The following is a 57,671-nucleotide window of genomic DNA, read 5'->3' on the forward strand; positions in this document are numbered from 1 at the left end:
CAAAATTGTGTTTCATCTATTTCAATGAAACTTTATTCATTCACGTATTGCTTGTTCAGTTTTCAAGGTTCATTTCTATTTAGTCGCTCTTATCAGAGGCAACTTTTATATAATAACATGTCGTGTTTTTAAAGTCAACTACTTTTTAAAATTTATTTTCTTTGAAATTTCATTTCCAAAAGAGTTACTTACGTATCACAGCGACTTCATAAATAATATCAGATGTTTTATATAAGGTCAATAGTTTTCGAAAAAATTTTCAATCAAATATTAATATATTCGAGATTAGCAGATTAATATGTTATACGCCTAACCTTGACTCAATGTGAATACCATTGAGTCAAGGTATATAGCCTTAATAGATTTTTTCAAAAGCGCTCGGAAAAATGGTCAAGAATTGCCGTATTGAATTTGTACAAATAGTTTTTAAACAACAAACACATATCTAATTATCACTTTTTGTAATAACACGTGATATATAGAAAGAACGCACTGTCGCTAAATCAATAATTTCACCATTCCTTATAATTTTTACTAATGGTCTCGTCGGTGCATACTTATTAATAAACATTACTTCTGCACGCTCTTTATTGGATAGTTCAACTTTAGTACCGATTGGCAGATCAGCTACAATAGCGATTAAAGCATTAACAACTTTTATATCAAACTTTCCAAACTCCGACTCCTTAATCATCTCTATTACTTGGAACGTTGCTTTTTGTTCACTATATAGTCGCTCGCTAGTCATCGCATGATAGACATCAGCTACCGCAATAATTTGAGAGAAAATTGAAATTTCATCACTCATTATTCCTTTTGGATAACCACTTCCATTTAGCCTTTCATGATGTTGGAAAACGGCTTTCTTCATTTCACTTTTTAATGCAGCTAAGTCTTTTACCATTATATAACTATGAACAGGGTGTTGACGTATTTCTGCAAACTCCTGCGGTGTCAGCTTACTAGCCTTATGACGAATTTTAGCAGGAATCTTTGCCATTCCAGAGTCCGCCAATATACCCGCTATTGCCATTTGAATGCAAATACCCTTTTCGTAACCCAGCTTTTGCGCCATAATCGATGCGATTAAACCTGTTGCTATACAATGATGGTATAAATAATCTTGTGGATTTGAATAGCTGTTTAAATCAAATATATATGAACGGTCTTCCAGTACTTGTTCAATTAGTGGGATTGCCATTCCACGTATTTTTGTCATATCAATTTTTGCGCCTGATTCCCAATTAAAAAATTCCTTTTTAAATTGTTGGATTGCATATGCATAGGATTTTTCAAATGAAGCTACCTGTTCTACCTGTTGTATAGAAGTAGTTTCAACAACATCTGTCGCTTTATTATTCTCCGAAATTTGCTGATAAACTGGAATATCCTTAATATTAAATACATTTAAAATATGAATATGCTCGTAAGTGATTTTCGTATCTTTATAAATAATAGGGTATTGTGTATTTGAAAATATATTGTCTGCTGTTATTTGTCCTACATTTAATTCCTTAACATTTACGTGAGTAGTCTCCAACTTAAAAACCACCTTTATATGCGTACTTTTCTTTCCATTGTATCTTAACAATTTGTATAAATATAGTAGTAATTATCAATTATGCCTTCAAAGGCTGTGACATTCATAGAGCTTTACACACATGTGTAGTTCTCTTAGATTAAGTTCCTTTATTTCAAAGAGCTTTTGAACACTCACTGAGAAAAGCTAGAGAAGCATTCTTTGCTTCATTTTTGTAACAGTAAAGAATTACTCCTGCGGTTACTCGTCGAAGAACAGATTTGCTGAATCAAGTTAAAAGGGCTGTGGTAAGTCAGATATTCATCTGCCTTTCCACAGCCCCTACATAAATTTATTAGTTACACATCGGCGTAATAAAATTAGATTTTAAAAAATTAGAAGTGAAGATCAGCTAATTGGTAAAAGATCTTTTTGCCTTACTAATCTTTTACTCTATATTTTCATCCTCGTCTTCCATCGCTTCATCTGCATTATCTTTTTCTACCTTTGCTACAGTTGCAACATATTCTTCTTCTGCTAAGCGAATTAAACGGACACCTTGTGTGCTACGACCGATAACGGAAATATCCTGCACATCCATTCGAATAAGCATGCCGTTAATCGTAATAAGCATAATATCCTCAGTACCATCAACCGCTTTTACCGCGCACATTTTTCCGTTTTTCTCAGTAATTTGCATCGTTTTTAAGCCCACACCACCGCGACTTTGTAAACGATACTCTTGTTCTGGTGTACGTTTTCCATAGCCTTTTTCTGTAACAACTAAAATTTCCTGGCCTGGCTCAATAATTTCCATACCAACTACATAATCACCTTCACGCAGCTTAATACCTCGTACACCTGCAGCTGAGCGTCCCATCGAACGAATATCTTCCTCTTGGAAACGAACGAGCATACCATCTTGTGTACCAATAATAATTTGCTTCTTACCATCTGTTAAACGCACAGAAATTAAATCATCATCTTCACGTAAGCTAATAGCAATTAAACCATTGGTGCGTATATTAGCGAATTGTGATACTGGCGTACGTTTTGTAATGCCTGTTTTCGTTGTAAAAATAAAATAAGCATCTTCATCGAAAGATTCTACACGAATCATCGCTGTTACTTTTTCATCTTTTTCAATGTTTAACAAGTTTACAATCGGTAAACCTTTTGCTGTACGACCAAATTCAGGTATTTCATAGCCTTTTGCACGGAACACTTTACCTTTAGATGTAAAGAATAAAATTGTATCGTGAGTCGATGTAGATAATAAATGCTCTACAAAATCATCCTCATTTGTTCCCATACCTTGCACACCACGACCACCGCGTTTTTGCGAACGGTATGTATTTGCAGCAAGGCGCTTAATATAACCATTATGCGTTAATGTCACGACTGAGTTTTCACGTGGAATTAAATCCTCATCCTCAATCATTTCAAGTCCACCAGCAGTAATTTCTGTACGGCGTGTATCATTATAACGCTCTTTAATTTCAAGTATTTCCTTACGAATAATTTCAAGCACCTTTGCTTCATCCGCTAAAATCGCTTTTAATTCAGCGATTAATCTTTGTAGCTCTTGATATTCAGCTTCAATCTTTTCACGCTCTAAGCCACTTAAACGAACTAAACGCATATCAAGAATTGCCTGTGCTTGTCGCTCACTCAATGTAAAGCGTTCCATTAATACCGGTTTCGCTTCATCACCACTTCGAGAGCCACGAATAATTGCGATAATTTCATCAATATGATCAAGCGCAATACGCAAGCCTTCTAAAATATGTGCACGCTCTTCTGCTTTGCGTAATTCAAATGCTGTACGGCGAGTAATTACAACTTTTTGATGCTCTAAATAATGATGAAGTGCCTCTTTTAAGCTTAAAATCTTTGGCTGACCATCTACCAACGCAAGCATGTTTACACCAAAGCTAGATTGCATTGCTGTTTGCTTATATAAGTTGTTCAATACAACATTCGCATTCGCATCACGACGTACTTCAATTACAACACGCATACCGCGACGGTCTGATTCATCACGTAAATTCGTAATACCATCAATTTTTTTATCACGTACAAGTTCAGCAATTTTTTCGATTAACTTCGCTTTATTTACTTGATAAGGAAGCTCATGAATTAAAATTGTTTCTTTACCACTACTACTTTGTTCAATTTCTACTTTAGCTCGAATAATGATAGAGCCGCGACCTGTTTCATAAGCTCGACGAATACCAGAACGACCAATAATTAGCCCTCCTGTTGGGAAATCTGGTCCTGGTATAATCTCCATTAGCTCTTCTGTCGTAATTGCTGGGTTTTCAGATAAAGCTAGCACTGCATCAATCGTTTCACCAAGCTGATGCGGTGGAATATTTGTTGCCATACCTACAGCAATACCTGAAGTACCGTTCACAAGTAAGTTTGGATAACGTGACGGCAATACTTTTGGCTCTTGTTCACTACCATCATAGTTAGGTTCATAATCAATCGTGTCTTTATTAATATCACGTAGCATTTCCATTGCAATTTTCGACATACGTGATTCTGTATAACGCATCGCAGCTGCACCATCACCATCGACAGAGCCGAAGTTCCCATGCCCATCTACTAGCATATAACGATAACTAAAATCTTGCGCCATACGCACCATTGCATCGTAAATAGAAGAGTCACCATGTGGGTGATATTTACCCATTACGTCCCCTACGATACGGGCACTTTTTTTGTAGGGCTTATCTGATGTATTTCCTAGCTCCTGCATCCCATATAAAATTCGACGATGTACGGGCTTTAAACCATCCCGTACATCTGGTAAAGCACGCGCTACAATAACACTCATCGCGTAGCTTAAAAACGATGTTTTAATTTCAGTTGTAATATTTCTTCCTTGAATATTTCCATGTTCGATCTCAGACAAAATATAGACCTCCCTTCCAAACGACTAAATATCTAAATCTGCATACACAGCGTTTTCTTCAATGAAATGACGGCGTGGTTCAACGTCATCTCCCATCAATTGATCAAAAATGCGATCTGCCTCAAGTGCATCATCTAATTCAACACGAATTAATGTACGATGTGCTGGGTCCATTGTCGTCTCCCATAACTGTTCTGCGTTCATTTCACCCAAACCTTTATAACGCTGTACGTTTGGCTTTGGTATGCTTGATAATCGACTTAAAATTTCATCTAGCTCTTCATCTGAATAGCAATATTCCACATGCTTCCCTTGTTTCACTTGGTATAGTGGTGGCTTAGCTGCATACACATAGCCTGCTTCGATCAACGGGCGCATGAAGCGGAATAAAAACGTTAATAATAGCACGCGTATATGTGCGCCATCGACATCGGCATCCGTCATTATAATAATTTTATGATAACGCGCTTTTTCTAAATTAAATTCTTCTCCGATTCCTGTACCAAAAGCAGTAATCATTGCGCGAATTTCAGCATTTGAAAGAATGCGATCTAGGCGCGCTTTTTCTACGTTTAAAATCTTCCCGCGTAAAGGGAGTATTGCTTGGAAATGACGGTCACGTCCGTTTTTTGCAGAACCGCCAGCAGAATCACCCTCAACAATGTAAATTTCACATTCAGCAGGATTCGTAGAAGAGCAGTCAGCCAATTTTCCTGGTAAGCTTGATACTTCTAAAGCTGATTTACGACGTGTAAATTCACGTGCTTTTTTCGCTGCAACACGAGCGCGAGCTGCCATTAAGCCTTTTTCAACAATTTGGCGTGCAACAGTTGGGTTTTCAAGCATAAAACGCTCAAAACCTTCTGAGAATAACGCATTCGTAATTTGGCTTACTTCTGAGTTACCTAATTTTGTTTTTGTTTGCCCTTCAAATTGTGGGTCTGGATGCTTAACAGATACGATAGCTGTTAAACCTTCACGTACATCCTCCCCTGTTAAATTGGCATCCGCTTCTTTAAGTAAACCACCTTTTCGTGCATAATCATTAATAACACGCGTTAAAGCAGTTTTAAAGCCTGATTCGTGTGTACCGCCTTCATACGTATTAATATTATTCGCAAACGACATAATCGTAGAAGAAAAGCCTGCATTATATTGCATTGCAATTTCAACAGAAATACCATCCTTTTCCCCATTAGTATCGATTGGATCATGAATAGGCTCTTTGTTAGCGTTTAAATGCTCAACATATGAACGTATACCACCTTCATAGTGATATGTAATTGAACGCACTTCTTCTTCACGCTCATCTGCAATCGTTAAACGAATTCCACGGTTTAAATACGCTAATTCACGCACACGTGTAGCTAAAATATCATATTCATAAACAGTCGTTTCAGTAAAAATTTCCGCATCTGCTTTGAAGCGTGTCGTTGTTCCTGTTTCATTTGTATCACCAACAACCGTAAGTGGCTGAACCGTACGTCCACGTTCAAATTTAATACTATGCACATGACCGTCACGTTTTACGTAAACCTCTGTTTCAATAGATAATGCGTTCACAACTGAAGCACCTACACCATGTAGACCACCTGATACTTTATAACCGCCACCGCCAAATTTCCCCCCAGCGTGTAGCACCGTCATAATAACTTCAACAGCAGGTAAGCCCATTTTTTCCTGAGTACTTACAGGAATACCACGGCCATTATCTTCAACTCGAATCCAATTATCCTTTTCAATTGCTACTGTAATATCTGTACAAAAGCCAGCCAGTGCTTCATCAATACTGTTATCAACGATTTCCCATACTAAATGGTGTAGACCTTTTGAACTTGTAGAACCAATATACATCCCTGGACGTTTACGAACTGCTTCCAAGCCTTCTAATACTTGTATCTGATCAGCATCATATGCCTGCTGCTGAACGTCTTTTTCTTCTAAAGACACTATGTTCACCCACTCTTTCTTCACACTCTATGCAACCAATTATTCCACAAAGGCTTTTTTAATTTTCAATAGAACCTTGTTTCACATGGAACAATCTGGCCTGTTCAATCGTTTCATGATGAATTCCTTCGACACTTGTCGTAGTAACAAATGTTTGAACTTCACCTTGAATTGTATTTAATAAATGTGATTGTCTATAATCGTCTAGCTCTGATAACACATCATCTAATAATAAGATGGGTGTTTCTTTCGTTTCTTGTTTAATTAATTCAATTTCAGCAAGCTTTAGAGATAAAGCTGTCGTGCGTTGCTGCCCTTGCGAACCATATGTTTGAACATCATAGTCATTGACAAAAAATTGCAAATCATCTCGATGTGGTCCTACTAATGTTACACCGCGCTCTAACTCCCTTTTCCGTGCTTCTAGTAGCTTTTGCTCTAAATGTGTTGCCATTTGCTCCGCGCTTTGATCTGCTACTAGTCCTGAAATTGGTCGGTATTTTATAATAAGCTTTTCTAATCCACGCGAAATACCAGCATGTATTGGCTCAGCCCATGCCTGTAATAGCTCCATAAATTGAAATCTTTTGCGAATAATTTGAACAGCTGCTTGTATGTACTGTTCTGTATAAACATCGAACATTACATCATTTAATGCGTGGCGACCTTGATTGCTTTTTAAAATATGGTTTCGTTGTTTTAAGATTTTCTGAAACGATAATAAATCATGTAAATATACAGGAGATATTTGACCAATTTCCATATCAATAAAGCGTCGTCGTAATTGAGGGCTTCCTTTGACAACATGTAAATCCTCTGGCGCAAACATAACGACATTCATTTGTCCGATATAATCGCTTAGGCGTGTTTGCTCAAGGTGATTTATTTTGCCTTTTTTGCCTTTTTTTGATATTGTCAGCTCAATAGGGAGACTGCCATAACGCTTTTGCACAACACCTTCTATTTTACCATAGTCTGCATTCCAACGTATCAATTCTTTATCATTCGATGTACGGTGGGATTTGGCCATAGCTAAAACATAGATGGATTCCATCACATTTGTTTTACCTTGTGCATTTTCCCCAATAAAAACATTTATTTTAGGAGAAAAATCAAGCGTTAATGACTCATAATTTCGATAGTTTATCAGCTTCAATTGCTCAATATTCATTCACTTGCACCGTTCACAACTATACGGAAGCGACCGATGCCAGGGATATTCACTACATCACCGTTGCGTAGCTTACGTCCACGGCGATCATCTACTTCGCCATTGACATAAACAATATGTTCACTTAAAAACCACTTTGCCATCCCGCCGGAGCTAATTGCATCCGTCATTTTTAACACTTGTCCTAATGTCACAAACTCTGTATCAATAAATATATCTTGCACGATTGTTCATCCTCCGCTAAAAGAAATCTATCTTTCTATCATACCAAAAAAACAGCTTCTGCGTAAGAAAAGCGATTCAATAAAGAAAAAGCCTAGAAAGTTATATTTCTGAAACTTTCTAGGCTTTTTAAATTTAGTAAGTACGAACAGGTAAAATAAGTTGTAAAATTGCGTCATCATGTATTGAACGTAAAATAAACGGACGCATAGTACCTGTAAATTGAATAATTACATCTTGTCCATCGATTGCTCGTAAAGCTTCCATCATGTACTTAGCGCTAAAGGAAATTTTAAGCGCTTCGCCTTCAAGATTTTCCACTGAAATTTGTTCCTCTACTTTTCCGATTTCAGGTGAGTTTGATGAAATTTCTACTGTATTGTTTTCTAATGTTTCAAAGCGTACAACATTATTGCGATCTTCTCGTGCTAATAGTGATGCACGGTCAATTGCTTGTAACAATGCTTTACCATTAATCGTGACATTTGTTTTATATTCTTCAGGAATTAAACGGGATGTATCTGGGTAATTGCCCTCTAGTAAGCGAGAGAAAAATAATACATCATCTGTTTTAAATAGCACATGATAATTCGTTAATGCAATTTGTACTAGGTCTGTTGTGTCTTCTAAAATTTTATTTAATTCATTCAAACTTTTACCAGGGATTACAACACTATTAATTTCAGCTGGTAATTGTTCTAGCTGAATTTTGCGACGAGCTAAACGGTGGCTATCCGTTGCAACGCATATTAATTCATTATCTAATATCTTCCAGTTTACACCTGTCAACACTGGTCTGCTCTCAGATGTTGCAACAGCAAATACAGTTTCACGTATAACAGATTTTAATAAGTCTGCTGGCATTGAGAATTGGCGATCTGCAGCCACTTCTGGTAGTAAAGGATATTCTGAAGCATCTAGACCAATTAAATGGAATTCAGATTTACCAGAGCGAATATTTGTTGCAAAACCTGCTGATACTTCAATTTCTACATCATTTGTAGGTAACTTTCTAACAATTTCATTGAACATACGTGCTTGCAATACGATAGAGCCCGTTGCACTAACATTAATTAATTGTTCTCCATTTTCTTCAACAGGTATAAAAGTTTGGATTGTAATATCAGCATCGCTACCTGTTAAATGTAAACCTTCGTGTGTTACGTCAATTTTAATACCCGTTAAAATTGGAATTGTTGTTTTTGAGCTAACTGCTTTCATAACGTCGTTTAATCCAGCTAAAAGCCGGTCACGCATAATATCAAATTTCATAACGTACCCCCATATATAATGTTATTAAAATAATAAATAAATAAATAGATATAGTAATAGGCGCTGTGGATTTGTGGATAAGTGCCTTTTTAACAAGTAAAATCAGTCTATCCACATGTAGATAGACTGTGTATAAGTTTGTACAAAAATCGATAAGTTATCCCCATGCATGATGAACAAAAAAATAAGCTTACTTACCTAGCATGCTTCTAATTTGTTTAATATCTTGTTGAAGCCCCTGATCATTTTTTAGCTGATTTGTGATTTTCTCATGTGCATGAATAACCGTTGTATGGTCTCGTCCTCCAAACTCTTCACCAATCTTTGGCAATGAGAAGTCCGTCAGCTCACGTGATAAGTACATTGCAACTTGTCTAGGAAAAGCAATTGACTTTGTACGCTTTTTAGCAGAAAAATCCTCTAAGCGAATATTAAAATGCTCTCCAACCGCATTCTGAATATCTAAAATTGAAATCATGCGCGGCTTAGCGTTTGGAATAATATCTTTTAACGCAGCAGCTGCAAGCTCTGGTGTCACGTCTTCTTTAACAAGGGAAGAATAAGCAACAACGCGGATTAACGCGCCTTCTAATTCACGAATATTGGAATCTATTTGATTAGCAATATAAAGCATTACCTCATTAGGAATATCTAAATGGTCTGCCTTCGCTTTTTTACGTAAAATAGCAATCCTTGTTTCTAAATCAGGTGGTGCAATATCTGTAATTAAGCCCCATTCGAAGCGTGAGCGTAAGCGATCTTCCAGTGTAGGAATTTCCTTAGGTGGTCTGTCACTCGATATAACAATTTGTTTTGACTCCTCATGCAACGTGTTAAACGTATGGAAAAACTCCTCTTGTGTAGACTCTTTTCCTGCCAAAAATTGAATATCGTCGATTAATAAAACATCTACATTACGATATTTATTGCGAAAATCAATCGCTTTATTATCACGTATCGAGTTAATAAATTCATTCGTAAACTTTTCAGATGATAAGTATACAACCTTTGCTGTAGGGTTGTGCTCAAGCACATAGTGACCAATTGCGTGCATTAAATGTGTTTTGCCAAGCCCTACTCCCCCATAAATAAAGAACGGGTTATATGCTTTTGCTGGTGCTTCTGCAACAGCTAGGGAAGCTGCATGCGCAAAGCGATTCCCAGAACCGATAACGAATGTATCAAATGTGTACTTCGGATTTAACATTCCGGGTGAAATTTCTTGATGATCTTGATTGTGACCTTGAACTTTGGGTGCTGGTAGCTCAAAATCGTCCTCATTTTGCTCATTTTGAACTTCAAATTTAATGACCAAATCTTCTCCTATTAATTCGTTTAAACTGCCTGTTATAAGGTGAATATAGTGCTTTTCTAGCCATTCACGTGCAAAGGAGTTTGGAGCGGCAATTGTGATAGTCGATCCATTATAAGCTAAAATTTTTGTGGGTTTTAGCCATGTATCGAAGCTTGGTTTTGCAATCTTTCGTTCTACTTGAGCAAGGACATTATTCCATAATTCTTCTAAATGCTCCAAGCGGATTCGTCCTTTCGTTCGAAATTTATTTTTTAACTTGATTCAGTTTAGTAGTTGTCCAAACTCCACTGAATTTAGTTTAAGTCTCTTGCGAATGTTATAGATTGTGAAGAGAGACGTTAGTCAACTCGAAAAAAATCTAGACACAATGAAAAGGAGTAATTATTTTTTATTTCATTTATACAAATATATAAATAGACATACACATAATCACAGCTTGTGGATAAATGATATCCAAAGCATATGTATAATGTTGTCCACAGATTATCAACATCTGTGGATAATATATTTCCCAAAAAATTCGTCCACAAAAGAAAACACATTTATCGTATCAAAAAAAACGAGCAATTACAATACTTTAACAAACTTATCCACATAGTGCAAACTGTTTATAAAATAGTTGTCCACATGCTATTAGTTTGTGAAAAACTTGTCAATAACGTATGTGGATAATTTAAAAAGCAAAAAAAATTATGCACATACTTATTTTTATTAAAGTAGTTTGAGTTGTGGATAAGTAAGAGAAAAATAAGAAGGAAACATGCTTTTATTAAAGGATTGACAAATAGCAAGGTTTATATATATAATATGCAAGTCTGTATGTCGAAAAAGATAAATAGAAAACTCTCATTCATAGGAGGTGTAATATAAATGAAACGCACATATCAACCTAAAAAACGCAAGCACAGTAAAGTACACGGTTTCCGCGCACGTATGAGCACGAAAAACGGTCGTAAAGTATTAGCTGCTCGTCGTCGTAAAGGAAGAAAAGTATTATCAGCATAAGTCCACTGAGCCACATCAGTGGTCTTTTTTTTCTATATAAGGCGAAATGAGTAGATGGAGATGGTGAAGGAATGAATAAACGCCAAAGAATTAAAAAAAACGAAGACTTTCAAAAGGTGTTTAAGAAAGGAAGATCCTTTGCAAATCGCCAATTTGTCGTATATTGCTTGACAAAGGAGGCGCAAGAGGAGTTTCGTATTGGCTTATCAGTAAGCAAAAAGGTAGGAAAAGCCGTAACACGTAACCAAATAAAGCGCTATATCCGTCAAACATTCCTTGAAATAAAGGGTGAAGTAAGACAGGATATGGATTATGTTATTATCGCCCGACATCAGGCGGCCACTTTAAATTTCCATGAAACGAAGAAGAGCTTGCAGCATGTATTAAAAATTGCAAAAGTAATAAAGTGATTCTACAAAATAGTGGAGTGCAAGCGTCTTCACATGTTAGAATACTTTCAAACACAAATGAATAAATAGAGTAGTTGGTCTAGGGGGAAGAAAGTTGAAAAAAAGACTTTGGATAGTTCTGACATTGGTTGCTACCGTATTATTGCTATCAGGTTGTTCAGAATATAACCAACCGATCTCAGCTGAAAGCAAAGGCTTTTGGAATGAGTTCATCGTTTGGCCGTTAGTTTCAGTCATTCAATATTTTGCTGAATTGCTTGGTACGTACGGTTTAGGTATTATCGTAACAACGATTATTATTAGAACTGCTATTTTACCACTAACAATCAAGCAAATTAAAAGCTCTAAAAAGATGCAGGAATTACAGCCGAAATTAAAAGAGCTACAACAAAAATATAGCTCTAAAGATGCGGCAACACAGCAGCAATATCAAAAAGAAATGATGGCATTAATGCAAACATCAGGTGCGAATCCTTTAATGGGATGTTTACCTGTATTAATTCAAATGCCAATTTTAATGGGTTTCTACCATGCGATTAATCGTATGAATGCAACACCTGAAGCATTTGATTTAGGTACATTTTTAATTTTCCCGCTAGCTGAACCTAGCGTGGTACTCGCAATTGTTGCAGGTTTATTCCAATTTGTAGTATTAATGACAGGCCCAGCAATTGATAACCCACAAATGAAAATGATGATGTACATTATGCCAGTAATGATTATGGGCTTTGGTATGTTCTTACCAGCAGCACTATCATTATATTGGGTAATCGGGAATATTTTCTCTGTAACTCAAAACCTTGTAATTTATAAGCCTTGGAATAAAAACAAACCAGAAGCTACTACAGGAGGAGCGAAAAAGTGAAGCAAATTACGCAAATAGGCGCAACGGTACAAGAAGCGATCTCATTAGCGTTACAACAGCTTGGCAAAACCCGCGAACAAGTAGATGTTGAAGTTTTACAAGAAGGTAAAAAAGGATTTTTAGGTTTTGGTGCACGCCTTGCTGAGGTGCGTGTAACAATTAAAGAAGAAGTTAATCATGTAGCTGTAGAAGAAGTACAAGTTCAAGAACCACTAGTGGAAGCCCCAGTAGTGGAAGTTTTCGGGGAACAAGTTCAGACTGATGACGTGAATGAAGAGCTGATTCAACCAGCAGAAGAGGAACAAAATATAGATCCTATACAAGAAGCGAAAGCTTATATTGAAAGTGTCGCTCAAAGTATGGGAATTAACGATTTACACATAGAGCACGAAACAGAAGGCAAGTATACGACTTTTAACTTAGAAAGTGAGAAGGCTGCACTTTTAATTGGTAAACGTGGACAAACATTAAATGCTTTACAGCAATTAACGCAGCTTGTGTTAAACAAAAGTGCAAAAACTTTTATGCTTGTAAAGTTAGATGTAGAGGATTATCGTGAACGCCGTCGTACCGCATTAGAGCAACTAGCAGAGCGCATGGCGGACAAAGCTGTTCGCACTGGTAAACAAGTAGTATTAGAGCCAATGCCATCCTATGAGCGAAAAATAATCCATCACGCTTTAACAAATCGACTGGATATTGAAACATATTCAGAGGGTGTAGAACCAAATCGCTATTTGGTTATTGTGTCAACAAATAATTAATCAATAATGCATACAGATAAATAATGGCTGTCCGAAAAGTAGGCTAACGAACCACTTTTCGGACAGCTTTTGCTATTCTTATTTACAATGTAGTGTGGTAAAAATAACATGTTGTTTCATTTTTTATAGAAAAATCTACACAAATGATTGCACGCATCACTTTGTCAACCACAAACATATTACAATTCCTTCTCACTTTAGATTTTGCTGAAAATATGTTAATCTAAGTTGTTAGGAAATATCGTTCGGTTACGTTATCCACATGTGGATAATCTTGTTTTTATAAAAAAGTTATTAACACAATGAGGTCAGGAGGCTTTGTGATGGATTTTGATACAATTGCTGCGATATCCACACCCATGGGAGAAGGTGCTATTGCAATCGTTCGACTGAGTGGAGATGAAGCAATAGCGATAGCAGATAAAATATTCCAAGCGCCAAATAGAAAAAATTTAGCTGTTCAAGCTACACATACGATTCACTATGGGCATTTAATCGATCCTAAGACAGAGGAAGTAGTAGAAGAAGTAATGCTATCGTTAATGCGGGGGCCGAAAACATTTACACGTGAAGATGTTGTAGAAATTAACTGTCATGGTGGAATTGTTTCTGTTAATCGTGTGTTACAGCTTGTCTTGCGTTATGGAGCTAGATTAGCAGAACCAGGGGAGTTTACGAAGCGGGCCTTTTTAAATGGACGAATTGACTTATCCCAAGCAGAGGCTGTAATGGATTTAATTCGTGCCAAAACAGATCGTGCGATGAATGTAGCATTAACACAAATGGATGGTAAGCTATCGCGTTTAATTGGAGAACTAAGACAAGCACTACTCGAAACGTTAGCGCAAGTAGAAGTGAATATCGATTATCCAGAATATGATGATGTAGAAGAAATGACAGTGCCTGTATTGCTAGAAAAATGCAGCTGGGTACGTGACGAAATAGATAAATTACTAACGACGTCTTCACAAGGGAAAATTTTACGTGAAGGATTATCTACTGTTATTTTAGGAAGACCAAATGTAGGGAAGTCTTCTTTGCTAAATAGTTTAGTGCATGAAAATAAGGCGATTGTAACAAATATTGCAGGTACAACGCGTGATATTATAGAGGAGTATGTCAATGTGCGCGGCGTGCCATTGCGTTTAGTTGATACAGCAGGTATCCGCGAAACTGAAGATATCGTTGAGCGCATAGGGGTAGAAAGATCAAGAGAGGCTTTAAAAGGAGCAGATTTAATTTTACTCGTATTAAATGGCGCGGAAAGCTTATCAGCTGAGGATGAGCGTTTATTTGAAACGATTGAACAGATGGACTATATCGTTGTTGTGAATAAAACTGATTTACAGCAGCAAATTGACTTGCAACGTGTCAAAAAATTAGCTGGTGGGCGTCGCATCGTTACAACTTCGTTATTAAAAGAAGAGGGAGTAGTGGAGCTAGAAGAAGCGATTGCTGCATTATTCTTTGAAGGGCAAGTTGAAGGTGGGGATATGACGTATGTTTCAAATGCACGTCATATTGCATTACTACATCAAGCAAGGCAAACCATTGAAGACGCATTGAACGCAGCTAACGCAGGTGTGCCTGTCGATATGGTACAAATAGATGTAACACGTACATGGGAAATTCTTGGTGAAATTGTCGGTGATACAGTGCAAGAAAGCTTAATCAATCAATTATTCTCACAGTTTTGTTTAGGAAAATAAAAAATGAAAGGAAGTTACAGCATGCCTACACAATATGAAGCAGGTACATTTGACGTCATTGTTATCGGTGCCGGACACGCAGGTGCTGAAGCGGCTTATGCAGCAGCGAAATTAGGCGCCAAAACGTTAATGCTAACGATTAATCTTGATATGATTGCCTTTATGCCATGTAATCCATCAATTGGTGGTCCAGCAAAAGGAATTGTAGTACGAGAAATCGACGCATTAGGCGGTTTAATGGGGAAAGTAATAGATAAAACGCATATTCAAATGCGAATGTTAAATACAGGTAAAGGTCCTGCTGTTCGTGCATTGCGTGCACAAGCAGACAAAGTGCTTTACCAGCAAGAAATGAAACGCTTATTAGAAGAACAAGAAAATCTTCAAATTCACCAAGCAATGGTTGAGGAATTAATTGTAGAAGATGGTGAAGTGAAAGGTGTTATTACTCAAATCGGCGGTATTTATCGTGCGAAATCAGTAATTATTACAACAGGTACATTCCTGCGCGGAGAAATTATTCTTGGCGATTTAAAATATTCAAGTGGTCCAAATAATCAGCAACCATCTATTAAGCTTGCTGATAATTTGAAGGAGCTTGGTTTTGACATTATTCGCTTTAAAACAGGTACACCACCACGTGTAAACAATCGAACAATTGATTATTCGAAAACGGAAATTCAACCAGGTGATGATGTACCGCGTGCGTTTAGTTTTGAAACGACTGAATTTATTATGGATCAGCTACCATGCTGGTTGACATACACAAGCACAACAACACATCAAATCATCGAAGAAAATTTACATTTATCTCCGATGTACTCTGGTATGATTAAAGGAACTGGACCGCGTTATTGCCCATCGATTGAGGACAAGGTCGTACGCTTTAATGACAAGCCGCGTCATCAAATTTTCTTAGAGCCAGAAGGACGCAATACACGTGAAGTTTATGTTCAAGGTTTATCAACGAGTTTACCGGAACATGTGCAAAAAAAATTAATTGCATCTGTACCAGGATTAGAAAATGCAGAAATGATGCGTGCAGGCTATGCAATTGAGTACGACGCAGTTATACCAACGCAATTATGGCCAACATTAGAAACAAAGCGTATTAAAAATTTATATACAGCAGGCCAAATTAACGGTACTTCAGGTTACGAGGAAGCAGCTGCACAAGGTCTAATGGCAGGTATTAATGCTGCTTCTAAAATTCTCGGCAAAGAAGAAACTATTTTAAGCCGTTCAGACGCATATATCGGCGTGTTAATTGATGATTTAGTAACGAAAGGGACAAATGAGCCTTATCGTTTATTAACATCACGTGCTGAATATCGCTTATTATTACGTCACGATAATGCAGATATGCGTTTAATTGATATCGGTTATAACATAGGTATGGTTTCTGAGGAACGATACGCTAAATTTACGGCGAAGCGTGAGCAAATTGAACAAGAAATTGCTCGCTTACGTGAAGTAATTGTTAAGCCGAATGCTGACACACAGGCAGCTATTCGCTCAGTAGGTGGAACGGAATTAAAGGATGGTATTCGAGGCGCAGATCTATTAAAACGTCCTGAAATGCATTATGATCTAGTAGCATCTTTAACCCCTTCAGATAAAGAGTTCTCTGAGGAAGTAAAAGAGCAAATTGAAATTCAATTGAAATATGAAGGCTATATTCAAAAGGCGTTACAACAAGTTGAACGTTTACGCAAAATGGAAGATAAAAAAATTCCAGAAAACATCGATTATGATGCGATTTCAGGATTAGCAACAGAGGCCCGTCAAAAATTGAAATCTGTTCATCCGTTATCAATTGCACAGGCATCTCGTATTTCAGGTGTAAACCCAGCTGATATTTCAATTTTACTTGTTTATATTGAACAAGGAAAAATTGCCCGCGTGGCCAATGATTAAGTCTGAATTAGATAGTTGAATCTAGCAAATGCTACAAATTTTGAAATGGTTTTTTCGAATTAGAAAAAACTTGGCGCATCAAGGCGTCACTGATAACATAAGAGCGCTCCATTTGCGAGCGCTCTTTAACTAAAGGAGAATTGTAGTGAACGAGCAACAATTTATTGAAGCATTGAAGGCAAAGGGCATTGAGCTGACAGATGCGCAGATTGCCCAATTTAAAAAATATTTTGAGCTACTCGTAGAGTGGAATGAAAAAATGAATTTAACGGCAATCACTGATTTAGAAGGTGTTTATTTAAAGCATTTTTATGATTCCATTAGTGCCAGCTTTTATTTCGATTTTACAAAGGTGACATCTGTTTGTGATGTAGGCGCAGGGGCTGGTTTCCCAAGCCTGCCAATTAAAATTTGTTTCCCTCATTTAGAAATCACAATCGTTGATTCATTAAATAAACGAATTACGTTTTTAAACCATTTAAGTGAAGAGTTAGGCTTGAAAAATGTTGAATTTGTTCATGCCCGTGCAGAGGAATTTGGTCAAAATGCTAAATATCGCGAAAAATTTGATGTAGTAACAGCTCGTGCAGTAGCTAGACTTTCAGTTTTATCAGAGCTATGTGTTCCACTTGTTAAAGAAGGGGGCCAATTTGTCGCACTGAAAGCAGCAGCAGGTAAGCAGGAATTAGCAGAAGCCAAAAAAGCTATCACAACGTTTGGTGCAGAGCTTAAAAAGGAATTTTTATTTGAGTTGCCAGTAGAAGAAAGTGAGCGCACTTTATATGTTTTTAATAAAGTAAAGTCGACGCCGAAAAAATATCCTCGTAAGCCAGGTGTTCCAAACAAAACGCCAATTCAATAACCAATTATGCCTCGGCTAACTATAGTTTAGATTTTTCTCAAGTTTACTAGTGGAAGTTAACTTAAAATCGTCACTATAGTCTCTTTTCAAAATCTATGTCATTCTCTAGAGACTTTGAGCTAATAGGATGTAGTGTTCCACTGATTTAAGATAAATCTCGTAAGTAATTTGTATGTTTGATAGATATTTTATCGTTTTCAAGCATACATAATGATAGTAGGCATTAATTAATGATAGAATACGTAGATGCGAAGTTGATTCCAAACTATGTACATTTCAACTTGAATAATCAATAATATTGATAGTGAGTAAGAAGTTTCTTAAAGGTGGTGCCACTCGGATGAAAAGTCCTTTTTCACGTTTTTTCGGAGGCGGAAAAGAGTCTGAAGTAAAAAGTGAAGTAGCAGCTATAGAAGAAAAAAAGGCTACAGAAGAAGTAGTGAAAATCCCTATTGAAAAGATTATACCGAATCGTTTTCAACCTCGTACTGTATTTGACGATGAAAAAATCGAAGAATTGTCAAGAACCATTCATATACATGGTGTTATTCAACCAATTGTAGTACGTAGACGAAATGGCGAGGATGGCTATGAAATCATTGCAGGTGAGCGACGTTATCGTGCAATGAAAAAATTACAATGGATTGAAGTACCTGCTATTGTACGACAGCTAAACGATAAAGAAACAGCTTCAATAGCATTAATTGAAAACCTACAACGCGAAGAGTTAACAGCAGTTGAAGAAGCATTAGCATATCAGCAATTACTTGAATTGCATTCATTAACCCAGGAGGCGCTTGCACAGCGTCTAGGAAAAAGCCAATCAACCGTAGCAAATAAGCTACGTTTATTAAAGCTTCCTCAATTTGTACAAGAGGCGATTTTAAAACGTGAAATTACAGAACGACATGCACGTGCCCTAATTGCAATTAAGGATGAGCAATTACAATTACAGCTAATTACAGCTACGAAAGAATATGAATGGAACGTACGTCAGCTTGAAGAGCAAATTCAACAATTGCTATCTCCATCTACTGAGGAAGAGCCTGTAAAAAAAGAAAAGCCGAAGCGTAAAGCAATTAGTAAGGATGTACGCATCGCTTTAAATACAATTAAACAATCTTTAACAATGGTTACGAAAAGCGGTATCCAACTGAAAACAGAAGAAGAAGATACTGAGGAGTACTATCAAATCACTGTTAAAATTCCGAAGAAAAAATAATTTATCAATTATACCTTTGCTAACTTTATCCGCATTAACGGACAGTAGTTTTTCTGCGACGAGTAACTGCAGGAGTACAGACGCCGACATTAAGATTTGAGAAAAAAAGGAATGGATGGCGACAACTTTCCGTAAAGCCCGATTGGTGAAAGCTAACAATCAGTAGGGATGAGAAAAAGCCCAACTAATTGAAGTTTCACTTTCTGTCTAGTGAGTTTTAGAAAATCTATGACATTTGCCAGAGGTTAAATCAAAATGTGAACTCTCACCAACTTTAGGTGGGAGTTTTTTTGTTAGAATAGTAGGATAACTTTAGGAACTACGCGTAAATTTTGATAGAATACCTTTAAAGAGTATTTACGATATTTAATATTGATTTGTAGGAAGTAGGTGGGATTATGGGAAAAGTTATTGCAATTGCTAACCAAAAAGGTGGTGTCGGCAAAACAACAACATCTGTAAACTTAAGTGCCTGTTTAGCTTATTTAGGAAAAAGGGTACTGTTAATTGATATCGATCCACAAGGCAATGCAACAAGTGGCACAGGTATAAATAAAGCAGATGTACATGGTTGTATTTACGACGTCATTATTGATGATGAAGATATTACGACTAAAATTTTACCAGCGCAAGTAGAAAACTTATTTGTTGTACCTGCAACAATTTCATTAGCTGGTGCAGAAATTGAGCTTGTATCAGCTATTTCACGTGAAGGAAAATTAAAGAATGCGCTACAGCCAATACGGCAAGATTATGATTACATAATTATCGATTGTCCACCATCACTCGGTTTATTGACAATTAATGCATTAACAGCGTCTGATTCAATTATTATTCCTGTACAATGTGAATATTACGCATTAGAAGGTTTAAGTCAACTGCTATCGACAGTTCGTCTTGTGCAAAAGCATTTAAACCAACAACTAATGATAGAAGGCGTCCTTTTGACAATGCTTGATGCACGGACAAATTTAGGGCTGCAAGTAATAGAAGAAGTAAAAAAATATTTTCAGGATAAAGTATATAAAACAATTATTCCACGTAACATTCGTTTAGGAGAAGCACCGAGCCATGGAAAGCCTATTATTTTATATGATGCAAAATCAAGAGGTGCAGAAATGTATGTAGAGCTAGCAAGGGAAGTGATTAAAAATGGTTAAAGGTTTAGGTAAAGGTATTGGAGCACTTTTTCCAGAGGAGGCAGTACAGCAAGAAGGGAATGTGCAACAAATTGCTATTGATAAGCTTGTAGCAAACCCATTCCAGCCTCGAAAGCTTTTTCAAGATGAGGCCTTAGAAGAACTTGCACAATCAATTAAAGAACATGGGATTATCCAGCCTATTATTGCACGAAAAAAGGGGCGGAAATTTGAAATTATTGCAGGCGAACGTCGCTACCGTGCCGCGAAACTAGCTGGTTTAGCTGAAATTCCTGTAATCGTAAAAGAAATGACTGAGCAACAAATGATGGAAGTAGCTATATTAGAAAACCTACAGCGTGAAGATTTAACACCAATCGAAGAAGCTGAAGCGTATAGTAGCTTAATTGAGCAATTGAATTTCACGCAGGAAGACTTAGCGAATCGTCTTGGGAAAAGTAGACCACATATTGCAAATCATATTCGTTTATTACAACTACCAGAAGAAATTCGAGCATTAGTAAATGACGGCTCATTAACGATGGGGCATGGCCGTACATTACTTGGTTTAAAAAATAAAAGGCAGATTGTTGAAGTTGCAAAAAAGGTTATTGCGCAACAATTAAATGTGCGACAACTAGAAGCCCTTGTTCAATCATTAAATGAAAATGTTTCACGTGAAACAAAAACACCAGCACGTGATATTTTTGTACAGGCTACAGAAGCACAACTTCGAGACTATTTCGGAACAGGCGTACAAATCAAAAAACAGAAAGACAAAGGAAAAATAGAAATTGAATTTTACTCTGATGAGGATTTAGAGCGTATTTTAGAAATTTTACGTTTAGAGCGCACTGAATAGAGAGAAGGTAAAGATGATTTTATTAGGTTCATTAATAAATGCTGTGCTAATTATAGCTGGGGCATTTATTGGCAGACTGTTTCGTAATATTCCAGAAAAAATGAAGGAAACAGTTATGTCTATTATCGGTTTAGCAGTTGCAGTTCTAGGTATTCAAATGGGCTTTGCGAGTGGCAATTTTGTCATTGTTATTATTAGTCTTGTTGTTGGTACGATGATCGGTGAATGGATTGATTTAGACAAATGGTTTAACAAATTTGGTAAATGGGTTGAGTCGTTATTTGGGAAAAATAGTAGTGGGTCTATTGCTGAAGGCTTTGTGACAGCGACGCTCATTTTTGTCATTGGCTCTATGGCAATACTAGGTGCGCTTGATAGTGGTTTACGTAATGATCATGATATTTTAATTACTAAAGGTATAATTGATGGTTTTACATCAATTATTTTAGCCTCTACTTTAGGGATTGGTGTTTTATTATCTGCTATACCCGTCTTTATTTATCAAGGAATTATAGCTATTTTTTCTGGTGCGATTAGCCAGTATATCCCACAGGAAGCACTTGATTTATTTATTCAAGAAATGACGGCAACTGGCGGTATTATGATTTTAGCAATTGGTTTAAATATTACAGGTTTAACGAAAATTCGAGTAGCCAATTTGCTGCCAAGTATTTTGTGTGTGGCTATTATTGTAGCTGGTATGTTTATTTTTCAATAAATGGCGTTGCCAAGCTAGCTGCAGCGAACGAGCAATTTTTTCACTCATGCTATATGTTAAATGAAGACGAGTGTTTTGTAATACTTGTGCTTCCATAAAGCCTCCAATGTTGACGATGCCCTTAATGGAAATGTCACCAATTGGGGGTAATTGTTTTTTTACAGCCTTTCCTGGAAAAAGTGGGCCATTTTCTACTATAATATTTCCTATGCGGTTTTTTTCGCTCAAGCAAGCGTCGATTGCTACGATAAATGGAGGTTCAGCTTGTGCTTGTAAATCATTAAATGTATCTAGTAAATTTAAAGCATGTAATGGCTCTTCTAATGTCCCAATAACATCAAAAGGGAATGCATAGCTTTTCGTCAGCAGACTACCGATTAATGGTCCAAGTGCATCGCCGGTTGAGCGATCCGTTCCAATACAGCAAAAGACGAGCTGACTATGCTCAAAGGGGATTGTTTGTAAAAAGATGTCACTCAGTTTCCATACTGCACTTGATGCTTCATAATGAACAGAATGATTATACATTTGTTTCACTCACTTTCTAAAAATACGTTATATTTGTGAAGTATACTCAGTTTATTAGTTTCTTATACAAGGAGTGAAAAAATGGGATTAAATTATTTAACGGCACCAACAGTAGATTTAAATGGTTTAGCACGCATTAGCCAAAAAGCGTGGAAATACGTAACAAGTGAAGAATTATGGGATTTTATTTTACTCGCTTCTATAAAAATAATTGCCATTATGACAGTGTCCTATATTGCAGTTCGTGTTGGAAGAAAGATTATTGAAAAGATTTTCGTTGTACGTATGCGTTCTCCTCTAAATCACTCAGAGCGACGCCAAAAAACAATATTAAAATTATTGCAAAGTGTTTTATCATATTTAGTATACTTTTCTGCAATAATGGGTGTTTTATCTGCGCTCGATATTCAAATTGCGGGGTTACTTGCAGGGGCTGGTATTGCGGGCTTAGCAATTGGTTTCGGTGCACAAAGCTTAGTAAAAGACGTTATTACAGGTTTCTTTATTATTTTTGAAGATCAGTTTGGTGTGGGCGATTATATTAAAATTAATGGAGCAGAGGGAACCGTACTGGAGATTGGCTTACGCACAACAAAAGTAAAGGGCAATACGGGTGAGCAATTTATTATTCCAAATGGTTCAATTACAAATGTGACAAACTATTCAATCAATCATTCAAAATTTATGATTGATATGCAATTAAATATAGATGCTGATATTGAAAAGGCAGAAAAGCTAATTACAGCTTATTTAGAAGGATTGCCACAAAAATATTCAACATTAACAAATGTCCCTGTCTTTTTAGGTGTTCAAAATGCGACTAGCGATGAAATCACTGTTCGCATTATAGCAGAAACATTACCATTAAAGCAGTGGACGATTGCTCGAACAATTCGTCAAGATGTGAAGGACTTATTAGAGCAAAATGGAATACCTACTCCATTCCCGAAAATGATGCTGTATGATCGTGTCATGGGACGAGAAATTGAAGGGAGAGAATAGAGTTGGAAGTAAAGGCATTTGAATTAAATGATATCGTTGAAATGAAAAAGCAGCATCCATGTGGAACAAATGCGTGGAAAATTATTCGTTTAGGAGCTGATATTCGCATTAAATGTGAGGGCTGTGGACATAGCGTATTGATTCCTAGACGTGAATTTGAGAAAAAGATGAAAAAGATTATTAAAAAGGCAAATGAACAATAATGCAGTTAGACTTTTAGACGTATTATCAATATAATAGAAAAGGCTATCAACTTAAGTAAAATGAACTGAACATAGAAAGGTTGTGTCATATATGGCATTAACAGCTGGAATCGTCGGTTTACCAAACGTCGGCAAATCAACGCTATTTAACGCTATTACTAAAGCTGGCGCACTTGCTGCCAACTACCCGTTCGCAACAATTGATCCGAACGTAGGTATCGTAGAAGTACCAGACGCACGTTTAAATAAATTAACAGAATTAGTAGAACCGAAAAAAACTGTACCAACAGCATTTGAATTTACGGACATTGCAGGGATCGTAAAAGGTGCTTCAAAAGGTGAAGGGCTTGGAAACAAATTTTTAGCACATATTCGCGAAGTAGACGCAATTTGTCAGGTAGTACGTTGCTTTGAAGATGAAAATATTACGCATGTAGCAGGTACAGTAAACCCAATCGATGATATTGAAGTCATCAATTTAGAGCTTATTTTAGCTGATATGGAATCTGTAGATAAAAGATTGCAGCGCGTATCGAAAATGGCAAAGCAAAAAGATAAAGAAGCATTAATTGAAGAGCCAATTTTAGTAAAGTTGAAAGATGCACTTGAAGCTGAAAAACCAGCACGTGCAGCGGAGCTTTCAGACGATGAGCTAAAGGTAATTAAAGGTCTACATTTATTAACAATTAAACCGATGCTATATGTTGCAAATGTATCTGAGGACGAAGTAGCAGATGCGGATAGTAATAAATATGTTCAAATGGTACGTGAATTTGCAGCAGCAGAAGGCGCACAAGTTATTACAATTTGTGCGAAAATCGAAGAGGAAATTTCGGGATTTGACGACGAAGAAAAAGCAATGTTTTTAGAGGAGCTAGGCATTCAGGAATCAGGCTTAGACCAATTAATCCGTGCTTCTTATGATTTATTAGGACTTGCTACATACTTTACGGCTGGCGTACAAGAAGTACGTGCATGGACGTTCCGTAAAGGTATGAAGGCACCACAATGTGCAGGTGTTATTCACACTGACTTCGAGCGCGGGTTTATTCGTGCAGAAACAGTATCCTATGATGATTTAGTTGAGCTAGGCTCAATGACAGCAGCGAAAGAAGCTGGAAAAGTACGTTTAGAAGGTAAAGAATATATTGTGCAAGACGGCGATATTATGCTATTCCGTTTTAACGTTTAATAAAAAAAGAGTTGCCTCATATGGCAACTCTTTTTTAGCCCATTTTTAAAAATCCTCGCAACTCAATCCCTTAACTATTTTAAAAATCATATAATATAAAACTTCATATTTATATGTATTAAGCATGGATAAAATAACTTTCTTAGAAAATCATTTTCGTCTGCCAAATCAATAATATTTAATTGGTAATAAGTGAATTTAATAAGTATTGCCCATCTTTTTGGGAGAATTCAAAATAAATTGCGATATTATGCTGACCAAAACCGACTGTTATAACGTTGTTTTCTAAATGATGAAATCGATATTCTAAAATGCTGTAATCAACGTTTAAAAAATTTTGTTCATAACCATTCTCAAAGATAAAAGCTTTTTTCTCATGATCTATTGCTACATTAGAATCTATAACTGTTTCAAGATAGTTAAAGTCTAAATTGTTCATTGCTTGAATGATTCTAATAGAAAGATTCAATGTTTCCTTCAATTGGGTAGATGGCAAATTAGGTCTTTCCTCTAGTTGCTTTTTTAGTTCTTCATTTTGTTGAATCAATACATTTAATTTACTTTCATTATCGTTGCTTGTTTGTTGGTTCGTATCTTCTTTATTTGAACATCCCGCTAAAATGAATAATACAATAAAAGCAATTCGTATTTTTTTCATGATAAATTCCCTTTCGTTTTATCAAATTCTAAAAATTGAAGAAGATTGCTATAAACAAAATGTACATAGAGACTGATAGAAAGTCACTTACGATTAAAATTCACCATTAGCCTCGTTTAATATACATATAGTTTCGGTAACTTCGGGTCATCCTTGACAAGCGCATTATTCGGAAATTTTCGAAGCTCTTTATACATCGCAAAATCCCCGACCGCACCTGCGATTAATAAAGCACCAGTAATGACTAGCGCAAAACTTTCCATATAAAATCCTAGAATAGTTGGGAAAACACCTGTTGTCCAAAATGGCAATAATAAAGCTTTTTTCATTGCACTATTGGTCAAGGGTTTTATCGTTGTTGCATAAGCAATGCCAAGCTTTAAATTAACGCCATAATTAAGCTCTTTGTACTTTGCCCCGCCGAACACCATAAAGCCAATTAAATGAAATACTTCATGTAAAATGATGAAAACAATATATAAAACAGCCATCGCTAGCATTGATAAAAGTGAAAAATTCGTTTGCCCATAAATGATTTTATAAATAATAGTAAAAACAACACTGAAGCCAATCGTTAGCCAAAGATTCAGCTTTGCTATTTTCATCATATTCAACTCAATTATTTTAGGCTGCTCTTCTGTCATATGACCACTCCTAACTTAGTAATCATTTTAACGATGAAATGATAGCATGTCGAATAAAGTGAAATTTTAAGTAATTTGATTTCGCCTCAAGTCTTGGCGAGGATGTCTGTGTGCACTCCTGCGATTACTCGTCGCAGTAAAAACTACTGTCCGTTAATGCAGGATAATATAGAAATATATTGCATACACTTTCCAAACATGCTATAATTCACAGTTGTGAGTAATACAAGTTACTTACTCCTTGCTCCCTATAATTATAGGAGAGCCCAAGTCCATAAGGAGGTGCAAAACAAAGATGAGAAAGTATGAATTAATGTACATCATTCGTCCGAACATTGAAGAAGAAGCGAAGAAAGCTTTAGTAGAGCGTTTCAACGAAATCTTAACTTCAAACGGTGCTGAAATCGTCGAAGCAAAAGACTGGGGTAAACGCCGTCTAGCTTACGAAATCAACGACTTCCGCGAAGGTTTCTACCAAATCGTGAAAGTAAACGCTGGTACAGAAGCAATCAACGAATACACTCGTTTAGCAAACATTAGCGAAGACATTATCCGTCATATCGCTGTTCGCGAAGAAGAAAAATAATTTTTAACCATAATGCTGAAAAGGAGGCTGTGTACCGATGATTAACCGTGTCGTACTAGTAGGAAGACTGACAAAAGATCCAGAACTTCGTTATACACCAAGTGGAGTTCCTATGGCTCGCTTTACAGTTGCTGTAAATCGAACATTTTCGAACCAACAAGGTGAACGTGAAGCTGACTTCATTAGCTGTCTTGCTTGGCGCAAACAAGCCGAAAATTTAGCGAACTTTATGCGTAAAGGAAGCTTGATTGGCGTTGAAGGGCGTATTCAAACAGGTAGCTATGAAGGACAAGACGGAAAACGTGTTTATACAACTGATGTTGTAGCAGATGCAGTACAGTTCTTAGAACCACGTAGCGGTGGCGCATCACAAGGTATGCAAAATCAACCATATGGTGGTAATAATTATGGTGGGGGACAACCAAACTATAATAACCAGCAATATGGCGGTGCTCCTGCGCAAGATCCATTTGGCTCTTATCAGCAGCAGCAGCCACCACAAAATCAGCAAAATTATACACGTATGGATGAAGATCCATTTGCAAACAGCAAAGGACCAATCGAAGTATCAGAGGACGATTTACCGTTCTAATGCTTCCATCCACTAAAAAAACTATTAAAGGAGGACAACGCTAATGGCAGGACAACGTCGCGGAGGCCGCAAACGCCGTAAAGTTTGTTACTTCACTGCTAATAACATTACGCACATCGACTACAAAGATGTAGATCTTTTAAAGAAATTCATCTCTGAGCGCGGTAAAATTTTACCACGTCGCGTAACTGGTACAAGCGCGAAGTATCAACGTAAATTAACTTCAGCTATCAAAGTATCTCGTATCATGGGATTACTTCCATTCGTAGCAGAAGATAAATAAGATAATTAAAAGTACAACAATGGTTGAATGACCTTTGTTGTACTTTTTTTATTAATATAAAATCTTTTTGATTAAAGGGTTTTTCAACCTCTGTACCAACCTTCTTCAAAATCCAATTGTAACGCTTTTCCGAATTGAACCCCGAATGATATGAAAGCGGCACCCCAAGCAGTAATTAAATTGTTATCTGTGACTACCAATTCCCCAACATAATTTTCTTCCTCAAAGTAAGGAGATTGTTTTCTCAGTTCCTCCGAGAGTCCAACTGTGTATTTTTTGCCCTTTAACAATCCTGCTTTTGCTAAGAGATATGGTGAACTTGAAATAGCTGCTGTAACAAAGTTTTTTTGGGATGAAATCCTTTGTATAAAGCTTGAATAATCTTGAATGTCTATTATTTTGTCGATATACATACATCCTGACAGTAGCAGACTATCGTATTCCTCAGGTTGAATATCATCAATAGTTAAGTCAGGTAAACAGGTAAGGCCAGATTCCCCAATAATGGGGTCTTTCGTTAAGCCGATGAAAGATACAGGTTTCCCACCCTGCATTAAAATAGATAATGCTGTAGTTAATTCATATTCACTGAAATATGGATATAGAAGTATAGCTGTTTTTTTAGTCAATTTTTTAGTCTCCTTAATTTTATGGTATTGCAAAAATAAGATATAAAATTATCTATAGATAATAGTAGATATTTCATCCTTAATTGATTATATATAGGTATGTAAAATATCTCAATTTTTCTAATAATTAAACACCCTTACTATATCAAGTGAATAGTCATAAAGTTATTGAGTTATACAAGGGATATAGGCAATTCAACATTTGATTCAGCAAAAAACTCCCACCTCTACGGGTGATGAGATGAATGATATATTTTCTTTTCTATAGTTCAGTGGGTGTCCAAATACTCACTGAAATAGAGGAACTCAGTCTAAATGCGCCACATCCTTGTGGCAACGACTGAGTGACCAACATCACGTTGGCCCAAACGCCCCGGCGGATGTCGCAGATTTTTGAAGAGGAATTTTTCGAGCTTGCTCGAAAAAAATCTGGACGCAATTACGTTAAGGCGTAATTGATTAAGAATACGAAAAACCAATCATTTGTTCGATTTTGTCCTTTTGTTTGCAACATGAAAAGATGATACAATAGAATAATGAGGAAGTGTAGCTCTGATAGTTAGTGTTGTAACTTACACACCTACAAATACTAAAGAAAAGTTTTAAATGATAGAAGGAAGGTTCTTCATGCCCAATAATCAAACAAAAAAATTAGTGCAAAGTAGCATTGTAATCGTCCTGTTTACAGTTATTATGCTCGTTGCTTTTTATGTGCCGATTGTCAGTATAGTCGCGATGGGGTTTGCGCTCTTACCTATTGCGTGGCTTGCTGCAACATATAATAGAGCTAATGCAATTGCTGTAGCTATTGTTGCAAGCGGCATTACATTTATCTTTGGCGGCATTATGATGTTCCTAACATCGCTAATATTTGCTGTAGCAGGTTTAGCAATAGGTGATGCGATACGAACAAAAAAAAGCAAAATATACTTATTCATATCAACAGGTATAGCTCTGTTATTTACATTTTCCATTTTATATGTAGCACTCGTAAAGTTTTTCAATATTGACTTTGTGAAGCTTGGTCTAAGTATTGCAAAAGAAAGTTATAGACAATCATTAAAAGTTGCTGAACAATTTTCTCCGCAGCAGGTGCTTACACCAGAAAGATTAGATGAGACGTTCCGAATAATGGAGACGGCGATGCCATCTACGATTACGATTTCTGTTTTTATTTTAACGTTTGTACTTATTTCAATTAACCTGCCATTATTAAAGCGCTTCGGAATAGATGTTCCGAAATTTGCAGCGTTTAAGACGATGCGTTTGCCTAGAGCTGTGCTGTGGTATTACTTAATTACACTTTCTATTAGCTTATTTGTACAACCGGATATAGGAACATTTTTATATGTTGCTACACTCAATGTATCTGCTGTATTATGGCTACTATTAACATTGCAAGGTCTATCATTTATCTTTTTCTTATTAGATGAGTATAAATCACCAAGCTTTTTAAAGGGCGTAGTTGTATTACTTGCATTGCCGCTTTACTCATTTATTATTTTGCTCGGTATTATTGATTTAGGCTTTCCTATGCGTGAGTATGTTAAGGATAAAATCCAGAAAAAATAAGGAGCTGTTACAATGGATATGTTTAGAAAACGATTAATTCGTTATCCACTTTTTCTTATATCTTTGTTAGTGCTAGTAGCAGCTATTTTATTATTTTTATGGAATATGTGGATTGCGATTGGTTATATATTAGCAGCGATTGGTGGACTTTTTTACGTTTGGAAAATTGAAAAGACAGCGTACATTGAAACAGAAAAGCATATTGAAAAGCTTTCATTTCGAATGAAAAAGGTTGGAGAGGAAGCCTTTCTAGAACTGCCGATAGGGATTGTGCTAATCAATAAAGATTACAATATTGAATGGGCAAATCCCTTTATGCTTAATATTTTAAGCACTGACTCACTAATTGGAGAAGAATTGTTCACTATTTCTGAGGATTTGTATAGCATTATGCAACCGGAAGAAAAGCGGGAGCTAACAGTGACAATTGGTGAACGTAAATATCGGACATATTATAAAGAAACAGAAAAGCTCTTATATTTCTTTGATGTAACAGAGCAAGTAGAAATAGAAACTCAATACTTTGCTGACCGTACAGTTATTGCGATTTTATTTATTGATAACTATGATGAGCTGACACAGGCAATGGATGACCAAACGCGCAGTTTAACGAATACGATGGTTACGTCTATCGTCAATGAATGGGCAGCATATCACGGAATATATGTGAAACGTGTATCTTCAGATCGTTTTTTAGCGGTGTTAAACGAATCCATTTTATCTGAGCTTGAAGTAAAGAAATTTGCGGTTTTAGATATGATACGCGAGCGAACATTGCAAAAAAATATGTCGCTAACTCTTAGCATTGGTGTTGGGGCTGGTTCGTCATCGCTAGTTGAGCTAGGAGAGCTAGCGCAATCTAGCTTAGATTTAGTATTAGGGCGAGGTGGCGACCAAGTAGCAATAAAGCAGCCAAGTGGGAAATTGCGTTTTTATGGGGGCAAAACAAACCCTGTTGAAAAGCGCACACGCGTAAGAGCGCGTGTTATTTCACATGCGTTAAGAGATTTAATCCAAGAAAGTGATCAAATATTTGTTATGGGACATAAGCAGCCTGATATGGATGCAATTGGTGCAGCAATTGGTGTACGTAAAATGGCTCAGATGAATAAAATTGAAGGCTTTATTGTTGTTAATTTTGAAGATTTACATGGCAGTGTACAAAGGCTGATGTCGGAAATAGAAAGCAAGTCCGATTTTTATCCACGCTTTATTTCACCCGATGAAGCATTGGCAAAAATGACACCAAAATCATTATTAATCGTCGTTGATACGCATAAGCCAAGTCTTACTATTGATGAGCGTCTTTTCAATAAAGTTGATAAAGTTGTTGTTATTGACCATCATCGCCGCGGAGAGGAATTTGTGACGAACCCAACACTCGTGTATATGGAGCCATATGCATCTTCAACAGCCGAGCTTGTAACAGAACTGCTAGAATATCAGCCGAAAAATGAAAAAATTACACCATTAGAGGCTACAGCGTTGTTATCGGGCATTATTGTCGATACGAAAAGCTTTACACTTCGAACGGGGGCACGTACGTTTGAAGCAGCCTCTTATTTAAGGACACATGGTGCTGATACAATATTAGTTCAACAGCTTCTAAAAGAGGATGTTGATACGTATATTGAGCGCTCAAAAATTGTTCAAACAGTTAAATTTGCCTTCCCAGGAATTGCAATTGCCCACGGGGAAGATGGGCGTGTGTATAATTCTGTCATCATCGCCCAAACAGCCGATATTTTATTAACAATGAAAGATGTTTCAGCCTCTTTCGTTATTGCGCATCGAGCTGATGGTTTAATAGGTATAAGTGCAAGGTCTTTAGGTGAAACAAATGTCCAGCTCGTTATGGAAAAACTCGGTGGCGGAGGACATTTAACGAATGCAGCAACACAACTAGAGGCGCATTCAATAGATGAAGCTAAAAAATATTTAATTGATGCTATTGCAGAAGTAATTGAAGGGAGTAATGAATAATGAAAGTTGTATTTTTAAAAGATGTAAAAGGAAAAGGTAAAAAAGGTGAAATTAAAAATGTAGCAGATGGCTACGCACAAAACTTTTTAATTAAAAATGGCTATGCTGTAGAAGCAAACAATCAAGCTTTAAGCCAATTAGAGGGTCAAAAGAAATTAGAAGCAAAAAACGCGGCTGCTGAGCTACAAGCTGCAAAGGATTTAAAAGAAAAAATCGAGTCTTTAGAAGTAGTAATTAAAGCGAAATCAGGAGAAGGCGGACGCCTATTCGGCTCTGTATCTACAAAGCAAATTGCAGACGAATTGCAAAAAGCACATAGTATTAAAATTGATAAACGCAAAATGGAGTGCAACGACGGTATCCGTTCTTTAGGTTATACAAATGTACCAGTAAAGCTTCACCAAGAAGTAAAGGCTACGTTAAAAGTACACGTTATTGCTGAATAAGGAGAGCATATAGATGAACGAATCTATGATAGACCGTGTGCCACCGCATAATCACGAAGCAGAGCAATCGGTTATAGGTGCGATATTTCTTGAGCCACAAGCACTGATTACAGCATCTGAAATTTTGCTGCCAGAAGATTTTTATCGCCGTGCACACCAAATTATTTTCCAAACGATGCTTACTTTAAGCGATCAAGGAAAAGCGATAGATATCGTTACTGTCACAGAGGAGCTTTCCGTAAAAAAAGAGCTAGAGGATGTCGGTGGTCTATCGTATATTTCTGAGCTGGCAAACGCTGTACCAACTGCTGCGAATATTGCGCACTATGCAAAAATCGTAGAAGAGAAGGCACTATTACGCCGTTTAATCAGTGTCGCGACGAAAATCGTACAAGATGGCTATACACGTGAAGATGAGGTAGAGGCATTATTAGCTGAAGCCGAGAAAAAAATGATGGAAGTGGCCAACCGTAAAAATGCGGGCGACTTCAAGCACGTAAAGGACGTCCTTGTTGAAACATTCGATAATATTGAAAAGCTACAATCGAGAAAAGGCGATGTTACGGGTATTCCAACAGGCTTCCGTGATTTAGATAACATTACAGCGGGCTTCCAGCGTAATGATTTAATCATCGTAGCAGCGCGTCCATCTGTAGGGAAAACAGCCTTCGCTTTAAACGTAGCACAAAGCGTTGCTGTACAGGCGCGTGAAAATGTGGCCATATTCTCATTAGAGATGGGGGCGGAACAACTTGTTATGCGTATGCTTTGTGCAGAAGGCAATATTGATGCACAAGCTTTACGTACAGGTGCACTTTCAGCAGAAGACTGGGGTAAGCTGACAATGGCGATGGGCAGTCTCTCAAATTCCGGTATTTTTATTGACGATACACCAGGGGTACGTATTAATGAAATTCGTGCCAAATGTCGACGATTAGCGCAAGAGAATGGGCTTGGTATGATTTTAATTGACTATTTGCAGCTTATACAAGGTAGCGGTCGTCCTGGAGAAAATCGTCAGCAGGAAGTATCAGAAATATCTCGTTCGTTAAAAGGACTTGCGCGTGAATTGAAGGTTCCGGTAATTGCACTATCACAGTTATCGCGTGGTGTAGAGCAGCGTCAAGATAAGCGTCCAATGATGAGTGACTTGCGTGAATCCGGTTCGATTGAGCAAGATGCCGATATTGTAGCATTCCTTTATCGTGATGATTACTATGATAGGGAATCTGAAAGTAAAAATATGATTGAAATTATTATCGCTAAGCAACGTAATGGTCCAACAGGAACGGTTACGCTAGCGTTTAAAAAGGAATTCAATAAATTCCTCAATGTAGACTGGTCGCAATATGAAGCACCACCAGAATACTAGAAATTGTATATAATAAAGTTTTAACACGAACATTTCTATTGTAATAGTACAATAGTGTTCGTGTTTTTATTTGACTTCTACTAATATGCACTGCTACAATTATTCTGCTTGTAATAAGGGACGTTAAGGCGTCTATCGGAGGTGCGCATGTTATGACATCAATAGTAGTTGTTGGAACACAATGGGGAGACGAAGGTAAAGGGAAAATTACAGATTTTCTATCGAAGCAGGCAGATGTTATTGCACGCTTTGCTGGTGGTGATAATGCAGGCCACACAATTAAAATTGGTGAGGAAACGTATAAGCTGCATTTAATTCCATCGGGTATATTTTATAAGGAAAAAACATCTGTAATTGGCAATGGGTTAGTTGTCAATCCAAAATCACTTGTGACAGAGTTAAAAGGTTTACAGGCAAGAGGAATTGACACATCCAATCTACGTATTTCTAATCGAGCGCATGTTATTTTACCCTACCATATTCAACAAGATATCGTAGAGGAGGAAAGCCGTGGCGACCAAAAAATAGGTACCACAGCAAAAGGGATAGGCCCTTGCTATCAGGATAAAATCGCGCGTATTGGTATACGCATGGCAGATTTATTAGATAAAGGTATTTTTGAGCAGAAGTTGCGTGAGAATATAGCATTAAAAAATCGCTTGTTTGAAAAGCTTTACGAAGTAGAAGGTGTAAACTTTGACGATATTTTTGAAGAGTATTTTACTTACGGTCAAGAGTTAGCACAATATGTAACAGATACATCAAAAATTTTGAATGACGTGTTAGATGAAGGTGGTAAGGTATTATTTGAAGGTGCACAAGGTGTTATGCTTGATATAGATCAAGGGACGTACCCATATGTGACATCATCAAATCCAGTTGCCGGAGGTGTAGCGATTGGTGCTGGTGTTGGGCCTAATTATGTATCACGAGTTGTAGGTGTATGTAAGGCCTATACTTCTCGTGTGGGTGATGGTCCTTTCCCTACTGAACTACATGATGATATTGGTCAACAAATTCGTGAGGTCGGTCGTGAGTATGGTACGACAACAGGTCGCCCCCGACGTGTAGGCTGGTTTGACTCAGTTGTTGTACGTCACTCTCGCCGCGTGAGTGGTATTACAGATTTAGCACTTAACTCAATCGATGTATTATCTGGTTTAGAAACGGTGAAAATTTGTACGGCTTATGATTATAACGGTGAAATCATTACAGAATATCCAGCAAACTTGCATATCATTGAGCAATGTAAGCCAATTTATGAGGAGTTACCTGGTTGGTCAGAGGATATTACAGCGGTGCGTACATTAGAGGAATTGCCAGAAAACGCGCGTCGTTATGTTGAACGTATTCTTGAGCTAACTAACATTAATTTAATGACATTCTCTGTAGGTCCAGCACGTGAACAAACGAATATTGTAGCGAATATTTGGGATTAAAATAAATAGAATAAAGGACTGCCAAAAAACTGTGAAGATGCAGGTTATTGGCAGTCCTTTTATTTTAATTCAAAGATATGTGAACACCTACAGAACTAAGGTAATCTTCTAAAGTAATTTAATGTAACAAAGTTTTTTAAAATAATACAGTTTCATTACAAAATATCAAAACAGTTCAATTGAACTAAAAAGTATGTTAAAGTGTAAAAGTGTGATTTTACACTGAAAATAGTCCTATATATAAATGTGGGATAGATTTTGGAAGGGGCTTTACCATGAGTTCGAAATGGAATATAGCAAAAGACGCTCATAGACAGCAAAGTAGCCTATTAAAACAATCATCGACAAAAGTAAAAAAAGTAGCGATTTCGGCTTTATTGTTCTCTACATTAATTGTACCTTTTGGTTTTATTAAAGAAGCAGAAGCCAATGCTACATTTAGTAAGATTTATCATATATATGCAAATAAAGAATATGTAGGCGCTGTCTCAAATCCTGAAGCAGTTGAATCATTACTTGCAAAAAAAGAGCAACAAGTAAGTAAAAAATACGTTGGGTTAGCAATTGATGCACACTCTGGCATTGACATTATTCCTGAGCAAGTTTTCGAAGTGAGCGCTAATGATGCAGAAACATTAGCGAAGCTAGAAGAAGCTCTAGTTGTTGAAGCGGATGCACAATCATTAAAGGTTAATGGTGAAACAATTGCATATGTAGAAAATGAAGAAGCGCTTGAGCAAGTAGTGAAGCAATTAAAGCTTCAGTATGTTACTGAAGAAGAGCTAGAAGCACTTAATCAACCAACTACTGCTCAATTACCCGTTTTACAAGATGATGAAACACGCGTCGTAGAAGTTTCATTATCAGCTGAAGTAGCTGGTGAAGAAACGAAGGCTAAACCGAATGAAATTTTAAAGGTTGACGAAGCAGTGCAATTTTTACAAACAGGTATGCTTGAGCAACAAAAATACGCTATTCAATCTGGTGATGTATTAGGTTCTATAGCAAAGGAGCACAGTTTAACAATTGCTGAGCTAATGGAGCTAAATCCTGGTATTGATGAATCGACAGTTTTACAAATCGGTCAAGAGTTAAATGTAACAGTGAATAAACCATTTGTAACAGTAAAAGTTATTGAAGAAAAATTTAAAGTAGAAGCAATTGAGCATGCTAAAATCGTTGAAGAAGATGCAACAATGCTGAAAGGCGAAAAGGTAGTAAAACAAGAAGGGGCCGACGGTAAAAAAGAAGTTACATATTTAATTACTTCTGAAAACGGTAAACGTACAGACCGTGCTGTAACGACTGAAAACATTGTTTCAGAGCCTTCAAGTCGAGTTGTTGTAGTCGGTACAAAGGTAATTCCATCGCGTGGTACAGGTACATTTGCATGGCCTACAAATGGTGGCTATATTTCAAGTCATATGGGAAGCCGTTGGGGAGAATTACATCGTGGTATCGATATTGCACGACCTTCTAATTACACGATTAAAGCAGCGGACAACGGTGTCGTAACGTTCACAGGCTGGGATGGCACATATGGAAATAAAATTGTTGTTAACCATAACAATGGCTATGAAACAATTTATGCACATCTTTCGCAAATCGATGTAACTGTTGGACAAGTAGTTGCTCAAGGCTCGGCAATTGGTGTTATGGGCTCGACAGGTAATTCAACAGGTACACATTTACATTTTGAAGTACATGAAAACGGATCATTAGTAAATCCATTATCATATTTAAAATAATAAAAAAGCTGTAGGGAATGTTAGTTTTCATTCCTTACAGTTTTTTGCTATGTTTGGAAGGTTTTATTCTATCTTTGTAGAAAATAACATTATAATAAAGATAGAGGATGGTGTAAATGTGGATGCAAAGGAATACTGACAAAATAAACTACACTAACTATCAAGATTACAATGGTGAAGCAGCTAGAATTACACTAATACTTTTGCTAGCATTCCTAATATTGTGGATTTTGTATGATGGATTAATCCATGCTAAATTTCCGAGTACTCAAGTATTGTTACTTTGTGGTGTGAGTCTTACCGCTTCCATTACTAGAAGGTATTTAATGAGAAAAGATGCTAAACGAAATATAAATAAAGAATCGAGATGATTTAATGTTCATTTCGATTCTCTATTTACTTTAATTCAAATACTAATGTTACTCTTTATCTTTAATAATCTTCTCAAGCTTAACTAGAATACATATTAAAATAACTGTGATTAGGGTAAGGAAAGGTAGATAAATTAAGGAGCCATTTGGTAGACGATTTATACTTTCCAAAAACCATTTTAAAATCCATCCACCTGATATACTTAAAATGATAATAAAAAGGATTCTCATAAAACTAACATCTCTAAATCTATTTGCCTTTTCAAATATAATACTACTAATTACTAAGTATAGCTTCCGTTAATAATTATTTCTTGGGAAATAATCCAGTTGAAATTTGGGCAATATTGAAAATGAAATATCTGTTTAATGCGCGAAAACGCAAAGCATGGTACAGTAAAATGAGGGACTTGTAAAGAGACCTCTATTTACTATTGAACTTTAAAACTTTAATTGATAAATATTTTTAAATATGAGAGGACGATATAGATGGAAAAAACGATTTTAGTTGTAGATGATGAAAAGCCGATTGCAGATATTTTGCAATTTAATTTAATAAAAGAAGGTTATCGTGTAATTTGTGCTTATGATGGTGATGAGGCACTGCAAAAGGTAGAAGAAGAGCAACCAGATTTAATGCTGTTAGATATTATGCTACCAAAGCGTGATGGAATGGAAGTATGTCGTGAAGTGCGTAAAAAATATACATTCCCAATTATCATGCTAACAGCGAAAGGCTCAGAGATTGATAAAGTGCTTGGACTTGAAATGGGTGCGGATGATTATGTGACGAAGCCATTTAGCACAAGAGAATTAATTGCACGTGTCAAAGCAAATATGCGCCGCTTAAATGTTATTGCGCAAGCGGAGGAAGCCGCAGAAGAAACGAACAATATTGTTGTAGGCTCTTTAACTATTCAACCAGATGCTTATTTAGTATTAAAACGTGATGAAGCTATTGAGTTAACACATCGCGAATTTGAATTGCTTCATTATTTAGCAAAACATATCGGGCAAGTAATGACACGTGAGCATTTATTACAAACAGTATGGGGCTATGATTATTTTGGGGATGTGCGCACAGTAGATGTAACGATTCGTCGATTGCGTGAAAAAATCGAAGATAATCCAAGTCATCCTACATGGATTGTAACACGCCGAGGTGTAGGATATTATTTACGAAATCCTGAACAGGAGTAACAAATATGCAAAAAGTAGGTTTTTTTAAATCTATTCATGTGAAGCTCGTTTTAATTTATATTTTATTAATTATTATCGCTTTGCAAATTATTGGGCTGTACTTTTCAAGGGAGCTTGAACAAAATTTAAAAACGAGCTTTCAGGAATCGATTTTCCAGCGTATTGACCTTGTTCAATATAGCATTCGAGAAGAGCTTTTACGTGAGCGCAATGATACATCACCCCAATTAGAAGAAAGTTTAAGCTCCTTATTACGTGAGTTTTCCTCAGGTGATATTTCCTCACGCGATATTAAAGAGATTCGAGTGATTGATCACCGCAGCAAAATATTAGCGACATCTGAAAGCAATAATCAATCAATTGTTGGGCAACGCTCGACGGATGAGCTAGTACGTAAAGCAATGGCAGCCGAAACATTAATTGATTCCATTTATTATGACAATCAAACCAATAAGCGGATTTGGGTGCTAGCCAAGCCAGTTTTAGATACAGTAGGACCTGATGGTGAAGTAATTGGTATGATTTATATTGAATCAAACATTGAAAAAGTGTTTGAGCAAATGGGTGATATTAACCGCATTTTCGCAGCAGGGACAGCAATGTCAATGATTATTACCATTATATTGGGAATTTTAATTGCCCGTACAATTACACGTCCTATTTCTGATATGCGTAAGCAGGCGCAGGCAATGGCGAAGGGGAATTTCTCACGAAAGGTACGTGTTTATGGTACAGATGAAATTGGTCAATTAGCAATTGCCTTTAACCATTTAACAAATCGCTTGCAAGAGGCGCAATCAACGACAGAGGCTGAGCGTAGGAAGCTTGCGACAGTACTTAGTAATATGACAGATGGGGTAATTGCAACAGACCGTAAAGGTAAAGTAATTTTAATTAATGAACCTGCATTGAATTTACTACATGTTACGCGTGAGGCGATGATGAATCGACCAATTGTATCAGTGCTTGGCTTAGATCAAAATTATAGCTTTGAAGATTTGATTCACATGAAAGAGCCGCTAAATTTAAACTTTAGCACGCAGGAAGCACCTTATATTTTGCGTGCCAATTTTTCCGTTATTCAAAAGGAAACAGGTTTTGTTAATGGTTTAATTACCGTATTACATGATATTACAGAGCAGGAAAAGATTGATATGGAACGCCGTGAGTTTGTATCGAATGTTTCTCATGAATTGCGTACCCCATTAACAACGATGCGCAGCTATTTAGAGGCGCTCGCTGATGGAGCTTGGCGCGATGAAAATATTGCACCAACATTTTTAAATGTAACGCAAACAGAAACAGAGCGAATGATTCGTTTAGTAAACGATTTGCTACAATTATCAAGAATGGATAGCCAAGATTATGATTTAACTAAGGAATTTGTAGAGTTTAATAAGTTTTTACATCGCATTATCGATCGCTTTGAAATGTCAAAATCGCAAAATGTGAAGTTTGTACGCTTACTGCCAAAAACAAGTTATTTTGTAGAAATTGATACAGATAAATTAACACAAGTAATCGATAATATTATTTCGAATGCATTGAAATACTCTCCAGATGGTGGAAATATTCGTTTTGGCTTTACTGTCAACGATAATATGATGACAGTAATGATTTCTGATGATGGTATGGGTATTCCGAAAGAAAATTTAACACGTATTTTTGAACGCTTCTATCGCGTAGACCGTGCACGTGCTCGCTCAATGGGTGGTACAGGTTTAGGGCTTGCGATTGCCAAAGATATGATAGCAGCGCATGGAGGGAAAATTTGGGCAGAGAGTGAGGAAGGAAAGGGTACAACGATTTTCTTCACATTGCCATGTGAATTGGATGAAGAGGAGGAATGGGAATGAAGTATATTGAGCATATAAAATCCGTCATCCTATTCCTTCTTGTTATATTAAGCTTGGTATTAACCTTTTTAGCATGGAGCTACAAGCCAAAGTATCAAACAATTGAAGATATACAAATCGAGCATATAGCTCTAGGAGAACCAAAAGCTCTTAATAGAGTGGTAAAGCCATATCGATTGTTATTTAAAGACGAAGAAAACTTTACAGGCACAACATCAACCACAGTAATCGATACATTAATGGACGAGTTTTCAAGTATGGAGGCAAATGATTTAACACTTATAAATCATAATTTAGCAGATGACAAACTGAATGAAATGTTAAGAGCTCAAGACCGTATGATTCTATTTTTTCAAGCGGATATTCCAATGCCTACATTCGCTTCTATTTTGCCTTTCCATGACAAAGATAATATTCCAGAAACGACATTTAATCGAGTTGTTATTGACTGGAGTAGGTTAGCAGCAACAGATCAATTACAGTTTTTATTTATTAGCTCAAATAATCGTACAATGTACCGTTCCTTTGTGAAGGTGAACAACAAGACAAGCTTTCAACGCAATATTATCGATCGAGCAGTGCAATTCGATAGCTATATGGAAATTGAACGCACTGATGCAACATCGTTATATGTTTTAACGAATCCAACCGAAATTAATCCATATGCGTATTTGGTTGAATCGATTTCAATAGAGCTATTAAAAAAGATATTGTTTATAGACCCGAATATTGTACAGCGTAATATAGAAAGTGCACAATCTGAAAAATATACAGATGACATGTCGCTTATGAGGCTAGATATACAGAACCAGTCTATTCATTATGTTTATCCTCCTGCCGAAAGCATTTCACCAATTGCGGCATCTATTTTAATGAAGGATAGCATAGATTTTTTAAATGAACATGGCGGTATTACGGCAGATTATCGCTTTGCAGCAATGAATTATCAAAAGCATGTCACTGAATACCAAATGTTTTTCAATGGTCTTCCTGTATATAGTGATACGACCTTGACACGTATTTCAACAACATGGGGAGATAATCGTATTTTCCGTTATCGCAGACCATACTACATGCTTGATACGCCTATCCCCGCTGACAAAGCTGCAAAAGAATTGGCATCGGGACCTCGAACGATTGATTATATTCAAACTACTTTAAAAGAGGATATAAATGAGGTAGAAGATTTAGTAATCGGTTACTATTTAGTGCATGATGCAGAGGCAGATTTATTTACGCTAGAGCCAAGCTGGTTTATGTTGACGGAAAATGGCTGGGAGCGCCTCACGTTTGAGCGAGTAGGAGGTGATGAATATGGATTGGAATAAAACAAAATCTATATTCATCTTTGTTTTTTTAGTATTGAATATTTTCTTATATTCACAGTATGTAAATAGCTATAAGGAAAATCAAAATGTAGAGGTTCTTGGAGAAAAAAATATAGAGGCCAAATTAAAGGATGATAATATTACGTATGCATCCTTGCCAAATATAGAAAAGGCAGCCTATATATCTGGAAAGGTAAAACTATTTAATGCGCCAGATGCACTTCAAGGAATAAATGAAACATATCGTGTAGAAGATGACGATACACTTATCGTGACATTGCAGAAGCCTATTAAGTTACGTAATATGGAAGCAACAGGCTTTCAAGAGTTTATACAGCAACATGTGAGTTCAGGTGCCTCCTATGCTTTATGGGATATTAATGAAGAGGAAGGAACTGCAATTTATTTTCAACGTATAAATGATCGTACCTTTTATTATTCATTGAAAGGTCTTGTGAAGGTATATTTCACTGAACAAGGTGAGGTTTATAAATACGAGCAAACAATGCTTGAGCAGATAGAAGAATTAGAGGTACAAAAAAATCTACTACCACCAATTCAAATTATTCAAGTATTGTATGCGCGCAATTTAATTAAGCCAGATTCGCAAATTACGAGCATGAAGCTAGGCTACTCAACATTATTCCAATTTACACAAACGCAAGTATTCGCACCGACTTGGGAAGTACGAGTTCGAACACCAGAAGGAACGAGTGAGGAATTTTTCGTCAAAGCGGTTGATGGAAAAGTTGTTGATATGCAGCTCGATGTAAAAGCAGTAGAGGAAGAAGAATAAGGGGTTTTGACGATGCGATTTAGTATTTTAGCTAGCGGTAGTACAGGCAATGCCGTTTATGTAGAAAATGACGAACACGCTTTTTTAGTAGATGTGGGCTTAAGCGGTAAAAAAATGGAGCAGCTTTTCGCCAAAATTGATCGTGATATGAAAAAGCTTTCAGGTATTTTAGTGACACACGAACATAGTGACCATATTAAGGGGCTAGGCGTTGTCGCACGAAAATATAATGTACCGATTTATGCAAATGAAAAAACTTGGTCGGCAATGGACACACATATTGGTAATATCCCTGTAGATCTACGCTTTCAATTTGATATGGAGACAGTAAAATCATTCGGTTCGTTAGACATTCAATCATTTGCTGTCTCTCATGATGCTATAGACCCTATGTTTTATGTCTTTCATGAAGAGGGACGCAAGCTAGCTGTTATAACAGATACAGGCTATATCAGTGATCGCATGAAAGGTCATATTCGCGGAGCAGATGCCTTTGTCTTTGAAAGTAATCATGATATCGGCATGCTACAAATGGGTCGCTACCCGTGGAGTATTAAGCGCCGCATTTTAAGCGATGTTGGTCACGTTTCGAATGAAGATGCAGCCGTTGCGATGAGTGAGGTTGTTTTCGAAAAGCCAACACAAATTTATTTATCCCATTTAAGTAAGGATAATAATATGAAGGATTTAGCGCGCATGAGCGTTTCGCAAACATTGCAAACATGCGGCATAGTTACAGGTGAATTCGTGCATTTACATGATACAGATGCAGAGGAGCCAACTAAATTGGTGACAGTTTAGCTACGTTTTCAAAAGTGTAATCAGCTATCTAACAAGCGGTGCATTGGCCTGCTTGTTAGATAGCTGATTTTTTTATTGCAGTTTTAATTAATTTTCATCTAATTTTAATGTTTCATGTGTATGCTAATAATAACAAATGAACGAAAGGGCGATTTATATGACAAATTTTGAAGAGCATAACACACAACAAGAACCAGAACAATTAACACCGTTGCAAGAGCGTTTGCGACGTGAGGAATTAGAAGCACAAAGAAAACGTGACAAAAAAGGAAAAGGAGGAAGCAAAGTAGGCTACTTTATGAGTGGGCTATCAGGTATTGTTATAGGTGCTCTGCTTTTATGGTTATTGCTGCCTTCCCTTGTAGGGCAATTACCAGGTACGCAACAATCGAATCCTACGACAGACTCTAGCAACAAAACAATCCAGCAAAATGTAACTGAAGTCTCAACAGATGCTACAGGTGCAGTAGAGAAGGTCTCTGACGCAGTTGTTGGTATTACAAATATTCAGCAAGTAACTAACTTTTGGGACCAATCTACATCTTCTGAAAAGACAGGTAGTGGCTCCGGTGTCATTTATAAAATTGATGGAGATAAAGCATTTATCGTAACAAATCATCACGTAATTGATCGTGCACAGCAATTAGAAGTTACGCTTGCGGATGGTTCTAAAGAAGATGCACAACTAGTAGGGAGCGACATCTGGACTGATTTAGCTGTTATCGCAATCGATAGTAAAAATGTAAAAACAACTGCTAAATTTGGTGACTCAGATGTGCTAAAACAAGGGGAAACAGTTATTGCAATCGGAAATCCATTAGGCTTAGAATTTTATGGCTCTGTAACAAAAGGAATTGTATCTGGGAAAGATCGCTCAGTACCAGTCGATTTAAACAATGACGGTCAACCAGATTGGCAAACAGAAGTATTACAAACAGACGCAGCAATCAACCCAGGTAATAGTGGTGGCGCTTTAGTGAATATCGCTGGTGAATTAGTTGGCATTAACTCAATGAAAATTGCTCAATCATCTGTCGAAGGCTTAGGTTTCTCAATTCCAATTAATTCAGCTATTCCAATTATCGAGGAATTAGAGCAACATGGCGAAGTAAAACGTCCAGCAATGGGAGTCTCACTACTTGATTTAACAGAAGTACCAGCCTTCTATCAACAACAAACATTAAAAATACCACAAGAAATTACAACAGGTGTTGTTGTGACAGATGTAGTACGTGGCTCAGCAGCAGAGGCAGCAGGTGTTCAACAATATGATGTTATTGTTGAAATGGATGGCAAGAAAATTGAAAACTCAATTGAGCTTCGTAAACACTTATACAATGAAAAAGAAGTGGGTGACACATTAACATTAAAAGTGTATCGCCAAGGAAAAATTGTTGAATTAAAATTAGCATTAAATACAAACGCAACAATATAATTGTGGATAACTAACAATATATGCATGTACAACAAGTAGGGAAGAAATAGTGTTCTTTCCTACTTGTTTTTTCTTTGTTACAATGGATTGTGGATAACATTGTGGAGAATGTGTATAAGTTTGTGGAAATTTCAGATTATTGGAGGTAAAGAAAAATGGAAAAATTCAGTTGCGAAATCCATATAGATCACGCGTTAGACATGTTTGTAGCAGAGAACGAGGATTTTCCGATTATGGATAAACTAGTTAATAGCGAAAAGTTATCCACAAAATGTGACTACTGTGAAGAGCAAGCTGTATATATTGTATCAAGTAAATAACTTTACACAATATATTGAAATGCATTGTTGATATGTGGATAACTTTTGTGGATAACATGTTTGTAAATGAATTGTAAAGGTGGATAAGCTGTGAATATAACAATCATTTCCGTAGGAAAACTAAAGGAAAAGTATTTAAAAATGGGCATAGATGAATACGCCAAGCGCCTGAGCAGCTACGCAAAAATCGAATTCATTGAAGTACCCGATGAAAAAGCCCCTGAGCAGCTATCCGACGCTGAAATGGAGCTCGTCAAAAAAAAGGAAGGCGAACGCATCTTAGCCAAACTAAGCGACGGCACCCACGTCATCGCTCTCGCTCTTGACGGGAAAATGAAAACAAGCGAAGAAATGGCAGCCGATTTAGATACACTAATGACATACGGAAAAAGCAAAGTCGCGTTTGTTATCGGCGGCTCGCTGGGCCTTCATGAGGACGTATTAAAGCGCGCGGATGAAAAGCTATGCTTCGGCAAAATGACCTTGCCCCATCAGCTAATGAAATTAGTGCTGGTGGAGCAGATTTATCGGAGTTTTAGGATTATTAAGGGAGAACCTTATCATAAATAAATGAGGTTTTGAATTACATGAAACAGTCTACGAATTAAAGTAGATTGTTTTTATTTATTGACATGGAGTTAACTCTATCTTTTAAAGTGAATAGATTAAAAGAATGGCGTGATGTAAATAACGGTTGTGACATATATTGATTGGGTTATATGCATTTTTAACGGGATTGGCAGGTATTAAACAATGCAAGGAAGTAGGATATCATGCACGAGCTTTATTATTTGTCAGTGTATCAATATGTATAATTGTAATCTTATTTATCCCAAGTAAAGACTTGCAATTGGTTTTACTAATTCTCGCATTTATATTGTTATATATATTGGCAATATCTCAAGGGATAGCAACAAATGGTCACATTAAAGTCAGCCATCATATTATTCGTTTCATTTTCAATAGTATAATCGTTCTATTGGTTTATAAATTTATAAAATAATAGGTGGTAGTAGTGAAAATTGGAAAATTTGCGGAGTATACGGGCATTAGTAAAGATACTATTCGATACTATGAAAAGATAGGTTTATTGTAGCCAGAAATTAAAAACAAACATCGTGAATATAGCAACCTTGATGTGATTTTAATTGAAACCATTATTAAACTTAAAGAAACCGGATTTTCAATATTGGAAATGAAAAAACTTTTTGAGTGGTCGAAAAATACGGACCAAAATAAAAAATTAACAATTGAAGGAATTTGAAACATTCCCTCGAATAACTACTTATATTATAAAATAAGTAGGGGATTTGATTCGATGGATTTAGAACAAAGAAAGGCTTGGAATAAAAATCATAAGCTATTAACCGAAATAATATCAAAACCCAATGAACATGCTCAAGCGATGGAACTTTTTCTCACTCACCATGCGTTATTGTATTCATCAAAGATGAGTAATAGTAGTTGCTCTACGCTTGAGGATTTGGTTTTGGAAAATTTGGAGGAAATCACATTTAGAAGGTACCCAGTAAATGCTCCAGATACAAAGAACTCAATTGTATGGCATCTTTGGCATATTACTAGAATAGAAGATATGACAATGAACATCTTAGTTGCTAACAGTCAGCAGGTACTTTATTCTGACAGTTGGCTTCAAAAGATGAACATCAGATTCTCACACAGTGGAAATGAAATGAGCTGTGAAGACATTGCAGAATTAAGTTCAAGCATTGATATTGATGCCTTATTAGAATACAGAGTAAATGTAGGAAAACAAACACGACGAGTTATATCGTCACTGAAACGAGAAGACTTTAGAGAGAAAGTACAAGCTAGCAGAATTAAAAGGTTATTTGATGAAAAAGCTATTCTCCAAGAAGCAAGTGAGATTGCTGAATATTGGAGCAGGAAGACTGTCGCTGGGCTTGTGTTAATGCCAGCAACAAGACATAACTTTTTACACTTAAACAAGTGTAACCGTATAAAAAATAAAATACAAAAGAAAGTGAAGAAACCACTACTAGATTAGGGGGCTTTGTCTCTATATACAGATATATATTTTATTTTTAACAAAGATATTGTGCCTAGATACATCACGAGGAACTGTACCATAAATAAATGAGGTTTTGCACATGGAGTTAATTTTCCATGTGTTTTTTTATACAGATGAAGTGAAAAATAGGTACATTGTGAAGAAGGAATGGTGTTAGAACAGAATATGCCGATTCTTTGTATTAAGTAAATTAATGAAAAGCGACCAACTCATTGAAGAGTTAGTGAAAAACGTGAACAATCTTCGATGTTGAAAAAGGCAGTTACTAGGGTTGCCACAAAACAGTCGATTCAGTTCATTCCATTTATCGAGCAAGCTTAAGTTTTGGAGCAATGAGGTATATAGGAAATAGTCATGTAGATGAATGCTATGCAGTTTGTAAAAGAGGGGCTTTGGGTAACGATAGTTATTGAAAGTTCTTCATAACCTAACATACTTATGATACAGTTTCCCTATAGTAAAACTTAAGGAGGAAAAATAATGAAAAGTCTAAAGATGATTTTATTAATGTCAGTATTATTAGTGTTTTCGTTTTATGAAGAAGTTTCAGCCAAAAATCTTAAAGAAGTTGACCCACATTATAATTGGACTATTACATTTGAAACCCAATTAGATAAGAAATCAGTAAATAGCGACACAGTAGTTGTATTTGATAAGAATTACATTCAAGTAACAGATGTAAAAGTTTCAGCAAATAAAAATAAAATTCTAGTAGAAGCACCATTAGGTGGTTATGTAAGTGGGCAGAGCTATACACTTCGTATCAATGAAGTGAAATCAGTTAATGGTAAATTCATAAACAAAGAAATAAAGTTTACTATTAAGACATTAGACAAAAAAGATAGTGACAATATTATTATGATAAATCCAAAAAAGGAAGTTAAGATTTCAATTAATAATATAATTGTTCCAAAAGAATACAAATCAAATATCTCTTACACTAACATGAGTAAAGAGCGAGAATCATTAACTAAACAATGGTTAGATAAAGCTATGAGTAAATATCCTAGTTATTTCTTAAGTGATAATATTGATAATATCTTTGTATCCAATAAACTATATGTATATGGAGTTCGATATGGCGGTACATATATTGGTAAAGATATCTATTTAACTAATCAAAATCACTATACTTTTAAAGACTTTGAGAAGATATTCCATGCTGAATTTTCAAGTATCCTATACTATAAAAATCAGAAGAAATTTAACGATAAAGCATGGCAAGCATTAAATCCTAAAGGCTTTCAATATAGTGGCGATGGTAGCGAATACCTTGAATCGAAAAATTCCAAATATGACTCCTCTAAAGATAAGCTCTATTTTGAAAAAGGTTTTCTAACAGAGTATGCAACAACTAGCTTAGAAAATGATTTTAATGCCATTGTAAGAGCGATGTTTTCTGGGGATAAAACTCTATGGGATAACATTGATAATAACCCATCTTTAAATGGGAAATTAGATTTAGCTATAAAGTTCTATAATTCATTAGACCCTATGTTTACCAAAGAATACTTCAAGAATCTATAGGATACTCTCGGTATAGTTAAGTTGGGTTTTGGCATCATCCTATATCCTAAAAACCTCACTTAGCAACATCATGGAGAACCGTATCATAATTAAGTAAGGCTATTTTAGAAAAAATAATACAGCACCAGTCCTTTATTAGATTGGTGCTGTTTGAATTAAGGCTTATCCTAATATTTCTAGAATGCCTTGGCTCATTTGATTAATTTGGGCCATCATGGATTGTGATGACTGTAGGAGAATTTGATTTTTCTTCAAAGTGGACATTTCTTTTGCCATATCGGCATCACGTAATTGTGATTCGGTCTTTATTAAATTTTCTTCTGCATTTTTAACGTTATTGTAGGCATGTTCAAATCGATTTTGGTATGCACCTACAGTTGACCTTGCACTTGACACTTTCTTAATAGCATTATCAATTATAGAAATGACTGCATTTGCATTCGCTTGAGTATCAACGGGCAGTGGATCGATTTTTAGTTTCTGAACGGTTACATTGGGAATTGATATTCTAACCTTTTGTCCAGCATTACTTCCTACTTGTATATCCAAATGTAAGAACAAATCTTCTTCCTGTGCTTCACCATAAACATTAAGGTCAAATACACCATTTCCATTATTTGGCCAATTTCCGTTGGCTTGATCATTCCTATTATCATAAATATATATTTTTTCGCCATCAGCTGCTAACTGTGAGTAATGATTTACAAAACTTGTTGCATTACTTGGCATAGATGGATTATCTGGATCATAAACAAACCCTGGTTGACCATATGCTGTTTCGATAATTTTATTTACTAAATCCGTTCCGTTTGTAATGGTACTGATATCAACTTCCATCACGGGATTAAAGTCATTTAATCTTGATGTATCTGGATTACCATTGACAAATTTAATACTATAAGCTTTTGTACAAGTACAACAAGTGTAATTAACACCTTTTCCTGCTAATTTAGCTACGTCACTTGCTGATGTAATATTGCTAAAATCAATGATAGCACTAGCGTAATCCTTTCCGCCGTATGTATATTTGTCAGTTATTCCGCCACTCGATGTAATTTGTTTAACATATGAAGCTAAATTATCAGACGATATTTGATCCCCATCTTTATTAGCCTTTCCAGCAAGTAAAGCCATACCATTGAATTCTGTGTTGTTAGCAATATCGCTTATGCCCTTTATTATTTGATCTACTTCTGTCTGTATTATAAGTCTATCTGCATCCGTTAAAGTATCATTTGAAGCTTGTAGCGCAAGTTCTCTAAGCCTTAGTAAATTAGGGTCTATAATATTACCTAACCCACCATCAGCTACTTGAATAAGTGAAATCCCATCTTGAATATTTTCTCCAGCTTGATTTAGCCCACGAATTTGTGCTCTCATCTTTTCTGAAATACTTAATCCAGCAGCATCATCAGCGGCTTGGTTGATTTGTAAGCCTGAAGAAAGTTTATTTAAAGTTTTATTTAATTCAGTATTTGTGTGGTTGTATCGATTTTGTGTGAATAAACCTTGATTATATTGAACTCTCAATTTCTAGCCCCCGAAATACATTATATATTAAAATATTACTATCAAATTCCAAGATAGTCCATTTATTAGTGAGTATTTTAATGGTTTATTGTGTGGGGTTAAATGTAAAGTAGATATGGAAATGTTTGTAATTCTTGTCACGCCCAAAGTTGAAATTAGCTTAACAAAATTATTTCTTGTAGCCGTGAATGGGATATTTAATTTAATCAAAGCTAAAACAATTCTAAATGGAGCTTGTGGAATAGTAAAAGCATTATTTAGGTTAAAACTGCTTAGAGGCTTAGCTGCTTGGTAATCAAGAATTTGTGCTATTTTCTAATCTTTTTTAATTAAACTGTTGTGGATTCACCTAGAACTTGGTGTTCATGTTGGCCTTTAAAATTAATAGCTTTGAAGCACAGTTTTTTAGTAAATATAAAAAAGCCGATTCAAGATTATTTCTTGAATCGGCTTATCTTATGAAACTCAATTCCAACAATAGCTTTCTTAACTCAAATTATTTATAAAGGTTATGCTGTTATTTAAGCTCAACTAGGATACGTCCTATTCCTTTTAAATAATGTTCATGTAGCTGTAAACGGCTCGATACATAGGATTTTTATAGAAATTTAAAAGATAAAGTTGAGCAGCTTCATTTCCATTAATAGAAGATAATTTTGTTTTCAGTGCCTTTTGTAATGTGTTTAAATATTTTATTTATCTTCTCTCATTAATATTTTAAAAATCATGGGGATATTTTAGTAATGTTTGAGTATATTTTTGAGTTTTTATCCATTGCAGATAGGTATAAAAGCATTTTCACGTGTGTAGCTATAGTATTATGATAACCTTGTAACATAAAAAAAAATCAAGTGAAAAAGGCAAAACATGGGAAACTGTGAGACGCAAAGCCAAGGGCCTGAACCACGTTATGTGGATGGTAGCCGGTTACCACAAGGATTCAAAGCCTTTTCCTGTGAACCCTGTTAGGAGGCTTATGTTTATGCGCGCTATTCCTTCTTCACTACTAAAAGGTAGGGTAAAGAACATGAGTAAAAGATTGTCGAGTAAAATTTCAGCATTACTAGCACTTGTTTTAGTTTTGCAAATTTTTCTGCTTCCAATGAAAAATGTTTTGGGAGCAACAGATAATAGCATTCTGCCGCCAAGTAACCTTGCATATCAACATATCACACCAGATGTTGTGAAGCTTACTTGGAGTGAGGTAGTTAGTGCTACAGGATATAAAATATATGAAATTACAGAAGGTCAATTAATACCACGTGGTACAGTTACTACGAACAGCTATACGATTAATGATCTTCCAGAAGGATCTTACACATATGTTGTTTCCACGTTAAGTGCAAACGGGGAGTCTGGTCCTTGTGCACCAATCACAGTGGACATTGTTTACCCAACGATTGAAGCACCAACACTTACGTATACTTTACAAAACGTCAACGACATTAACTTGAGCTGGACGACTTCTCTATATGCGGAAGGATACAAAGTATACCAAATTGGATCCAATGGAGAGTCCACTTTAGTTACTACAGTCACAGGTAAAACGTATACAATTTCAAATGCTCCAGAAGGGGACTTCAAGTATGCAGTCTCTTCATTTAGCTCTAAGTTTGGAGAGTCACCAATTTCTAATACTGTAAGCGTAACACTGGATCATCCAGAAATGGCAGCGCCAACGAATTTGATGTATACAATTACAAATGTCAATGACGTAACACTGAAATGGACTGCCGCTGCAAATGCAACAGGTTATAATGTATATCAAATTATCGGTGACCAAAAAATATTGAAGAGTACAGTAACAGGAACGAGTGTAACCTATACAAATATGCCTAGTGGGGAATACGTATATGAAGTTCATTCTGTAAGTAGTCGCTTTGGAGAATCAGCAGGAAATCAAGTAACGGTGACTATAGGTGAAGTGACGTTGCTTCCTCCATCAAATGTAACATTTACAATTGCAAATCTTAATGACGTTACGTTAAAATGGAACGCTGCTGCAAATGCAACAAGCTATAAAATTTATCAAATTATTGATGATCAGAAAATATTAAAAAGTACAGTAACAGGAACGAGTGTAACATATACAAATACGCCTAGTGGGGAATACGTATATGAAATTCATTCTGTAAGTAGCCGTTTTGGAGAATCGGCAGAAGGTAGCCAAGTAAATGTCATTATCGGTGAAGTTGCGATGACGCCTCCAAGCAATGTTACATATACAATTGTGAATGGAAACGACATTGTTTTAAAATGGGACGCTGCTACGAATGCGACAAGCTATAAAGTATATCAAATTATCGATGGACAAAAGGTGCTAAAGAGCACTGTAACGAAAGCAAGTGTTACATTTGCAAACTCTTCAGCAGGAGACTATGCTTACGAAATTTACTCTGTAAGTAGTCGTTTTGGAGAGTCGGCAAATGGGAGCCCAATTCCTGTAACAGTAGAGCCTGTTGAAATGGCAGCACCAGCGAATCCAATATATACAGCAGCTAACATTAATGATGTTACATTAAGCTGGGATACTGTAACCTATGCGACAAACTATAAAGTATATCAAGTATTAAATGGACAAAAAGTATTAAAAAGTACAGTAACTACACCAAAAGCAACATTTACGAATTTGCCAGCAGGAGACTATACTTATGAAATTCACGCTTTCTCTAGTCGTTTCGGAGAATCAGCGGAAAGTGCGAAAATCTCATTTGCAATTGAATTCCCGCAAATGAATCCACCAGCAAACTTAACATATGTTATTAAAAATACTTCTGATTTCACTTTAAACTGGGATGCCGTAAAAAATGCAACGAGCTATAAAGTGTATCAAATTATTGATGGCCAAAAAATACTGAAAAATACAGTTACTAGTACAACTATTAACTATACAAAGATGTCACCAGGTGAATATACTTATGAAATACATTCCGTAAGTAACCGTTTTGGAGAATCTGTAGAAGGTAGTATAGTTTCTTTAAAATTAAATGATGTAGATTTACCTTCACCGACAAATTTAGTGTACACAGTTCTTAACGGAAATGACATTAAGTTAACGTGGACAGCTGTTACGGGTGCATCAAGTTATAAAGTTTATGAAATTATCGATGGCCAAAGAGTTTTAAAGAGCACGATAACAGGCACAACTGTAACTTATACGAACCAATCAGAAGGGGATCACAGCTATGTTGTGACAACTTTCTCGTCATTGCTGGGAGAGTCATCAACTGCAGCAGAAATTACAGTTCCTTTACAAAATCCAAATATGGCAGCACCGAGTTCTCTAACATTCAAAATTCAGAATGGAAATGATGTTGTTTTAACTTGGGGAGCAGTTCAATATGCAACAAGTTATAAAGTGTATGAAATTATTGATGGGCAAAAAGTACTGAAAAATACAGTAACTACTTTATCAGCTAAATTGTCTAACGTTTCATTTGGAGATCATGTTTATGTTGTTCATTCTGTAAGCTCTCGCTTTGGAGAGTCAGCAGAAGGTAGCGAAGTGTCTGTTAATATGAGTGAAGTACAAATGGCTGCACCAGATAATGCAACGTACAGTTTCGTAAATGGAAATGATATCAAGTTAACTTGGGGAACGGTTCCTTATGGAACAAACTATAAAGTATATCAAATTATTGATGGACAAAAAGTATTAAAAAGTACATTAACTACTACAACAGTAACTTATGCAAATCAGCCACAGGGCGAGTATGTGTTTGAGATTCATTCGTATAATTCTCGCTATGGTGAATCGTCAGAAGGAAGCAAAGTATCATTAACTTTAGTTTTCCCAGAAATACAAGCGCCTAGCAATTTAACGAAAACAGCTACAAATGTGAATGACATCGTTTTAAAATGGAACGCAGTAACATATGCAACGAGCTATAAAGTGTATCAAATCGTTGATGGACAAAAAGTATTAAAGAATACAGTAACAACTACTTCTGCATCATTCCCTAAAATGGAAGAAGGTCAATATGAATTTGTAGTTCATGCTGTAAGCCCACGTTTCGGTGAATCGGCTGAAGGAAGTAACATTAATTTTGATATTATTTGGCCTGAAGTACAAGCTCCAGAGATGACGAGTACGATTTTTAACGGTAACAATATTACGTTGTCATGGCAAGCTGTAAATTGGGCAAATGAATACCTTGTATATGAAGTAACGGAATCAAATCGTCAATTAGTATACAAAGGAACAGCTTTAACTACACAACTTTATAATCTTTCAGAAGCAACGCATTCTTATGAAATTGTTGCGTATAGTACTCGTTTTGGAGAATCAGCTCCTTCTAGCCTATTGGCAGTGAACATTGTATACCCAGAGATGGAATCTCCAGTAGCAAGCATTAAATTACTAAGTCCGACGAGTGCTCGAATTTTATGGAACTTTGTAACGTATGCAAATGGTTATAATTTATATGAAATTGTGAATGGAGAACCAGTATTAATTGCTGAAAAAATTAATAACTTGTCTTACACAATTTCAGATTTAACGTATGCAGATCACGAATATTATGTAACAGCGTATAGTAACTCATTTGGTGAATCAACACCATCGAATATTGTGTTGGCAAAATTGATTGTGGATACAACAGCTCCTGTTACGACAGCTAATGTACCAGCTGGATGGACAAACGTAAGTCCTGTAGAAGTTACTTTATCTGCAACAGATGATGAAACAGGTGTAGCAAATATGTATTATTCATTAGATGGTGATGCATTTGTATCTGGAACATCGTTTACAGTGTCAGAGCAGGGAATTCATAAAATTACTTTTTACTCTATAGATAAAGTGGGTAATAAAGAGGCAGAAAAAACTGCAATTGTGAAAATCGATACAGAAGCGCCAGCTACAAAAACTAGTGATATTCCAGAGTGGCTTACTGCAAATAAAGCTATTAACTTATTAGCAACAGATGCATTAAGTGGAGTATATAAAACGTTCTATTCAATTGATGGAGCAGCATACGTAGAAGGTACAACAATTAAAGTAGATGGAAGCAAAGCTTCTTATAATGTTAACTTCTATTCAGTTGATGTTGCTGGTAACAAAGAGGAAGTTCAAACGATTAAATTAAAAGCAGATTTAATCGCACCTACTACAACTGCGACAGCTCCAGCAAAATGGACAAACAAAGATGCAGTTGTAAAATTACAAGCACAGGATGTTGAAAGTGGCGTTGCGAAAACGTTCTATTCAATTGACGGATCTTCCTTTGTAGAAGGTAATACGTTTACAGTTCAACAAGAAGGAAAGCATACAATCCAATTTTATTCAGTTGATTTAGCAGGTAATGTGGAAGATTTGAATACTATTGAAGTGAAAATTGATAAAACCGTACCAAATGTTTCAATGGATGTAAGCAAAGAGTACAAGCTTGGCGATTCAGTACAATTAACATATTTAGCTAACGATAGTCTTTCAGGTGTTGTTTCGGAAAAGATGGTTGTTACTTCCCCGAGTTTAAAAACAACAGTTGTAGCAAATGGAGATTCTATAAAATTTGATGAGCAAGGTATGTATAATGTCACTATTACAGCAACTGATGCTGCTGGAAATAGCACGACTATTACAAAACAATTTGCCGTTTACATTCCAGCCACGATTGAAGTAACACCAGAAGTTATTAAAGGAAATAAAGGGGTATTCACAGTGCGTGTTATTCTGCCCGCAGGAATCAGTACAAAAGGCTTCGACCTAAATACTGCAACTATTAATGGCGTAAAAGCCTTAAATAGTAATAATGGATATTATAATCAAGCAGGGCTTGGACAGTTTAAGTTCGAACGATCTGATTTCACATGGAATCAATCGCAAGTAACCCTTGTGTTTAAAGGTTATGTAAATGGAGTACTCGTTGTAGGACAAAAAACTGTTAAGGTAATTCAATAAACATTTATATTTCCCTAAGGGCTCATTTTAAAAAATTTAATATCTGTACCTATAGAGGGTCTCCCTTTTGACATTTTAAAAATGAATATAGATATAGAGTTTCGGTTTGGTTTAGAAGTGTTAGTAGAAGGATGTAAAAGTAAAGTAAAGCGGGGCAGGCTAGGATTTGTTCCAAAGTTGTACCATAAGTAATGGTATTTTCCAAAAAAACCACCTAGAACGTTAGATTAAAAGCGTTTCAGGTGGTTTTACTTTATAATTTTTGAAGCGATATTCGAAAGAAATGTTTTATCGTGTTATGGAAATATTAAATTTTCCCTGACTGCATCTTATAATTTCTTTTTATCATACCTGATGTAGTTATCATTCCAAATTTTTCATAATAGGGAACTAAATCCTCATCGCAGCACAAATCAATCATATAAATATCATCAAGCTCTTGAAGCATTCTTTGTACTAATTCCTTACCGATACCTTTATTCTTATATGCTGGTAAAACTTCGAGGAGTGGAATGTATGCAGAGATAACCCCATCACTAATTGCTGTAATGAATCCTACAACTTTATTAGTATTAGTATCTATTGCGATGACTATTTTACTGCTATTTTTTAATATTTTTAAATGAGTTTGTGTACTTGGTGGATTTGGCCAGTCTACAAAAAAGCCTTCTAACATCTCATAAGAAATGTTTTCAAGATTATTTTTATATATCATTATTATCATCTCCTAAATTAAATTGTAAAATTAGGGAGATGAATCAATTGTAAAGTAACATACTTATGCCTCCAAAATTACATTTGTAATGCTATAAAATATATAATTCGATAAGAATTATATATTTCCTTTAAATTATTTTTAATGACATTGTTCAAAAAATAAGGACTGCACTTACACTAGTAATATTGAATCGTATCATAAGTAAAGCCTTTTAATTTTTATTTTTCCTCTTTATAAAAGCGTTCGCCAGATTCGGGGTTGAAATAAACAACTAATTTTTTATTTGTGATTGGATCAATTGAAATCTCATTTGTCCGTATGAACCCTTTTGGTACTTGGCTGCCGTGTTTTGTTTTAAAGCGACGATCCCAAATGAGCCATGATCCGATAATTAAAATAATCAGAATCAAGAATTGGATACTGTAAAATCCTATAACCCATTTCATTAGTTATCTCTTTTCTGCAATAACTGCTGTTCCGTAGGCCACAATCTCACTCATATTTTGACCGATTTCACCAGAGTCAAAACGCATCATAATAATAGCATTTGCGCCCATTGCTGTAGCATTTTTCACCATACGATCCATCGCTTGTTTTCTGGCATCTTCAAGCATTTCTGTATATTGATTTATTTCTCCACCTACTAATCCCTTAAAAGAAGCCATAATATCTTTACCAATTCCTCTGGCCCTTACAGTTAAACCAAACACCGGACCTAGTACCTCTGTAATTTGATGATTAGCAATATTCTCAGTTGTTACAATGATCATATGAATTCGCTCCTTTAAAAAATAATAATTACATATTTATAATATAATATATTTTTAGACAATAGTGATATTAACCACTGAAAGCTAATATATTTTAGGCTAAATCCCCATTTAGATATATTATGGAGAACCGTATCATAAGTAAGTGCAATTGTAATGATATATTCTTTAACAAGCCCATATATTATTAATTTTAGTTAGACATATTCAGATAAAATGAATATGTCTATTTTTTTGCAAGATCTTGTAACGTTTTAGCACTTTACTAGTTATTAAGGTAAGGGAGGGGAGACAATGGACTTTGAGGAAATTTATCGAGCGTATTTTCATGACGTTTATTTGTATATG

The 57,671-nt window shown here is 36.0% G+C and carries 51 protein-coding genes and 1 riboswitch (1 of these 52 running past the window's edge); of the genes, 36 read left to right on the forward strand and 15 right to left on the reverse strand.

Annotation, left to right across the window (positions count from 1 at the left end):
• Positions 1–445 precede the first annotated feature (445 nt).
• The 7 genes from TY13_RS16490 to dnaA form a co-directional block, all read right to left on the reverse strand.
• On the reverse strand, positions 446–1,540 hold the full coding sequence (locus tag TY13_RS16490) for an HD-GYP domain-containing protein (RefSeq protein WP_042478360.1): 1,095 nt from the start codon (positions 1,538–1,540) through the stop codon (positions 446–448).
• A 427-nt stretch (positions 1,541–1,967) separates the two neighbouring features.
• On the reverse strand, positions 1,968–4,439 hold the full coding sequence (gene gyrA / locus TY13_RS16495; protein WP_042478362.1) for a DNA gyrase subunit A: 2,472 nt from the start codon (positions 4,437–4,439) through the stop codon (positions 1,968–1,970).
• A 24-nt stretch (positions 4,440–4,463) separates the two neighbouring features.
• Positions 4,464–6,389 carry a DNA topoisomerase (ATP-hydrolyzing) subunit B gene (gene gyrB / locus TY13_RS16500; protein WP_042478364.1) on the reverse strand — a complete coding sequence of 642 codons (1,926 nt, stop codon included), beginning with the start codon at positions 6,387–6,389 and terminating at the stop codon, positions 4,464–4,466.
• Positions 6,390–6,447: 58 nt separating this feature from the next.
• A complete protein-coding gene (recF, locus tag TY13_RS16505) occupies positions 6,448–7,560 on the reverse strand; it encodes a DNA replication/repair protein RecF (RefSeq protein WP_042478365.1) in 1,113 nt (370 codons plus the stop codon).
• Positions 7,557–7,784, reverse strand: coding sequence for a S4 domain-containing protein YaaA (gene yaaA / locus TY13_RS16510; protein ID WP_042478367.1), 228 nt, complete (start codon positions 7,782–7,784; stop codon positions 7,557–7,559). The genes recF and yaaA overlap by 4 nt, the downstream gene beginning before the upstream one ends.
• A gap of 133 nt (positions 7,785–7,917) precedes the next feature.
• A complete protein-coding gene (gene dnaN, locus TY13_RS16515; RefSeq protein ID WP_042478368.1) occupies positions 7,918–9,054 on the reverse strand; it encodes a DNA polymerase III subunit beta in 1,137 nt (378 codons plus the stop codon).
• 190 nt (positions 9,055–9,244) lie between these two features.
• A complete protein-coding gene (dnaA, locus tag TY13_RS16520) occupies positions 9,245–10,588 on the reverse strand; it encodes a chromosomal replication initiator protein DnaA (RefSeq protein ID WP_042478371.1) in 1,344 nt (447 codons plus the stop codon).
• A gap of 651 nt (positions 10,589–11,239) precedes the next feature.
• On the opposite strand from dnaA, the gene rpmH reads away from it, so the two are divergent.
• From rpmH to TY13_RS16575, 11 genes are all read left to right on the forward strand, one after another.
• Positions 11,240–11,374: a 50S ribosomal protein L34 gene (rpmH, locus tag TY13_RS16525; RefSeq protein WP_004233310.1), complete on the forward strand. Its 135-nt coding sequence runs from the start codon at positions 11,240–11,242 to the stop codon at positions 11,372–11,374.
• A 71-nt stretch (positions 11,375–11,445) separates the two neighbouring features.
• Positions 11,446–11,784, forward strand: coding sequence for a ribonuclease P protein component (gene rnpA / locus TY13_RS16530; protein ID WP_042478373.1), 339 nt, complete (start codon positions 11,446–11,448; stop codon positions 11,782–11,784).
• A gap of 94 nt (positions 11,785–11,878) precedes the next feature.
• On the forward strand, positions 11,879–12,649 hold the full coding sequence (yidC, locus tag TY13_RS16535) for a membrane protein insertase YidC (RefSeq protein ID WP_042478375.1): 771 nt from the start codon (positions 11,879–11,881) through the stop codon (positions 12,647–12,649).
• The gene (jag, locus tag TY13_RS16540) at positions 12,646–13,413 is read left to right on the forward strand and encodes an RNA-binding cell elongation regulator Jag/EloR (protein ID WP_042478378.1); all 768 of its coding nucleotides are present in this window, start codon (positions 12,646–12,648) and stop codon (positions 13,411–13,413) included. Before yidC ends, jag begins: the two co-directional genes overlap by 4 nt.
• Positions 13,414–13,736: 323 nt before the next feature.
• Complete coding sequence (gene mnmE, locus TY13_RS16545; protein ID WP_042478380.1) at positions 13,737–15,122, forward strand: tRNA uridine-5-carboxymethylaminomethyl(34) synthesis GTPase MnmE; 1,386 nt, start codon at positions 13,737–13,739, stop codon at positions 15,120–15,122.
• A gap of 21 nt (positions 15,123–15,143) precedes the next feature.
• Positions 15,144–17,039 carry a tRNA uridine-5-carboxymethylaminomethyl(34) synthesis enzyme MnmG gene (gene mnmG / locus TY13_RS16550; RefSeq protein WP_042478382.1) on the forward strand — a complete coding sequence of 632 codons (1,896 nt, stop codon included), beginning with the start codon at positions 15,144–15,146 and terminating at the stop codon, positions 17,037–17,039.
• A gap of 145 nt (positions 17,040–17,184) precedes the next feature.
• Positions 17,185–17,901 (forward strand): 16S rRNA (guanine(527)-N(7))-methyltransferase RsmG, encoded by a 717-nt coding sequence (gene rsmG, locus TY13_RS16555; RefSeq protein ID WP_042478383.1) that lies wholly within the window; start codon positions 17,185–17,187, stop codon positions 17,899–17,901.
• Positions 17,902–18,241: 340 nt separating this feature from the next.
• A complete protein-coding gene (noc, locus tag TY13_RS16560; RefSeq protein WP_042478385.1) occupies positions 18,242–19,123 on the forward strand; it encodes a nucleoid occlusion protein in 882 nt (293 codons plus the stop codon).
• A 398-nt stretch (positions 19,124–19,521) separates the two neighbouring features.
• Positions 19,522–20,283 carry a ParA family protein gene (locus tag TY13_RS16565; protein ID WP_042478387.1) on the forward strand — a complete coding sequence of 254 codons (762 nt, stop codon included), beginning with the start codon at positions 19,522–19,524 and terminating at the stop codon, positions 20,281–20,283.
• The gene (locus TY13_RS16570) at positions 20,276–21,124 is read left to right on the forward strand and encodes a ParB/RepB/Spo0J family partition protein (protein ID WP_042478388.1); all 849 of its coding nucleotides are present in this window, start codon (positions 20,276–20,278) and stop codon (positions 21,122–21,124) included. Before TY13_RS16565 ends, TY13_RS16570 begins: the two co-directional genes overlap by 8 nt.
• Before the next feature lie 13 nt (positions 21,125–21,137).
• Complete coding sequence (locus tag TY13_RS16575; protein ID WP_042478390.1) at positions 21,138–21,842, forward strand: DUF554 domain-containing protein; 705 nt, start codon at positions 21,138–21,140, stop codon at positions 21,840–21,842.
• On the opposite strand, the gene yyaC is transcribed toward TY13_RS16575, so the two are convergent.
• On the reverse strand, positions 21,759–22,370 hold the full coding sequence (gene yyaC / locus TY13_RS20310) for a spore protease YyaC (RefSeq protein WP_074432977.1): 612 nt from the start codon (positions 22,368–22,370) through the stop codon (positions 21,759–21,761). The genes TY13_RS16575 and yyaC overlap by 84 nt on opposite strands.
• Before the next feature lie 81 nt (positions 22,371–22,451).
• Between yyaC and TY13_RS16580 the strand changes: the two genes are divergently transcribed.
• The 3 genes from TY13_RS16580 (at position 22,452) to ychF (ending at position 24,767) form a co-directional block, all read left to right on the forward strand.
• A complete protein-coding gene (locus tag TY13_RS16580; RefSeq protein WP_042478392.1) occupies positions 22,452–23,372 on the forward strand; it encodes a mechanosensitive ion channel family protein in 921 nt (306 codons plus the stop codon).
• Positions 23,373–23,374: 2 nt separating this feature from the next.
• On the forward strand, positions 23,375–23,575 hold the full coding sequence (locus tag TY13_RS16585) for a DUF951 domain-containing protein (protein ID WP_042478394.1): 201 nt from the start codon (positions 23,375–23,377) through the stop codon (positions 23,573–23,575).
• Between the two features lie 91 nt (positions 23,576–23,666).
• A complete protein-coding gene (gene ychF / locus TY13_RS16590; RefSeq protein WP_042478396.1) occupies positions 23,667–24,767 on the forward strand; it encodes a redox-regulated ATPase YchF in 1,101 nt (366 codons plus the stop codon).
• A gap of 178 nt (positions 24,768–24,945) precedes the next feature.
• Here ychF and TY13_RS16595 read toward each other — a convergent pair whose 3' ends face one another.
• Both TY13_RS16595 and TY13_RS16600 read right to left on the reverse strand, forming a co-directional pair.
• A complete protein-coding gene (locus TY13_RS16595) occupies positions 24,946–25,425 on the reverse strand; it encodes a hypothetical protein (RefSeq protein WP_042478398.1) in 480 nt (159 codons plus the stop codon).
• 116 nt (positions 25,426–25,541) lie between these two features.
• The gene (locus tag TY13_RS16600) at positions 25,542–26,069 is read right to left on the reverse strand and encodes a DUF3267 domain-containing protein (protein WP_042478400.1); all 528 of its coding nucleotides are present in this window, start codon (positions 26,067–26,069) and stop codon (positions 25,542–25,544) included.
• Positions 26,070–26,364: 295 nt separating this feature from the next.
• On the opposite strand from TY13_RS16600, the gene rpsF reads away from it, so the two are divergent.
• Genes rpsF through rpsR form a run of 3 tightly spaced genes read left to right on the forward strand, consistent with a single transcriptional unit; the run spans position 26,365 to position 27,530 of the window.
• Positions 26,365–26,655, forward strand: a complete 291-nt coding sequence (rpsF, locus tag TY13_RS16605) for a 30S ribosomal protein S6 (RefSeq protein ID WP_042478403.1) — start codon at positions 26,365–26,367, stop codon at positions 26,653–26,655.
• A gap of 37 nt (positions 26,656–26,692) precedes the next feature.
• Entirely contained in the window at positions 26,693–27,247 is a 555-nt protein-coding gene (gene ssb, locus TY13_RS16610; protein WP_042478405.1) for a single-stranded DNA-binding protein, read from the forward strand.
• A 43-nt stretch (positions 27,248–27,290) separates the two neighbouring features.
• Complete coding sequence (gene rpsR, locus TY13_RS16615) at positions 27,291–27,530, forward strand: 30S ribosomal protein S18 (RefSeq protein ID WP_042478407.1); 240 nt, start codon at positions 27,291–27,293, stop codon at positions 27,528–27,530.
• Positions 27,531–27,613: 83 nt separating this feature from the next.
• Here the strand turns inward: rpsR and TY13_RS16620 are convergent, their stop codons facing one another.
• The gene (locus TY13_RS16620) at positions 27,614–28,159 is read right to left on the reverse strand and encodes a DJ-1/PfpI family protein (RefSeq protein WP_042478409.1); all 546 of its coding nucleotides are present in this window, start codon (positions 28,157–28,159) and stop codon (positions 27,614–27,616) included.
• A 627-nt stretch (positions 28,160–28,786) separates the two neighbouring features.
• Between TY13_RS16620 and TY13_RS16625 the strand changes: the two genes are divergently transcribed.
• The 17 genes from TY13_RS16625 to TY13_RS16705 all read left to right on the forward strand — a co-directional run bounded on the left by TY13_RS16625 (position 28,787) and on the right by TY13_RS16705 (position 48,406).
• Positions 28,787–29,731 (forward strand): YybS family protein, encoded by a 945-nt coding sequence (locus tag TY13_RS16625; protein ID WP_042478411.1) that lies wholly within the window; start codon positions 28,787–28,789, stop codon positions 29,729–29,731.
• 12 nt (positions 29,732–29,743) lie between these two features.
• Entirely contained in the window at positions 29,744–31,714 is a 1,971-nt protein-coding gene (locus tag TY13_RS16630; protein WP_042478412.1) for a DHH family phosphoesterase, read from the forward strand.
• Entirely contained in the window at positions 31,714–32,160 is a 447-nt protein-coding gene (gene rplI / locus TY13_RS16635; protein ID WP_042478414.1) for a 50S ribosomal protein L9, read from the forward strand. Before TY13_RS16630 ends, rplI begins: the two co-directional genes overlap by 1 nt.
• A gap of 13 nt (positions 32,161–32,173) precedes the next feature.
• Positions 32,174–33,532, forward strand: coding sequence for a replicative DNA helicase (gene dnaB, locus TY13_RS16640; protein ID WP_042478415.1), 1,359 nt, complete (start codon positions 32,174–32,176; stop codon positions 33,530–33,532).
• A 152-nt stretch (positions 33,533–33,684) separates the two neighbouring features.
• On the forward strand, positions 33,685–34,971 hold the full coding sequence (locus TY13_RS16645) for an adenylosuccinate synthase (RefSeq protein WP_042478417.1): 1,287 nt from the start codon (positions 33,685–33,687) through the stop codon (positions 34,969–34,971).
• Between the two features lie 275 nt (positions 34,972–35,246).
• Positions 35,247–36,719: a M23 family metallopeptidase gene (locus tag TY13_RS16650; protein WP_042478419.1), complete on the forward strand. Its 1,473-nt coding sequence runs from the start codon at positions 35,247–35,249 to the stop codon at positions 36,717–36,719.
• 860 nt (positions 36,720–37,579) lie between these two features.
• Entirely contained in the window at positions 37,580–38,290 is a 711-nt protein-coding gene (yycF, locus tag TY13_RS16660; protein WP_042478422.1) for a response regulator YycF, read from the forward strand.
• A 5-nt stretch (positions 38,291–38,295) separates the two neighbouring features.
• On the forward strand, positions 38,296–40,146 hold the full coding sequence (walK, locus tag TY13_RS16665; protein ID WP_042478424.1) for a cell wall metabolism sensor histidine kinase WalK: 1,851 nt from the start codon (positions 38,296–38,298) through the stop codon (positions 40,144–40,146).
• Positions 40,143–41,474, forward strand: a complete 1,332-nt coding sequence (locus tag TY13_RS16670; RefSeq protein WP_042478427.1) for a YycH family regulatory protein — start codon at positions 40,143–40,145, stop codon at positions 41,472–41,474. The genes walK and TY13_RS16670 overlap by 4 nt, the downstream gene beginning before the upstream one ends.
• Complete coding sequence (locus TY13_RS16675) at positions 41,461–42,270, forward strand: two-component system regulatory protein YycI (protein ID WP_042478429.1); 810 nt, start codon at positions 41,461–41,463, stop codon at positions 42,268–42,270. Before TY13_RS16670 ends, TY13_RS16675 begins: the two co-directional genes overlap by 14 nt.
• Positions 42,271–42,282: 12 nt before the next feature.
• Positions 42,283–43,071 (forward strand): MBL fold metallo-hydrolase, encoded by a 789-nt coding sequence (locus TY13_RS16680; RefSeq protein ID WP_042478431.1) that lies wholly within the window; start codon positions 42,283–42,285, stop codon positions 43,069–43,071.
• A 157-nt stretch (positions 43,072–43,228) separates the two neighbouring features.
• Positions 43,229–44,506: a S1C family serine protease gene (locus TY13_RS16685; RefSeq protein WP_042478433.1), complete on the forward strand. Its 1,278-nt coding sequence runs from the start codon at positions 43,229–43,231 to the stop codon at positions 44,504–44,506.
• Between the two features lie 155 nt (positions 44,507–44,661).
• Entirely contained in the window at positions 44,662–44,826 is a 165-nt protein-coding gene (locus tag TY13_RS20315) for a CxxH/CxxC protein (protein WP_042478434.1), read from the forward strand.
• 90 nt (positions 44,827–44,916) lie between these two features.
• A complete protein-coding gene (gene rlmH / locus TY13_RS16695; protein ID WP_042478436.1) occupies positions 44,917–45,396 on the forward strand; it encodes a 23S rRNA (pseudouridine(1915)-N(3))-methyltransferase RlmH in 480 nt (159 codons plus the stop codon).
• Positions 45,397–45,841: 445 nt separating this feature from the next.
• Positions 45,842–45,922: a MerR family DNA-binding transcriptional regulator gene (locus tag TY13_RS21355; protein ID WP_154661635.1), complete on the forward strand. Its 81-nt coding sequence runs from the start codon at positions 45,842–45,844 to the stop codon at positions 45,920–45,922.
• A 222-nt stretch (positions 45,923–46,144) separates the two neighbouring features.
• On the forward strand, positions 46,145–46,855 hold the full coding sequence (locus TY13_RS16700) for a DinB family protein (RefSeq protein WP_042478439.1): 711 nt from the start codon (positions 46,145–46,147) through the stop codon (positions 46,853–46,855).
• 504 nt (positions 46,856–47,359) lie between these two features.
• Positions 47,360–48,406 carry a zinc-binding metallopeptidase gene (locus tag TY13_RS16705; RefSeq protein WP_042478440.1) on the forward strand — a complete coding sequence of 349 codons (1,047 nt, stop codon included), beginning with the start codon at positions 47,360–47,362 and terminating at the stop codon, positions 48,404–48,406.
• A gap of 162 nt (positions 48,407–48,568) precedes the next feature.
• Here the strand turns inward: TY13_RS16705 and TY13_RS16710 are convergent, their stop codons facing one another.
• Positions 48,569–49,936: a flagellin N-terminal helical domain-containing protein gene (locus TY13_RS16710; RefSeq protein WP_052344371.1), complete on the reverse strand. Its 1,368-nt coding sequence runs from the start codon at positions 49,934–49,936 to the stop codon at positions 48,569–48,571.
• An 849-nt stretch (positions 49,937–50,785) separates the two neighbouring features.
• Positions 50,786–50,871: riboswitch (cyclic di-GMP riboswitch) on the forward strand.
• A 92-nt stretch (positions 50,872–50,963) separates the two neighbouring features.
• On the opposite strand from TY13_RS16710, the gene TY13_RS16715 reads away from it, so the two are divergent.
• Positions 50,964–55,835, forward strand: coding sequence for an OmpL47-type beta-barrel domain-containing protein (locus TY13_RS16715; protein WP_042478701.1), 4,872 nt, complete (start codon positions 50,964–50,966; stop codon positions 55,833–55,835).
• Positions 55,836–56,142: 307 nt separating this feature from the next.
• On the opposite strand, the gene TY13_RS16720 is transcribed toward TY13_RS16715, so the two are convergent.
• The 3 genes from TY13_RS16720 to TY13_RS16730 all read right to left on the reverse strand — a co-directional run bounded on the left by TY13_RS16720 (position 56,143) and on the right by TY13_RS16730 (position 57,323).
• Positions 56,143–56,550: a GNAT family N-acetyltransferase gene (locus TY13_RS16720; RefSeq protein ID WP_042478441.1), complete on the reverse strand. Its 408-nt coding sequence runs from the start codon at positions 56,548–56,550 to the stop codon at positions 56,143–56,145.
• Between the two features lie 221 nt (positions 56,551–56,771).
• Positions 56,772–56,999 carry a hypothetical protein gene (locus TY13_RS16725; protein WP_042478442.1) on the reverse strand — a complete coding sequence of 76 codons (228 nt, stop codon included), beginning with the start codon at positions 56,997–56,999 and terminating at the stop codon, positions 56,772–56,774.
• A gap of 3 nt (positions 57,000–57,002) precedes the next feature.
• Positions 57,003–57,323: a YbjQ family protein gene (locus TY13_RS16730; protein ID WP_042478443.1), complete on the reverse strand. Its 321-nt coding sequence runs from the start codon at positions 57,321–57,323 to the stop codon at positions 57,003–57,005.
• Positions 57,324–57,617: 294 nt separating this feature from the next.
• On the opposite strand from TY13_RS16730, the gene TY13_RS16735 reads away from it, so the two are divergent.
• Positions 57,618–57,671, forward strand: the 5' portion of a protein-coding gene (locus tag TY13_RS16735) for an RNA polymerase sigma factor (RefSeq protein ID WP_042478444.1). The gene runs 438 nt beyond the window's last position; only the first 54 of its 492 coding nucleotides appear in the window; the start codon lies at positions 57,618–57,620; its stop codon lies beyond the right edge, outside the window.

It is taken from the genome of Bacillus ndiopicus (assembly GCF_000612805.1).
GTDB lineage: Bacteria > Bacillota > Bacilli > Bacillales_A > Planococcaceae > Metasolibacillus > Metasolibacillus ndiopicus.

Coding starts and splice junctions, on each gene's coding strand:
- rpsF (WP_042478403.1), top strand. CDS start 26,365: ATGAGAAAGTATGAATTAATGTACATCATTCGTCCGAACATTGAAGAA.
- TY13_RS16630 (WP_042478412.1), top strand. CDS start 29,744: ATGGATATGTTTAGAAAACGATTAATTCGTTATCCACTTTTTCTTATA.
- rpsR (WP_042478407.1), top strand. CDS start 27,291: ATGGCAGGACAACGTCGCGGAGGCCGCAAACGCCGTAAAGTTTGTTAC.
- mnmE (WP_042478380.1), top strand. CDS start 13,737: ATGGATTTTGATACAATTGCTGCGATATCCACACCCATGGGAGAAGGT.
- rpmH (WP_004233310.1), top strand. CDS start 11,240: ATGAAACGCACATATCAACCTAAAAAACGCAAGCACAGTAAAGTACAC.
- TY13_RS16595 (WP_042478398.1), bottom strand. CDS start 25,425: ATGAAAAAAATACGAATTGCTTTTATTGTATTATTCATTTTAGCGGGA.
- walK (WP_042478424.1), top strand. CDS start 38,296: ATGCAAAAAGTAGGTTTTTTTAAATCTATTCATGTGAAGCTCGTTTTA.
- TY13_RS20315 (WP_042478434.1), top strand. CDS start 44,662: ATGGAAAAATTCAGTTGCGAAATCCATATAGATCACGCGTTAGACATG.
- TY13_RS16570 (WP_042478388.1), top strand. CDS start 20,276: ATGGTTAAAGGTTTAGGTAAAGGTATTGGAGCACTTTTTCCAGAGGAG.
- TY13_RS16680 (WP_042478431.1), top strand. CDS start 42,283: ATGCGATTTAGTATTTTAGCTAGCGGTAGTACAGGCAATGCCGTTTAT.
- TY13_RS16565 (WP_042478387.1), top strand. CDS start 19,522: ATGGGAAAAGTTATTGCAATTGCTAACCAAAAAGGTGGTGTCGGCAAA.
- TY13_RS16650 (WP_042478419.1), top strand. CDS start 35,247: ATGAGTTCGAAATGGAATATAGCAAAAGACGCTCATAGACAGCAAAGT.
- TY13_RS16600 (WP_042478400.1), bottom strand. CDS start 26,069: ATGACAGAAGAGCAGCCTAAAATAATTGAGTTGAATATGATGAAAATA.
- TY13_RS16575 (WP_042478390.1), top strand. CDS start 21,138: ATGATTTTATTAGGTTCATTAATAAATGCTGTGCTAATTATAGCTGGG.
- ssb (WP_042478405.1), top strand. CDS start 26,693: ATGATTAACCGTGTCGTACTAGTAGGAAGACTGACAAAAGATCCAGAA.
- yyaC (WP_074432977.1), bottom strand. CDS start 22,370: ATGTATAATCATTCTGTTCATTATGAAGCATCAAGTGCAGTATGGAAA.
- rnpA (WP_042478373.1), top strand. CDS start 11,446: ATGAATAAACGCCAAAGAATTAAAAAAAACGAAGACTTTCAAAAGGTG.
- TY13_RS16685 (WP_042478433.1), top strand. CDS start 43,229: ATGACAAATTTTGAAGAGCATAACACACAACAAGAACCAGAACAATTA.
- TY13_RS16730 (WP_042478443.1), bottom strand. CDS start 57,323: ATGATCATTGTAACAACTGAGAATATTGCTAATCATCAAATTACAGAG.
- TY13_RS16720 (WP_042478441.1), bottom strand. CDS start 56,550: ATGATATATAAAAATAATCTTGAAAACATTTCTTATGAGATGTTAGAA.
- TY13_RS16580 (WP_042478392.1), top strand. CDS start 22,452: ATGGGATTAAATTATTTAACGGCACCAACAGTAGATTTAAATGGTTTA.
- recF (WP_042478365.1), bottom strand. CDS start 7,560: ATGAATATTGAGCAATTGAAGCTGATAAACTATCGAAATTATGAGTCA.
- yycF (WP_042478422.1), top strand. CDS start 37,580: ATGGAAAAAACGATTTTAGTTGTAGATGATGAAAAGCCGATTGCAGAT.
- TY13_RS16725 (WP_042478442.1), bottom strand. CDS start 56,999: ATGAAATGGGTTATAGGATTTTACAGTATCCAATTCTTGATTCTGATT.
- TY13_RS16675 (WP_042478429.1), top strand. CDS start 41,461: ATGGATTGGAATAAAACAAAATCTATATTCATCTTTGTTTTTTTAGTA.
- TY13_RS16670 (WP_042478427.1), top strand. CDS start 40,143: ATGAAGTATATTGAGCATATAAAATCCGTCATCCTATTCCTTCTTGTT.
- TY13_RS16625 (WP_042478411.1), top strand. CDS start 28,787: ATGCCCAATAATCAAACAAAAAAATTAGTGCAAAGTAGCATTGTAATC.
- ychF (WP_042478396.1), top strand. CDS start 23,667: ATGGCATTAACAGCTGGAATCGTCGGTTTACCAAACGTCGGCAAATCA.
- TY13_RS16715 (WP_042478701.1), top strand. CDS start 50,964: ATGAGTAAAAGATTGTCGAGTAAAATTTCAGCATTACTAGCACTTGTT.
- noc (WP_042478385.1), top strand. CDS start 18,242: ATGAAAAGTCCTTTTTCACGTTTTTTCGGAGGCGGAAAAGAGTCTGAA.
- rplI (WP_042478414.1), top strand. CDS start 31,714: ATGAAAGTTGTATTTTTAAAAGATGTAAAAGGAAAAGGTAAAAAAGGT.
- TY13_RS16645 (WP_042478417.1), top strand. CDS start 33,685: ATGACATCAATAGTAGTTGTTGGAACACAATGGGGAGACGAAGGTAAA.
- TY13_RS16700 (WP_042478439.1), top strand. CDS start 46,145: ATGGATTTAGAACAAAGAAAGGCTTGGAATAAAAATCATAAGCTATTA.
- mnmG (WP_042478382.1), top strand. CDS start 15,144: ATGCCTACACAATATGAAGCAGGTACATTTGACGTCATTGTTATCGGT.
- TY13_RS16705 (WP_042478440.1), top strand. CDS start 47,360: ATGAAAAGTCTAAAGATGATTTTATTAATGTCAGTATTATTAGTGTTT.
- dnaN (WP_042478368.1), bottom strand. CDS start 9,054: ATGAAATTTGATATTATGCGTGACCGGCTTTTAGCTGGATTAAACGAC.
- dnaB (WP_042478415.1), top strand. CDS start 32,174: ATGAACGAATCTATGATAGACCGTGTGCCACCGCATAATCACGAAGCA.